The 57,671-nt window shown below is 42.2% G+C and carries 56 protein-coding genes and 1 tRNA gene (1 of these 57 cut by a window edge); 27 read left to right on the forward strand and 30 right to left on the reverse strand.

The genetic code is table 11. From position 1 onward, the window contains the following. The 8 genes from CRG89_RS08190 to CRG89_RS08230 all read right to left on the reverse strand — a co-directional run. Nucleotides 1-451, reverse strand: partial view of a DUF1802 family protein gene (locus CRG89_RS08190; RefSeq protein WP_103287759.1) — the 5' portion only. The gene continues 146 nt to the left of window position 1, outside the view; 451 of the gene's 597 nt are visible here — the first part of the coding sequence; its start codon is at nucleotides 449-451; its stop codon lies beyond the left edge, outside the window. Continuing rightward, nucleotides 444-1,157, reverse strand: coding sequence for a chlorite dismutase family protein (locus CRG89_RS08195; RefSeq protein WP_103287760.1), 714 nt, complete (start codon nucleotides 1,155-1,157; stop codon nucleotides 444-446). Before CRG89_RS08195 ends, CRG89_RS08190 begins: the two co-directional genes overlap by 8 nt. Before the next feature lie 118 nt (nucleotides 1,158-1,275). Continuing rightward, nucleotides 1,276-1,824, reverse strand: a complete 549-nt coding sequence (locus tag CRG89_RS08200) for a hypothetical protein (protein ID WP_103287761.1) — start codon at nucleotides 1,822-1,824, stop codon at nucleotides 1,276-1,278. A 290-nt stretch (nucleotides 1,825-2,114) separates the two neighbouring features. Next, on the reverse strand, nucleotides 2,115-2,306 hold the full coding sequence (locus tag CRG89_RS08210) for a hypothetical protein (protein ID WP_103287763.1): 192 nt from the start codon (nucleotides 2,304-2,306) through the stop codon (nucleotides 2,115-2,117). Between the two features lie 132 nt (nucleotides 2,307-2,438). Next, a complete protein-coding gene (sufC, locus tag CRG89_RS08215) occupies nucleotides 2,439-3,212 on the reverse strand; it encodes a Fe-S cluster assembly ATPase SufC (protein WP_103287764.1) in 774 nt (257 codons plus the stop codon). A 124-nt stretch (nucleotides 3,213-3,336) separates the two neighbouring features. Then, nucleotides 3,337-4,326 carry a transcription initiation factor IIB gene (locus CRG89_RS08220; RefSeq protein ID WP_103287765.1) on the reverse strand — a complete coding sequence of 330 codons (990 nt, stop codon included), beginning with the start codon at nucleotides 4,324-4,326 and terminating at the stop codon, nucleotides 3,337-3,339. 55 nt (nucleotides 4,327-4,381) lie between these two features. After that, entirely contained in the window at nucleotides 4,382-4,786 is a 405-nt protein-coding gene (locus CRG89_RS08225) for an H/ACA ribonucleoprotein complex subunit GAR1 (RefSeq protein ID WP_103287766.1), read from the reverse strand. A gap of 58 nt (nucleotides 4,787-4,844) precedes the next feature. Beyond that, nucleotides 4,845-5,150: a signal recognition particle subunit SRP19/SEC65 family protein gene (locus tag CRG89_RS08230; RefSeq protein ID WP_103287767.1), complete on the reverse strand. Its 306-nt coding sequence runs from the start codon at nucleotides 5,148-5,150 to the stop codon at nucleotides 4,845-4,847. A gap of 160 nt (nucleotides 5,151-5,310) precedes the next feature. Here CRG89_RS08230 and CRG89_RS08885 point away from each other — a divergent pair, with 160 nt between their 5' ends. Next, complete coding sequence (locus CRG89_RS08885) at nucleotides 5,311-5,463, forward strand: hypothetical protein (RefSeq protein WP_158648796.1); 153 nt, start codon at nucleotides 5,311-5,313, stop codon at nucleotides 5,461-5,463. Nucleotides 5,464-5,512: 49 nt separating this feature from the next. On the opposite strand, the gene CRG89_RS08235 is transcribed toward CRG89_RS08885, so the two are convergent. The 4 genes from CRG89_RS08235 to CRG89_RS08250 all read right to left on the reverse strand — a co-directional run bounded on the left by CRG89_RS08235 (nucleotide 5,513) and on the right by CRG89_RS08250 (nucleotide 7,809). After that, entirely contained in the window at nucleotides 5,513-5,893 is a 381-nt protein-coding gene (locus tag CRG89_RS08235) for a 30S ribosomal protein S8e (RefSeq protein ID WP_103287768.1), read from the reverse strand. 41 nt (nucleotides 5,894-5,934) lie between these two features. Continuing rightward, the gene (gene scpB / locus CRG89_RS08240) at nucleotides 5,935-6,522 is read right to left on the reverse strand and encodes an SMC-Scp complex subunit ScpB (RefSeq protein ID WP_103287769.1); all 588 of its coding nucleotides are present in this window, start codon (nucleotides 6,520-6,522) and stop codon (nucleotides 5,935-5,937) included. 65 nt (nucleotides 6,523-6,587) lie between these two features. After that, nucleotides 6,588-7,355: a hypothetical protein gene (locus CRG89_RS08245; RefSeq protein WP_148695103.1), complete on the reverse strand. Its 768-nt coding sequence runs from the start codon at nucleotides 7,353-7,355 to the stop codon at nucleotides 6,588-6,590. Nucleotides 7,356-7,374: 19 nt separating this feature from the next. Beyond that, complete coding sequence (locus CRG89_RS08250) at nucleotides 7,375-7,809, reverse strand: hypothetical protein (protein WP_148695102.1); 435 nt, start codon at nucleotides 7,807-7,809, stop codon at nucleotides 7,375-7,377. 83 nt (nucleotides 7,810-7,892) lie between these two features. Here CRG89_RS08250 and CRG89_RS08255 point away from each other — a divergent pair, with 83 nt between their 5' ends. Next, nucleotides 7,893-8,945: an alcohol dehydrogenase gene (locus CRG89_RS08255; RefSeq protein WP_103287772.1), complete on the forward strand. Its 1,053-nt coding sequence runs from the start codon at nucleotides 7,893-7,895 to the stop codon at nucleotides 8,943-8,945. A 272-nt stretch (nucleotides 8,946-9,217) separates the two neighbouring features. On the opposite strand, the gene CRG89_RS08260 is transcribed toward CRG89_RS08255, so the two are convergent. Next, nucleotides 9,218-9,460, reverse strand: a complete 243-nt coding sequence (locus tag CRG89_RS08260; protein WP_103287773.1) for an Lrp/AsnC family transcriptional regulator — start codon at nucleotides 9,458-9,460, stop codon at nucleotides 9,218-9,220. Between the two features lie 117 nt (nucleotides 9,461-9,577). Here CRG89_RS08260 and CRG89_RS08265 point away from each other — a divergent pair, with 117 nt between their 5' ends. Further along, on the forward strand, nucleotides 9,578-9,955 hold the full coding sequence (locus CRG89_RS08265; RefSeq protein WP_158648797.1) for a hypothetical protein: 378 nt from the start codon (nucleotides 9,578-9,580) through the stop codon (nucleotides 9,953-9,955). 126 nt (nucleotides 9,956-10,081) lie between these two features. On the opposite strand, the gene CRG89_RS08270 is transcribed toward CRG89_RS08265, so the two are convergent. Further along, nucleotides 10,082-10,669 carry a YqaA family protein gene (locus tag CRG89_RS08270; RefSeq protein ID WP_148695101.1) on the reverse strand — a complete coding sequence of 196 codons (588 nt, stop codon included), beginning with the start codon at nucleotides 10,667-10,669 and terminating at the stop codon, nucleotides 10,082-10,084. Nucleotides 10,670-11,128: 459 nt separating this feature from the next. On the opposite strand from CRG89_RS08270, the gene CRG89_RS08890 reads away from it, so the two are divergent. The 3 genes from CRG89_RS08890 to CRG89_RS08285 all read left to right on the forward strand — a co-directional run bounded on the left by CRG89_RS08890 (nucleotide 11,129) and on the right by CRG89_RS08285 (nucleotide 14,522). After that, entirely contained in the window at nucleotides 11,129-11,350 is a 222-nt protein-coding gene (locus tag CRG89_RS08890) for a hypothetical protein (RefSeq protein ID WP_148695100.1), read from the forward strand. Nucleotides 11,351-11,616: 266 nt separating this feature from the next. Then, entirely contained in the window at nucleotides 11,617-13,077 is a 1,461-nt protein-coding gene (locus CRG89_RS08280) for a TldD/PmbA family protein (protein ID WP_197706656.1), read from the forward strand. Then, entirely contained in the window at nucleotides 13,074-14,522 is a 1,449-nt protein-coding gene (locus tag CRG89_RS08285) for a TldD/PmbA family protein (protein WP_103287777.1), read from the forward strand. Before CRG89_RS08280 ends, CRG89_RS08285 begins: the two co-directional genes overlap by 4 nt. 33 nt (nucleotides 14,523-14,555) lie before the next feature. Here the strand turns inward: CRG89_RS08285 and CRG89_RS08290 are convergent, their stop codons facing one another. Beyond that, the gene (locus tag CRG89_RS08290) at nucleotides 14,556-15,053 is read right to left on the reverse strand and encodes a cupredoxin domain-containing protein (RefSeq protein WP_103287778.1); all 498 of its coding nucleotides are present in this window, start codon (nucleotides 15,051-15,053) and stop codon (nucleotides 14,556-14,558) included. 92 nt (nucleotides 15,054-15,145) lie between these two features. Here CRG89_RS08290 and CRG89_RS08295 point away from each other — a divergent pair, with 92 nt between their 5' ends. Continuing rightward, the gene (locus CRG89_RS08295) at nucleotides 15,146-15,385 is read left to right on the forward strand and encodes an Lrp/AsnC ligand binding domain-containing protein (RefSeq protein ID WP_103287779.1); all 240 of its coding nucleotides are present in this window, start codon (nucleotides 15,146-15,148) and stop codon (nucleotides 15,383-15,385) included. A gap of 33 nt (nucleotides 15,386-15,418) precedes the next feature. Here the strand turns inward: CRG89_RS08295 and CRG89_RS08300 are convergent, their stop codons facing one another. The 7 genes from CRG89_RS08300 to CRG89_RS08330 all read right to left on the reverse strand — a co-directional run bounded on the left by CRG89_RS08300 (nucleotide 15,419) and on the right by CRG89_RS08330 (nucleotide 30,980). Further along, entirely contained in the window at nucleotides 15,419-16,729 is a 1,311-nt protein-coding gene (locus CRG89_RS08300; protein WP_103287780.1) for a hypothetical protein, read from the reverse strand. A 184-nt stretch (nucleotides 16,730-16,913) separates the two neighbouring features. Next, a complete protein-coding gene (locus tag CRG89_RS08305; protein WP_197706655.1) occupies nucleotides 16,914-18,059 on the reverse strand; it encodes an RNA-guided endonuclease InsQ/TnpB family protein in 1,146 nt (381 codons plus the stop codon). 118 nt (nucleotides 18,060-18,177) lie between these two features. Continuing rightward, nucleotides 18,178-19,800: a cytochrome b gene (locus tag CRG89_RS08310; protein ID WP_103287782.1), complete on the reverse strand. Its 1,623-nt coding sequence runs from the start codon at nucleotides 19,798-19,800 to the stop codon at nucleotides 18,178-18,180. Further along, the gene (locus tag CRG89_RS08315) at nucleotides 19,797-20,417 is read right to left on the reverse strand and encodes a QcrA and Rieske domain-containing protein (RefSeq protein ID WP_103287783.1); all 621 of its coding nucleotides are present in this window, start codon (nucleotides 20,415-20,417) and stop codon (nucleotides 19,797-19,799) included. The genes CRG89_RS08310 and CRG89_RS08315 overlap by 4 nt, the downstream gene beginning before the upstream one ends. Before the next feature lie 145 nt (nucleotides 20,418-20,562). Next, nucleotides 20,563-26,034: a S8 family serine peptidase gene (locus CRG89_RS08320; protein ID WP_103287784.1), complete on the reverse strand. Its 5,472-nt coding sequence runs from the start codon at nucleotides 26,032-26,034 to the stop codon at nucleotides 20,563-20,565. 141 nt (nucleotides 26,035-26,175) lie between these two features. Next, entirely contained in the window at nucleotides 26,176-27,177 is a 1,002-nt protein-coding gene (locus CRG89_RS08325; RefSeq protein WP_103287785.1) for a hypothetical protein, read from the reverse strand. Between the two features lie 68 nt (nucleotides 27,178-27,245). Continuing rightward, entirely contained in the window at nucleotides 27,246-30,980 is a 3,735-nt protein-coding gene (locus CRG89_RS08330) for a hypothetical protein (protein WP_103287786.1), read from the reverse strand. A gap of 377 nt (nucleotides 30,981-31,357) precedes the next feature. Here CRG89_RS08330 and CRG89_RS08335 point away from each other — a divergent pair, with 377 nt between their 5' ends. The 15 genes from CRG89_RS08335 to CRG89_RS08400 all read left to right on the forward strand — a co-directional run bounded on the left by CRG89_RS08335 (nucleotide 31,358) and on the right by CRG89_RS08400 (nucleotide 44,254). Then, entirely contained in the window at nucleotides 31,358-32,152 is a 795-nt protein-coding gene (locus tag CRG89_RS08335; RefSeq protein WP_103287787.1) for a DUF8196 domain-containing protein, read from the forward strand. Nucleotides 32,153-32,241: 89 nt separating this feature from the next. Continuing rightward, the gene (hisG, locus tag CRG89_RS08340; RefSeq protein ID WP_103287788.1) at nucleotides 32,242-33,216 is read left to right on the forward strand and encodes an ATP phosphoribosyltransferase; all 975 of its coding nucleotides are present in this window, start codon (nucleotides 32,242-32,244) and stop codon (nucleotides 33,214-33,216) included. Further along, complete coding sequence (gene hisD / locus CRG89_RS08345) at nucleotides 33,200-34,603, forward strand: histidinol dehydrogenase (RefSeq protein WP_103287789.1); 1,404 nt, start codon at nucleotides 33,200-33,202, stop codon at nucleotides 34,601-34,603. The genes hisG and hisD overlap by 17 nt, the downstream gene beginning before the upstream one ends. Before the next feature lie 38 nt (nucleotides 34,604-34,641). Next, complete coding sequence (locus tag CRG89_RS08350; protein WP_158648798.1) at nucleotides 34,642-35,727, forward strand: pyridoxal phosphate-dependent aminotransferase; 1,086 nt, start codon at nucleotides 34,642-34,644, stop codon at nucleotides 35,725-35,727. A 31-nt stretch (nucleotides 35,728-35,758) separates the two neighbouring features. Beyond that, nucleotides 35,759-36,799 carry an HAD family hydrolase gene (locus CRG89_RS08355; RefSeq protein WP_148695098.1) on the forward strand — a complete coding sequence of 347 codons (1,041 nt, stop codon included), beginning with the start codon at nucleotides 35,759-35,761 and terminating at the stop codon, nucleotides 36,797-36,799. A gap of 59 nt (nucleotides 36,800-36,858) precedes the next feature. Continuing rightward, nucleotides 36,859-37,446 carry an imidazoleglycerol-phosphate dehydratase HisB gene (gene hisB, locus CRG89_RS08360; RefSeq protein WP_103287792.1) on the forward strand — a complete coding sequence of 196 codons (588 nt, stop codon included), beginning with the start codon at nucleotides 36,859-36,861 and terminating at the stop codon, nucleotides 37,444-37,446. Between the two features lie 143 nt (nucleotides 37,447-37,589). Further along, complete coding sequence (gene hisH / locus CRG89_RS08365; RefSeq protein ID WP_103287793.1) at nucleotides 37,590-38,204, forward strand: imidazole glycerol phosphate synthase subunit HisH; 615 nt, start codon at nucleotides 37,590-37,592, stop codon at nucleotides 38,202-38,204. Between the two features lie 63 nt (nucleotides 38,205-38,267). After that, on the forward strand, nucleotides 38,268-38,990 hold the full coding sequence (locus CRG89_RS08370; protein ID WP_103287794.1) for a 1-(5-phosphoribosyl)-5-[(5-phosphoribosylamino)methylideneamino]imidazole-4-carboxamide isomerase: 723 nt from the start codon (nucleotides 38,268-38,270) through the stop codon (nucleotides 38,988-38,990). Between the two features lie 34 nt (nucleotides 38,991-39,024). Beyond that, complete coding sequence (hisF, locus tag CRG89_RS08375; protein WP_168174153.1) at nucleotides 39,025-39,798, forward strand: imidazole glycerol phosphate synthase subunit HisF; 774 nt, start codon at nucleotides 39,025-39,027, stop codon at nucleotides 39,796-39,798. Nucleotides 39,799-39,984: 186 nt separating this feature from the next. Continuing rightward, complete coding sequence (gene hisI, locus CRG89_RS08380; protein WP_103288008.1) at nucleotides 39,985-40,314, forward strand: phosphoribosyl-AMP cyclohydrolase; 330 nt, start codon at nucleotides 39,985-39,987, stop codon at nucleotides 40,312-40,314. A 171-nt stretch (nucleotides 40,315-40,485) separates the two neighbouring features. Then, nucleotides 40,486-41,727: a threonine synthase gene (gene thrC / locus CRG89_RS08385; protein ID WP_103287795.1), complete on the forward strand. Its 1,242-nt coding sequence runs from the start codon at nucleotides 40,486-40,488 to the stop codon at nucleotides 41,725-41,727. Nucleotides 41,728-41,744: 17 nt separating this feature from the next. Continuing rightward, nucleotides 41,745-42,047, forward strand: a complete 303-nt coding sequence (locus tag CRG89_RS09020) for a MoaD/ThiS family protein (RefSeq protein WP_197706654.1) — start codon at nucleotides 41,745-41,747, stop codon at nucleotides 42,045-42,047. Further along, nucleotides 42,010-43,176: a HesA/MoeB/ThiF family protein gene (locus CRG89_RS08390; protein ID WP_217349408.1), complete on the forward strand. Its 1,167-nt coding sequence runs from the start codon at nucleotides 42,010-42,012 to the stop codon at nucleotides 43,174-43,176. Before CRG89_RS09020 ends, CRG89_RS08390 begins: the two co-directional genes overlap by 38 nt. A 49-nt stretch (nucleotides 43,177-43,225) precedes the next feature. Next, nucleotides 43,226-43,441, forward strand: coding sequence for a hypothetical protein (locus tag CRG89_RS08395; protein WP_148695097.1), 216 nt, complete (start codon nucleotides 43,226-43,228; stop codon nucleotides 43,439-43,441). A gap of 24 nt (nucleotides 43,442-43,465) precedes the next feature. Continuing rightward, nucleotides 43,466-44,254, forward strand: coding sequence for an acylphosphatase (locus CRG89_RS08400; protein ID WP_158648799.1), 789 nt, complete (start codon nucleotides 43,466-43,468; stop codon nucleotides 44,252-44,254). A 271-nt stretch (nucleotides 44,255-44,525) separates the two neighbouring features. On the opposite strand, the gene CRG89_RS08405 is transcribed toward CRG89_RS08400, so the two are convergent. From CRG89_RS08405 to CRG89_RS08415, 3 genes are read right to left on the reverse strand one after another with little or no spacing between them, the layout of a single operon-like run. Continuing rightward, nucleotides 44,526-45,794, reverse strand: coding sequence for a hydroxymethylglutaryl-CoA reductase, degradative (locus CRG89_RS08405; protein WP_103287798.1), 1,269 nt, complete (start codon nucleotides 45,792-45,794; stop codon nucleotides 44,526-44,528). A gap of 2 nt (nucleotides 45,795-45,796) precedes the next feature. Further along, nucleotides 45,797-47,446: an ArnT family glycosyltransferase gene (locus CRG89_RS08410; protein ID WP_158648800.1), complete on the reverse strand. Its 1,650-nt coding sequence runs from the start codon at nucleotides 47,444-47,446 to the stop codon at nucleotides 45,797-45,799. A 39-nt stretch (nucleotides 47,447-47,485) separates the two neighbouring features. Continuing rightward, complete coding sequence (locus tag CRG89_RS08415) at nucleotides 47,486-48,580, reverse strand: PQQ-dependent sugar dehydrogenase (protein WP_103287800.1); 1,095 nt, start codon at nucleotides 48,578-48,580, stop codon at nucleotides 47,486-47,488. 129 nt (nucleotides 48,581-48,709) lie between these two features. Here CRG89_RS08415 and CRG89_RS08420 point away from each other — a divergent pair. Beyond that, nucleotides 48,710-48,808, forward strand: a tRNA-Met gene (locus tag CRG89_RS08420). 23 nt (nucleotides 48,809-48,831) lie between these two features. On the opposite strand, the gene CRG89_RS08425 is transcribed toward CRG89_RS08420, so the two are convergent. From CRG89_RS08425 to CRG89_RS08435, 3 genes are all read right to left on the reverse strand, one after another. Continuing rightward, on the reverse strand, nucleotides 48,832-49,275 hold the full coding sequence (locus CRG89_RS08425) for a hypothetical protein (RefSeq protein ID WP_103287801.1): 444 nt from the start codon (nucleotides 49,273-49,275) through the stop codon (nucleotides 48,832-48,834). Nucleotides 49,276-49,343: 68 nt separating this feature from the next. Next, nucleotides 49,344-50,744 (reverse strand): tRNA(Ile)(2)-agmatinylcytidine synthase, encoded by a 1,401-nt coding sequence (locus CRG89_RS08430; RefSeq protein WP_103287802.1) that lies wholly within the window; start codon nucleotides 50,742-50,744, stop codon nucleotides 49,344-49,346. An 8-nt stretch (nucleotides 50,745-50,752) separates the two neighbouring features. Further along, complete coding sequence (locus CRG89_RS08435; RefSeq protein WP_103287803.1) at nucleotides 50,753-50,986, reverse strand: Lrp/AsnC family transcriptional regulator; 234 nt, start codon at nucleotides 50,984-50,986, stop codon at nucleotides 50,753-50,755. Between the two features lie 191 nt (nucleotides 50,987-51,177). Here CRG89_RS08435 and CRG89_RS08440 point away from each other — a divergent pair, with 191 nt between their 5' ends. The 4 genes from CRG89_RS08440 to pheA all read left to right on the forward strand — a co-directional run bounded on the left by CRG89_RS08440 (nucleotide 51,178) and on the right by pheA (nucleotide 54,807). Next, nucleotides 51,178-51,819, forward strand: coding sequence for a hypothetical protein (locus CRG89_RS08440; RefSeq protein ID WP_148695096.1), 642 nt, complete (start codon nucleotides 51,178-51,180; stop codon nucleotides 51,817-51,819). Nucleotides 51,820-52,189: 370 nt separating this feature from the next. Further along, the gene (gene dph2 / locus CRG89_RS08445) at nucleotides 52,190-53,197 is read left to right on the forward strand and encodes a diphthamide biosynthesis enzyme Dph2 (RefSeq protein ID WP_103287805.1); all 1,008 of its coding nucleotides are present in this window, start codon (nucleotides 52,190-52,192) and stop codon (nucleotides 53,195-53,197) included. A 72-nt stretch (nucleotides 53,198-53,269) separates the two neighbouring features. After that, nucleotides 53,270-53,830: an exosome complex RNA-binding protein Csl4 gene (locus CRG89_RS08450; RefSeq protein WP_103287806.1), complete on the forward strand. Its 561-nt coding sequence runs from the start codon at nucleotides 53,270-53,272 to the stop codon at nucleotides 53,828-53,830. An 83-nt stretch (nucleotides 53,831-53,913) separates the two neighbouring features. After that, nucleotides 53,914-54,807, forward strand: a complete 894-nt coding sequence (gene pheA / locus CRG89_RS08455) for a prephenate dehydratase (protein ID WP_103287807.1) — start codon at nucleotides 53,914-53,916, stop codon at nucleotides 54,805-54,807. 52 nt (nucleotides 54,808-54,859) lie between these two features. Here pheA and CRG89_RS08460 read toward each other — a convergent pair whose 3' ends face one another. Next, entirely contained in the window at nucleotides 54,860-56,437 is a 1,578-nt protein-coding gene (locus CRG89_RS08460) for a thioredoxin-like domain-containing protein (protein ID WP_197706652.1), read from the reverse strand. Nucleotides 56,438-56,475: 38 nt separating this feature from the next. Continuing rightward, on the reverse strand, nucleotides 56,476-57,522 hold the full coding sequence (locus tag CRG89_RS08465; protein ID WP_103287808.1) for a hypothetical protein: 1,047 nt from the start codon (nucleotides 57,520-57,522) through the stop codon (nucleotides 56,476-56,478). Nucleotides 57,523-57,671 lie beyond the last annotated feature (149 nt).

Raw genomic sequence — 57,671 nt, forward strand, 5'->3', positions numbered from 1 at the left:
CAACCACTATTGGCTCCTCAAGCCTATATGCTCTAACAAGCATAACGCTAACAGGCTTATCCCTGTTCCACTGCATCCTATAGTCTAGGAAGAGATCGTTGTATATATGGTATCTATTAAGTTTAAGCAATCTAGACTTGTCACTACTCTCATAGTATGATGCTACCCTTGCTGCTGATCTTATAACAACCTTATCGACTGGTGCATGAACCTCCAGCATATCATAATCAAGCCTGTACTCATCCTTTATATACTGCCTGCTCTGATGCTCAAACGTTGGGAATAGCAGGAACTCATTACTTGCTACTGAGAACCCATCCTCCAATATCCCTCCCTTCCTGAATAGGATGAAGTGCTTACCTTGTTCAACTGCTCTAACAACTATAGCCCACTCCTTGAGTGCATGCCAACCCAGTATCTTGCTATCTGTAGTGTGAGCAGTATTAGCCAAGGTCTCTTATCACCTCCTCTATTGGTTTATATATACTTACCAGCATAGGGGTATCCTTAACAACGTACCTGCTTACCTGTGTCTCCCTCAACTGCATCACGAGTTCATGGAATGCATATATATCATCTGTCTCAAACGCAAGCATAAAGTCCTGATCATCAAGCCCAAAGGAGTAGGATGTGTTCAGCCTTACCATGGGGAACTTTCTACCAACCATTGCATGCTCCTCCATCATCCTCCTCCTCTCCTCAAATGGTAATAGATACCACTCTCTACTCTTTATGAATGGGTATACTATAACGTACTTGAATGGCTTCTCACCCTTTAGGAATGAGGACTCTGCCTTGCCAGTGTAGGTTGATGGCTTGAGTACTGAGATGTAAACGTATGTTGGGGTTATGTACTTGCCTAGAACTGTTCTATACAGCCTTGCTACTACGCTCTGAACCTTCTCTAGTGCATCTGATGCAAACCATAGCATAAAATCAGCATCCTCCCTTAAACCAACTAGGGAGTATGATCTATACTTCAGATCTGAAGATGCTGACTCTAGTATGGAGATGAACTCCTTTGCTGACTCTTGCTTTGTAACATCGTTAAGCCATCTCCACTTCTGATCAACCTTGAAGAATGAGAAGTTGAAGAATGTATGGCTAGACTCTAAACCTTGAGCATCGCTTTGGATACTGCTATGTACATTACTCATTATATGCTACTAGAGGATATAGGCATATTTACTTTACTGTAGTACGTATAGATAGTTAGTTGGCTTATATCGTTTGCTCAATATAAAGTTAGCATCATCAATATAATAAGATGGGTAGTTAAGCTGACCTTGCCCTCTTTATCATCTCTATCAACTCATCCAACTTGTAACTTCCATACTTTGGATTGTATGCTATGTTATTCTCATCTATAGAGAACTTCTGCTGTGTACAGCATACAAGATAACCTTCTTCTCCCTTCCATTGCTGATCAGTTGTTATATAGTTGAGGAAGAGTAGTACTCTCTCACCCTTCTTTAGGCTTACATTCATGTTTATAACCTTCTCACCATCACCAACTGTCTTTAAGACTATAACCTTATCATTGTAGTTGCCTGTCAACTCCTGCTCTATATCAAGGGTCAATTCACCAACGACCTTGTATATCTTCCCATCATCATGACTCTGAACTCCTACTCTATCACCAACCCTGCCTATAACTATTATATCAGCCCATCTGGATATCTCCTCTATACTCATATCTATCTCTGCATGATAAACGCCCATTTTCTTCTCGAATATACCTGTGCTTGTGAAGAAACTCAGTATAAGATATGCTGCTACACTTATAGCCACTCCTGCTACTATTATATTTGTTCTTGTGCCCATATTCTGCTCTCACCCATATATACTACTTTACTATTATATGACTTGCTATCCCATCTCTGACAATTATAACTCCCATACATTACGCTATTAGGATTCCCTGATATATCATTAAACATAACCCAATGCCCAAATTCATGTTCCATAACATTCAGACGTGTAAGGTGATACAGTACATCTACCACTGCTAGAGCAATATAGTAACTATCTATCTCTGTATCAACATCTACAAGTAACCTCCTTGTATAGAAATGTTCTTGCCAAGAATACAGCATTAAAACTCGCTACACCTATCAATTATTACAACCTGTACTCCTCCTTATCTCAAATATGGATGGTAGATCATTCCAACTATTCCTTGTTTGATCTATCTCACTTGCAAAAGGAGTACCTTCCAACACTCCATCTATCCTTGCAAAGGCTGTAAGAGTCATAACATGCATAAGTGTATGGTAGAACCATCTATAACCACTGCTAGCATGCATAAACGATACTTATACTGGTTATTACTACAAATACAGCTGCTATAGATATATCCTAATTAGAACATCTATAAGAAAGCATTATGAACTCTTTTTATTAATATTATTAGTAGATCTTACCAACTACATCACCTGTTAATCATCCTTTACCTCCTTCTCTATCCAGCCATAGCCCTTCTCTTCAAGCATCTCAGCAAGTTCCTTCCCTCCAGATCTAACAACTCTACCATTAGCCATAACATGAACGTAATCCAACTTCTTAAGATACCTCAGTATCCTAGCATAATGCGTTATAACCATAACGGAGGTATCCTTGCTTATGAAGTTGTTTATAGCATTTGCAACTGCTTTAACAGCATCTATATCTAGACCAGAATCAGGCTCATCAAGTATAGCAAATCTAGGCTTAAGTACTAACATCTGGAGTACTTCAGACCTCTTCTTTTCACCCCCAGAGAAGCCCTCGTTAAGATACCTTGCAAGGAATGAACCATCAAGCCCAACAACATCTATCTGCCTCTTCATGTAATCATGGAACTCCCTAACTGTTAAGAACACCTCCCTGCTCTTGTCCTGATACGACTTGTTCATTATGTTGTATGCATTCCTTAGGAAGTTGCTGAAACTAACGCCAGAGATCTCAACTGGGTACTGGAAGCCTAAGAAGAGACCCTTCCTTGCCCTCTCATCTGTTGATAGGTCAAGGATACTCTCACCATCAAGCCTTATATCTCCTCTGCTTACTGTATACCTAGGATGTCCAAGCAGTGTGTATGCTAGAGTGCTCTTGCCAGAGCCATTTGGACCCATTATTGCATGCACCTCTCCACTCTCAACAGCAAGGTTCAAACCCCTGATTATCTCCCTTGAGTCTATGCTAACGTGAAGATCAACTATCTCCAACCTCATAACACCGTTATTAGAGCGATCTTATATAAATATTGAGACTCTAACCATTCTTATCCCTCGATCCTGCTTATCAATTAATTGTATGCTAGAATTGATTAAATAAAATAATTGTATAAATGATATGCTATTGTGCTGATTTAAGCAGTAACCTTATCCTGTAGTTGTTGAGTATCTCCCTGCATCTATTCCTTATCGTAACCTCAGTCACCTTTGATACAGTTGAGATGTCATGCTGGAGAATCTTTATGCCTAGAAGCATCGCTGCTATGTATATGTATGCTGCAGCAAGCCCGTTTGGAGCCTTGCCATCTATCATAGCATTATGATCCTCATCCTCAACCTTCCTTGCTATATCTATTGCAAGCTTCTCAACCCTTGTATCTACCCTTGATAGGTTTGAGAGCTTTGATATGTACCTGTCTAGTGTCAACTGTACATGCTGCTCATGCTTCTTATCTGCTTGTGTCTGAGCATCAATGCCAATGCTATCACTACCCTGCTCTATTGCGAGCATTCTGTAGTATCTGTACACCAACTTCTTGCTCTGCACGCAGTTTGCTGCCTCAACAATCTCATCCATAGATCTCACTATAGAGCATCTCTTGCATGCTAGATATACACTAGCAGCAGCCATGCATGCTACAGATCTACCCTTTGCCCCACTCTTGTTCTCAAAGTTCCTATACAGGAGTGATGATGTCTCACATACTATACTTGGTAATGATAGTATTGAGCATATCTCGTTTATCTTGATAAGAACGTTACGTAGCCTTCTATCCCTGCTAGAGCATGCTCTTAACCTATTATGCCATCTCCTTATACTTGCTATCTGCTCTACCATGCCAGAGCATATACTCTTACCTGTGAAGTCCTTATTCGCATATGATATCTCTGTAGATATGCCTAGATCATGATATGCATAACTTGTATGCCCACCACTCCTTGAGCTCTTAAGCCTCTCCTCTGGCTCCCTTGCTATACTCTCTGGCAGCAGAGTTGGTATATGCTCCATAGCAACATAACCACAAGATGAGCAGAAGTACTCCCCACTACTCTGATCCTCTATAATTGAGGAACCACACTCTGGGCATGACCTTTGGCTTACTACTACCATAACACATCACCAACTAATCTTATGTTGTGATATGTAGTAATGCTTAGCATGCATATCATTCTTCTTCCTTCCCCCTCCCCTCACCCTCCTCCTCATCTTTTTCTTCCTCCCTTTTCTCTCCCATCATTTCTCTTCTTCCACTTTTTCTCTCTACCCTCTTGCTCTTACTTTTGCTCTTACCATCATCATTCTCTTGCCTTCTTACCTTCTTGCCTGTCCTCTCTACATACAAAGTTGCACCAACATACTTCTTAACCCTATCAGTCAATGGCATAGCAGATATGTATGGAGATTGCACAGGTCCTATAAGTTCAATGAGTTTTGCAACGCTCCTGCCCTTTGCATCCACAAGTATGGTACCCCTACTCAACACTGCCACATCACTAATACTGCTCTTTATTATCATCCTTCCACTCCTTGCTACATGCAAGACCTCGCCCACCTCTATCTTCTCCCTCATACCATACCACCACAATTATCACTATTACGGTCAATCTTTCTTTATACCATTATCATAACTACTTACCTCTTCTACTCCTTATCTGTAGCAATGCCTCTGCTATCCTGTTGAGTACAGTTGATTTGTTTATACCCTCCTTCTTCTCAACCATAATGTAGCCTGATCTTGTGTATGACCTTCTAGGATAACGTGCGTTATCATTCACATCCTTTGGCTCATAGCCAGCAAGCCTTGCTGCCTCCACAAGCTCATCCATGCTTGGATCGAATACTGCCTTGCTCTTATTGATCCTCCTTCCCTTGCCCTTGCTTAGGTTCTTGTTGAAGTAATCTAACCAGATTATGTGATGCTCATAGTCCTTCATACAGTTTTACCTGCAAAGAGTACAGCAGCAATATATTTTAAGATTTAACTTGCTAACCCTTACTATACATTTAGTACGTTAGACACTATTAATTAGTTATTAATATTTGTAGTAACATATTTATGGTTAAGCATTAAACCCTCACCCTTAGGGGGAAATAATGTACAAATGTCCACTATGTAACGGTAAAGGTCTCTACATATGTAGAAGTTGTGATGGATCTGGATGGTATTACCATGAGCACTGTAATGAATGTGCTGGTACTGGTGAGGTAGCATGCCCCCTATGCAAGGGCAAAGGGAGGATAAGTTAACAACTCGATTAAGTATATGATCTCTTGATAAAGAGATCAACTAACCACACTATATCTTGACTGCATTTACAACTCCATCCTGCCCTGGTCTAGATACTACCCTTGCTGTTCCAGCCTCTGTCTCTATCACTGCCCCCTTGGTTATAACACCCCTCCTATCATAATCCTTATCTGCTATGTTCCTAACAACCCTTAGTATCTTTGCCTTTACAACCTTCCCCTCCTTACTATCAACTACATTTGCATACTCTACACTCTTACATGCAACCTTTATGTTACCACCTCTAACCCTCTTCACTATCCTCTCCTCCTTGCCTAGCACAGTCTCTATAGGGTATCTATCTATCTCATACTTCCTCCTACCCCTGTAGGCCTTCCTCTTACCTCCAGTAGGCTTCCTCTTCAATAGGTTCTCAACACTCTTCTTCATAACACCATACCTCTTCTGCTAGCATAATTAAGTCTTTCCTGTTAACCTGTTTGGGCAGCCATGGTGGTTATTGCACCATCAACTTGAAGAGGATCTGATGTTACATGCATAGCCTTGTTGATCAAGAACGCTCTTAACTCTTTACCATCATAGCTTCCATTGCTAGCAATACCAAAGTACTCAGCAAACTTGTCAGTTGTATAGTACATCTTACTCCTCCCTTCAACCCTGTACGATATGAAGCCTAGAGATCTCAGCTCCCTAAGATGCTCATAGACTTGTGAGCCCCTAACCTCAGCAAGCCTCTTAACATTCACAGGCTGCATGTATGCTATATATGCTAGGGTCCTTAGAGCAGCCTTGGATAGTAGAGGCTTGCTGGAGAACCTTCTAACCATGCTGTAGTATGATGGCTTTACTTGGAGCACAAATGAGCCAGATGGGGACTCTACAACCTCTAATGCATGGAAGGTTGAGTTGACCTTCTCTGCAAGCATCCTCGCTATCTTGAGTGCCTTGCTCCTGCTATCAGTTCCTATAGCACTCTGTATCTCCTCTATGCTAAGAGGCCTTCCAGATGCATACAATGCAACCTCCAGCCTAGCAAGCATCTCATCCTCTCTCTGCATGCAGGTTCACCTCGTAGATGAGGTATTTAATCAGGCTATTCATATACTCTTGATAACATGCTCAACTATACTTGAGTTGTACATGATGAAGATGTTGACCTTATGCTTATGAGTATATCATCATCTGCAGCCTCTAAAACATCAACCTTACCATCAATGCATAGATGGAGTAGTGCTATGAAGTACCTTGCAACCTCTATGGGTTCTAGACCAAGGGTTAGACCATTGAAGGATATGCTCCCTTGCTCCATTACAAGTGCATACAATCTTGACTTGTAATCATCTATGAACCTCTCAAGCGTTATGAGATAATCATCTATACCAGTTGGGGAAGAGCCTACAGGCTCTATGCTCAGGTCTGTACCTGTAGCATCAACTGCTCCCTGCTTACTGCTCAAGTATATCCTCTCAACTATGCTTGAGAGCATCTCTAGCAGATCCTCCAGCGTTAGATCATATGCTACTTCATGTCTATATGGCATCTCTAGGCTTATGCTGCTTAGATCAACCATGCTATTACTGCTACTGCTATTACCTTCCTTAGCAACCTGCCTATGCTGGTTTGCTATCCTCTCAAGCATGAAGATGCTCTCAACCTTCAGCCTGAATATTATTGCTGAGGATAACGCTGCTACCCCACATAACCTCAGATCCTTACTCCTCATCTGCTCTAGTATGCTAAGGAAGCGCTCAAGCAGATAGGATATGCTTATGCTCCATATACCCTTCCTGCTTGCTAGGCTAGGATTGAAGAGCAGGTTCACTGGAGGCTTTGATATAGATGCATGCAACTCCTCCTTAACTTCAGCCTCTTCCTTGCCCTCCCCACTCATTACCCTACACCTTATATGCTCATCTAGCATTTAAATCAGCAAGCCTTACCCTGCTATACTCATAGATACTGCTTATGATGAGGAGCACTTGTAGCACATAGCCTCCAACTATAAGTATCAATGCATTGTAGAGTGGTGTGAGGCTCATCATTATGCTAAGGTGTGTTGTTGATAACGTATTTGCTACAATCACCATAGATGCTATTGCTATAGATGGTACTGTAACTATCATACTACTACTCCTACTCCTCTTACTCTTACTCTTACTACTACTCCTACTCTCCTTCACCATAGTACCAACCCTACTCCATACATCAACACCATTACCTATCCTTAATGCTAGTACTGCAAGTGCTATATACGCACACTCCAACGTTATAGCAGTATATATGAACCTAGGATCACCCAAGGGTATGCCTAATACTCCTACTACTGCTATAGCAACCAGTACCATGAATGTATACCTCATACTATACTATTACACTAACTAAATTAGATGTCCCAAAGTATAATAACTTGCCTATCCATACAATTGACATGAAGGCTGCACGAATAGTTAAGCCAAAGGAGCCATTGCAGATAGAGGATCTTCCAGTACCAAGGCCAAGGGGTAAGCAGGTGCTTGTAAGGGTACTTGCAAGCGGGGTATGCCATAGCGATCTTCACCTCTGGGAAGGGGGATATGCTGGACCTAGGGACATGTTCATGAGGGTTGAGGATAGAGGTGTTAGGTTCCCTCTAACCCCTGGGCATGAGGTAGCAGGTATTGTGGAGGAGGTTGGGGATGAGGTTGTTAATACAGGCAAGGGAGAGAAGGTATTGGTGTATCCATGGATAGGGGATGGTGCATGTCCAGCATGTACAGTTGGTGAGGAGAACTTGTGCGATAGACCAAGGTCTCTAGGCATATTCCAAGATGGAGGGTATGCTGAGTACATTCTAGTGCCAAGTGAGAGGTATCTTATCAAGATAGATGGGCAGGAGCCTGAGCAGGTTGCCTCTCTTGCATGCTCTGGCCTTACAGCATACACAGCGCTCAAGAACTCATCCATAAGGGCTCAGGAGTTCCTTGTTATAGTTGGTGCTGGAGGGCTTGGGCTAATAGGGGTGCAGATAGCAAGAGCAATAGCAGGTTCAACCATAGCAGTTATAGACCTTGATGATAAGAGGCTTGAGGAGGCAAGGAGGCTTGGTGCTGATCATATCATAAACTCAAGCAGGAGCGATCCTGTAAAGGAGGTTAAGGATCTAACCAATGGGCTTGGTGCAGATGCAGTTATAGACTTTGTGAACTCATCAAAGACTGTAGCAAAGGATCTTGATATGCTAAGGAAGAGGGGTAGGTTAGTGCTGGTAGGGTTATTTGGTGGCTCTACAGAACTCAACCTTGCACTCATGCCCCTTAGGGCATACAGGATAATAGGCTCATACACTGGCAAGTATGCTGATCTAGTTGAGTTGGTAGCATTAGCAAGAAGGGGTATGATAAGGAGCGTTATAGGCAAGAGGTTTAGGCTTGAGGAGGTAAATGATGCTCTAACCCAACTCAAAGAGGGTAAGATAATGGGTAGGGCTGTGCTTAACCCTTAGCAAAAGTAAGTAAATAAACAGTATGTATTTAATTTTTATATTATATTGTATTGTATTGCACTAGCACCATCTTCCTCTCTTCTAGCCTTGCCTACTTGCCTACTGATCTGTTTGGTTGGTTTCGATTAGTTGGTTCTATATTCTCTCCATCAGGTTATAGCATTAGCGATGATCTTCTCTAACATTGATGTACTTTCTTTGCTACTATTGCTACTATACCTTCGTTCAGCAACTACTTCTAGTCATCCGTTGCTTATCTATCCTACTATTAACTACTCTCCCTGACCCTCTATTACTATCAGCGTTACTGTTGAGCGCACCTTTGGTAGCCTCCTTATCTTCCATGTTATTGTATCCTTAAGCTCTTCCATGCTGTTCCCATCAACCTTCACAACTATATCATATACACCATAGGTGCCCTTTACCTCTTTAACTCCTCTTATTGCCCTTATCTCCCTTATTATCTCCTCCTCTGAGCCTAGATCGCAGTTTATTAGCACGTATGCTGATGGCATAAATCCTATTCAACCCCTGCTATATTTAGTGGTTTACCTATATACTATGAGATGGTATCTGTTTGTTAGCATACCATCATACAATAAGTTTATCAACCTTGCATATATATATCCAGTATGATGGCTAACAATAGCAACTACAAGGAGATATGCAATAAGATACTCATGCTTAGCCCCAAGATAAGGTATGCTGGTATAATAAACAGGTTTGGCAAGACCATAGCAGGGAGTATGAGGAGTGATGTTAGACCATTATTCAAGCCTGAAGAGGCAAGGGATGAGTTCTTCCTTACTGCAGTAAAGGAGTCTATGCGGGAGAGGTTCTACAACTCTCTAGGCAAGTGCTCATTCACACTTACAGTACATGAGAAGGTTGATCTTATCTCCTTCCTGCACGATAAATACATAGTATACATAAGCGTAGACAAGGGTTTGGCATACGATGATGTAGGGAGGATAGTTAAGGAGGCTAATATGCTACTTGCAAGTGATTAAAGGATATTAATTAATGAATTAATGATAATGATCTGATGCTGTATATGCTGGCTGGTTGGTTAACTGGCTAGCGATGTTGTTGTTTGCTTGTTTATTGCTTCTTTGCTTTTTCTTCTTATGTATAAATTAACCAACCCTCCTCTTCTTCTCCCTTGCAAGTCTCTTGCGTAGCACAAGGTATGATATTATTGCTCCTGCAATTGCTAGAGATATCAACTCAAGGTTCTCATCAACGAATGCCAGTATCTGCTCCCCCCATAGCATTATAAGCAGACCTTCAGCATAGAACCTTGCCCCTCTTCCTATTATAGATGCTATTATGAACCCCTTTAGACTTAACCTGAATATGCCTGATGCTATTGTGAATACCTTGTATGGTATGGGGGAGAATGCTGCTATTAGCACAGCCCATACACCATACTCCTTGAAGTAGTTATCTGCCCTCTCGATCATACGCTCAGAGAATATCCGCTTTGCTACCCTCCTCCCTCCCTTCAAGCCTATGTAGTAACCTGCTACACCTCCAAGCACAGAGCCTATGGTTGCTATGGTAGCATAGTATAATGCTAGAGCAGGGTTTGCTAATGCCAACGCTATAAGCAGTACATCTGGAGGCACAGGGAATACTGATGATTCAAGGAATGCAAGTATGAAGAGCCCAACATCACCTATAGGCATGAACACCTCCCTAGTCCATCTCAGCAACTCATCCACTATACCCAACCTTATCAGTACGCCTATCCAGATGTATTATAAAAAGATGAGGGGTGTATATCCAATATTCATGTTACTCCTCTTCTTATTCTTCTTGTTTGTATTCCTGCTCTTGCTTACCTATAGTCCTTACTTATAGCCACTTGCTACTACTACTAACCTGCCTGCTTGCCTATACCTCTTATATGCTAACACAGCAAACATGCTTGCTTAGATGCTATATCTCCTATCATGAACTCTAGTACCACCATCAATGGATAAAGTCATCACCTGCTAATGCAACTGGATAATCGTTCAAGAAGACTGCTACAAAGTACCACTAGCCAACCTGATTTATATCTGCCATCGCAACGCATAGAGAAGCACTGATCCATCCCTGAGAGCTCTGGAGGATATGGTATAGGTGTTGATGATGAGAGCTTTGCTAATACATGACTCATACTGTGTTGGATCCGAGCCTTGAGGGAGTATGTAGCAGACCATCTTAACCTCATTGTATGGAAGGGGTACAGCAGCCAGTCTATCCCTGCAACACAATCAACATCCTCGTTGAGCATCAAAGGATCTGAATTGGTTACCAAGATGCCACTTGTATGGTATGCCTTAACAACAGCATTATTCTCTAACGGTATTGGAATATCACCATCGTATATTATTGGATTATGTGGTGGTCTTCTCTAGCATATCTCATCTCTTGGTGGCTCATCTTCTGGTGGTGGTGAAGGAGGTGTTGGTTCTTCAGGTGGATCTACTAGGTGTTATCTCTTCTGCTGGACCATCACCAAAAGCATATACATCAACTACGCCTATTAAGAGCAAAGCTATAAGCAGCCATAGCCCCTCTTTCACTCTCATACCATCTCATTTTAATAATTATAAATCATTTATGAGGTTCAATACTATCATGCATAATACTATCATGCGTCATATATAATAGTATTACATGATTGAGTATACTATTAATAAGGAGCATAGTTCTAGCAGTATACGTGCACCTTGCTGATCCAGATATACTTAACCTTGTACTCAACACATCTACTGCGCAGTATACAGAGGTTAGATATCATGCTAGAACACTCAATGAGATTAGGATAGTTGATGGTAGAGTTGAGAGGGCAAGATCCGTAATCAAGTCTGGTGTAGGTATAAGGGTACTCAAGTATGGTAGATGGGGCTTCAGCAGCACAAGCATAATTACAAGGGATGAACTGATCAGAGCACTTGAGCAGGCAATCAGGTCTGCAAGTGCAAAGAGTTATGGTAGTGATACCAATACTGTAAAAGGCTTAGCAGAGGCAAGGCTTGCTAGGGGACTATTCATGCCAGAGATAAACGGTAAGTTGGAGGATCATAGCATAGAGGAGAAGGTTAGGATAGCAAGGGAGGCAGAGAGAGAAGCAAGGAAGGGCAGTAAGAGCAAGGATGTAAGATCTGCATCATGCACATACAAGGAGATGATAGATGCAAAGGTTATAGTAAGTAGTGATGGTGCAAGTGTAGAACTATATGACTCAAAGCCAGAGTTTGTTGTTACTGCTATAGCAGGTAAGGGAAGCATAAAGGTAAGTGCAAGTGAGGGTGTATGTGTTACAGGTGGCTGGAATGATCTCTTCAAGGATAAGGATCACCTTGCAATAGCAAGGGAGGCAGCAGAGAAGGCTACAAGGCTTCTTAATGCTAAACAACCTAGGGGAGAGCGTACAACGATCATCCTTGATCCTGCAATGGTTGGGCTATTGGCGCATGAGGCTATTGGGCATGTTGTTGAGGCTGACTTTGTACTCTCAGGCTCTATAGCAAGGGATCTACTAGGCAAGAAGGTAGCAAGTGAGCTTGTAACCTTGGTTGATAGTGGTGCATCTAACATAGTACCAAATGCTGCTGGTACAGTGTTTGTTGATGATGAAGGTGTCATGACAAGGAGTGTGAGGATAATAGATAAGGGTATTATGAGTTCATACCTTCACAATAGAGAGAGTGCTTACATATTTGGTGTTGAGCCAACTGGAAATGCTAGAGCCTTTGAGTACAACGATGAGCCATTGATAAGGATGAGGAATACGTACATAGAGCCTGGGGATTATATGCTGGATGAGATGATCAAAGAGGTTAAGCATGGTTACATGCTCAAGGGTGCAAGGAATGGGCAAGCAGATGCAAATGGTGAGTTCATGTTTGGGGCAGAGGAGGCATATCTTATAGAGCATGGGGAGGTTAAAGAACTCTTCAGAGGGGTAAGCATATCTGGCATAACTATAGATGTGCTAAAGAGCATTGATGCCATAAGCAGCAGCAAGGACTTCAAGTATGATATAGGCACTGGGTACTGTGGTAAGTATCAACCAATGAAGGTTGATGGAGGAGGCTCATATGTAAGGTGTAATGCAATAGTAGGTGGTGTGCAGTGAGCAAGGGCAAGGATCATGGTAAGGGTAAGAGGAATAGGAGTATAAGGAGAGGTCTTACTGGCAATGATAGAGGGAGCAACAATAATGATGCTTACGCTAAAGGTGCAGACCTTCTAGATTTATGCTCATTAGCAGTTAGTGAGGCATTAAGGCTAGGAGCAAGTGAGGCAGAGGCTTATGCTAGTAGGAGTAGGCATATTACAGCATACATAGAGAGCAATGATCTAAAGCATGTAAAGATAGATGAACCTTTAGGTATAGGGATAAGGGTTATACTGAACAAGGCACAAGGCTTTGCCTCAGTCAACACGTTCAACCCTGATAAGGTTAGGGATGCTATTAGTACTGCAATAAGTATGGCAAGGGCATGCCCAAGAGATAGGTATCAGAGGCTTCCCCTTCCTAGCAAGGGTAGCATACCAAAGCTCAACGGCATATATGATAGCAGTATCGAGGGGCTAGGCGTAGATGATGTTGCTTCATATGCCCATGAGATGCTTAACACTGCTAAAGGTTATGATGCAAGGGTTACAGTAGATAGTGGGCTATTCGAGTCTTCATCCTTAGAGCATGCAGTATCAAACTCAAATGGGATAGAGGCTTGTGAGAGGATAAGTATCATTACATGGAGCATAATGGGCATGGCTAGGGATGGGAGTGGCAATGTATCAAACTTTGATGTACAGATGGGCTCTAGCCATGGTATAAGGGGTGTAGATGTTGTATCTACTGCTAGAGAGTTTGCTAGCAATGTTGTTAGATCTCTTAACAGTAGGAAGGTTGAGAGTTTCAAAGGTACGATGATAGTAACACCTAACGCATTCCTTGAACTTATGAGGGATCCTCTAGTATTTGCTATAAATGCATTCAACGTTCAGAGAAGGGTAAGTAGGTTTGCTAGGATGCTAGGCAAGAGGGTTGCAGCAGATATAACAATTATAGATGATGGGACATATATAGAGGGTATAGGTGCAAGCAGTTTCGATAGGGAGGGTGTTGTACATAGAAGGAATGTAATAGTAGAGCATGGGATACTGAAGGGGTTCATACATAACACCTATACAGCAACCAAGGCTGGTATAGAGAGTACTGGTAATGCATCTGGGGGTATAGCATCCCCTCCATCTATAGATACTACAAACCTGATAGTAGAGGCAGGAGGTATTGGTTATGATGAGATGGTAAGAGAGGTTAAGGATGGGATAATAGTGAATAGGTTCTCTGGCAATGTTAGTAGTGTTGATGGGAACTTCTCTGGCGTAGTGAAGGGGGGTCATATGATAAAGGGTGGAGAGATAGCATACCCTGTTAGGGAGATGATGGTTGCTGGCAACATATATGCTGCCTTGAAGGATATATCCATGGTATCTAAAGAGAGGAAGTTGGTTCTAGACTCCTTGCTACCCTACATAGCGGTAGATAATGTATCATTCACTACTGGCTGATGATAAATAGCGATGAATTATTACACAGTTGGGCTATGCGGTAGGCTTCTTCACAACTATGGTACCTTGCATCCATGGATGGGGGATGCAGTGATAAGGATACTCTCCTGGCTCAACGAATACAAACTCCCACTTGTTACCAGGCATTAGGTAACCGTTTGGTGGCAACTCATCCCAGTGCTCCTCTGCTGTAGAGTCGAATGGCCCACTGTAATGGTCATGGTAGTTTGTATCTGATGTTACAGTATGTGCAGTTATATCCTCATTTACCCATACAACCTTGTTATCTATGCCTATGTTTATAGTAATCCTCTTGGGTACGAAGTTATCTACCTGATTTGGATCGAATGCTCCTTTTACTATCTTTATCTCTGTTATCTTTGGAGGGTTCGTCCACTCTGCAGGGAATGTAGGCTTCCTGTTTATCTCTGGCAGGTAGGAGAAGAGATAGTAGGATATTGCTACACCAATCATCAGCACGAATGCTATTGCCCCTATAACGAATGGACTCTGCTCCCTTGCTATGGCCATACTACATCATGCATCGTTTACTCTCCTTTACCATACTTATAAAGGTTAGTAGACCTAACTGCTTTTATCACTAGCATAGAGATGATAACTGAATGGGGATGCGTGCGTACATAGAGATAGATCTTGAGCCTGGGAGGGATGTTATAGCCTCTGCAAGTATAATAAGGCAGATAGATGGTGTTAAAGAGGCACATGCTGTATCTGAGCATTGCGATATCCTAGCAATAATAGAGGCTAGGGACTTCAAGGGTATCTACAACATAGTTATGAGGAAGATACAGATAATCAAGGGTGTTAGTGATACAAGGATACTCCCCTGCATAGATATATGATGAAATAAAAAGGTTGGTTGGTTACTAGACTAACTAACTGATCTTCTTCTGCTCTTTTCTATACCTTATAGCAAGGAATGCTCCTAACCCTGCTATACCCATTAACGGCATTGCATAGTATATCTCATTATTTGGAGTATGTGTTGAAGGAGTAGTTTCTGTACTCTTCTTACCCATACCAGTCTCTTGCTTATCCATTGGTATTCCTTTACCATGCACGTTGGGGTCTATGGCATACTCAACCTCAACTATCTTAACCATTATGTAATCAAGATCTTGCTTGCTAAGGCTATACTTTGCAGCAAGGAACTCCTTAACTGTATCCTCTAGTGCAACAACCTCACTTGGCTCATCCCTAACCTTTATGTCTAGAGTCTTGCCAATCAATGGTCTCAACTTCTTTACAAGTTCCTCATTTCCTGGCTGTGTTAGGGAAGGTTGTACCTGCTTAACATCTATAGTGAATACTATCTTATCCCAATGTGTTGATCCCTGTATAGGTTTGCACTTTACATCCAACTTGTATGCAAGTGCTGCAACCACCTGTGCAATATCAACAGCCCTTACCTCTAGCGTGTTAAGCCCTGGTTGCAGATATGCTGATACATCATATGTATGCACGTTACCCCATCCTGCTGGTGCTGGTTCACTTGCCACAAAGTTACCGTTTATCTTAAGATCCATCCATTGATCATCCGCATTTATGGTTAGTATACCATTGTACATGTTACCTGAAGGTAGAAGGAAGTGCTTTGTGAATTTGTATGGGTTATTTGTATCCATACCATTGCTAGACCATATGGTCTTTGCTCCTGCAACACCTAGATCATTGCCATTTATCGGTGCTGGCCATGTGAAGTTGATCAGGACTGTATTGCCCCTATCTACAAACGTTGTTGTATCGCTAACAACTGTTAGACATGGATTCATTGGTACCTCTGTTGGTGGTGTTGGTTTGTTATCACACTTTACAAGGAACTTCCCCTCTGCTACAACCCTTTTATTTATATTGTAAAGTGCTAGAGTCCATGTACCAGATGGTTCAGATGCTGATAATGGTATACTAACGCTAGCATTCCCAGATGCATCTGTTACTACAGTGTAAGTTAGTGTTGTGTTATCTGGTTTTGTTACAACTAGTGTATATGTTGTGTTTGGATCTCCTGATATAAAGACTACAACCTTTTCATCCTTACCACATACGTACACCTCCTTATCTGTACCTATCTTTATGGGCCTACCCTCTGCCCGCTGTTGATCCAACTCTGTAGATGCATATGCAGTTATTACCAGTATAGGTAATAAAAGTAGACTTATTACCCATATTATGGAGACTTTCTGCATTATTCCTACGTAGGCATAAACTAATATAAACCTTTCCTTTAACGGTAATATAATATATTCTATACCGTAATATGGTAATTGATAGTGTACAAGTTCTTACTAATAGTTGTTATGAGTATGTGATGGTAGATTTATTAACTATAGATTTGGATGATTCTTATACCGTTGTGGGACTCATAGATATTCATCCCTTCCCCCTCACCTCTATTAGAGACTCATTGAGGGCTTTCGGGGGCAACGGAGACTCCCCACATCTTGGGTTTCTTCTTAATAAGTTGACAGCTGCTATTATATCTCTATCAGCTTTGTATCCACATGCATCGCATCGTAATAGCCTATGTCCATTCGGTGCTAACTTACCACCACATATCGGGCATAGGCTTGAAGTATGCTTTGGGTTCACGTACTCTACTGGTAATCCATTAAATTTAGCCTTGTATTCTATATAGAATTGTAGCATTCTGAAGTTCCATGAATGTAATCTACGGTTTAGTATCCTATTGTAGTGGATGCTCTTCCTTATACCTTTCAGGTTCTCCATAATTATCCCGAAATTATACTTTACTACAAACTCAACTATTCTCTTTGAGACTTTATGGCATAGATCTTTGACTCTATTTCTCTCACGTTTAGAATACTTCTTCAGTAACCTCATTGCAGTTAATGGTCTATGCTTAGAAAGCCTTTGTATCCTTCTCCTCTTCTCAAAGTATACGCTTTTGATCTCCCTCATGTTGGTATCAATCCTTAGAAGATGAGGATTTGTACTTACTCCAGTAACGTTAGATTCGTTTACATCTATCGCTATCCAATCGCTTGGATTAGATAGATCAACATACTTCTTGAATGGTACTACTATCTTACTTTCATTGATAGTTATCTCTCCAGTCTTGAGTTCTCCTCTCATCCAAGCCTCTATGAACCTTCTCTGATACTCACCAAACTTTAAGTCTATGAATAGGAATTGCCTAGGCTTAACTGATATCCTTATCCTATCTCCATAGAACTTGTAGAGTTGCGGATCAAGCTGCATGAAGAGCTTTCTAGCAACTGGCTTCTCGCATCTAACTCCTCCCTTCTTCATTCTTCTCCTCCAGTTTTTGAGTATTGCTAATGCTATCTTGCAAGCAGAATGACAATAGTGCGTAGAATAATCCCATCTATTCTTCCACTTTCCATAGATATCCTTCCTAAGCTTAGCATAGGATGTTATCTGGTTCTTGAAAGCATAATCTATGCAGAAGTTGACCATGTCTCTAAAGTCCTCTAGAAGTCTCCTAACTTCATCACTTATGTTATAGCTGAATGGGACACTTAAGACTACTTCCACAAATAGAGTATACACAGATACTATAAAAAGGTTAATGATAGAGTATGCTTTATGCTCGTTATATTAAGATCAATAAACATCTATGAAGGTCTACATAGTTAGGAACTGTTACAAGACCCTATATTATATCACTTCCATCCCCACTAGCCTTTACATTAGAACCAAGACTAGGATTGGGATTAGAAGCCATGCCAGAGGTGGATGGTTGTGTAGATGAAGGGAGAGAGGAGGCTATACTTGTAGGCTTACTCATGGTATTTACTGTACTAGCCTGTACTCTTGCCTCTACTACAGGCTTTACCTCCTTCTTCTCTTCCTTATGCTCTATAACTGGCCTTGGCGTAGGCTCCTTTGGAGTAGGCTTTGCTATTGGCTTAGCCTTCTTCGCCTGCTCATTAAGGTATCTGTAGAGGTGGAATACCCCAGCGAATGTTACAAGCACCAACCCGATTATGAACAACTGAACGTTCTTGAAACCATTTATACCAGCGTAGTATGCTGCTATATTCAGATACACTTGGAATGCTAGGAGCACTACAAGGAGCCACCAACCCCACTTTATCGATATATTAAGACCAGCACCACCTTTAGCCTTCCTTGCTGCTGCCTCTTTCTTGTTCAACTCCTCAAAGTGCTTTGCTAACTTGATCATCATGTAGGTAAAGCCAAATGACAAGGGTACTAACAGTAGCATCACAGTATAGAAGAGTATAGGGTCTATCACTATCCTATCCAGCAATGGTTTGTTGAAATCAGGATCGATGTAGAAGCCCCAGTATGTAGTAACTATTATCTGTGCTAGACTCGTTATACCTATTGCAGTTATCAATGGTCTATCCTTCCATGAGAGCTTCTTGTACCTATCTATGAATGGTATCATCGCTAATGCTGCTATGAATAGTCCTGGCCAGAGCACACCAGTAACGAACTTATCATACTGTGTCCTAAGGAATGCGTATATTCCTGTCAGATACCATTCTGGAACTGTTATATCTGGAGGTACTGTAGGATCGAACTTATTACCTAACTCTACAGGGAATACACCTGCAACTATGAATATCATCCCTGCTACAGCCATGACCATTGGCACATCGAATACAAGGAAGCGAGGGAAGTGAACAGCCATGAGTCCTAGCATAACTATTGGGAGGATGAAGACATGAAGGGCATAGAACCTGAGCACAAAATCAGCAAAGCCAGCACCAAATACAATCTCCCTCAACTCTGGTCCTATAACTGGTATGGAGTTGGTTAGAGAAGAGGCTATGCTTATTGCTAGTTCTGCCCTCTCATTGTATATTATATCGTAGCCAGTGAACGCCTCAAGGATTGTTACAGTACCAAGTATCACACCTGTAACCCATAACACCTCATTCCTTATCTTGTACCTTCCAGAGAAGTACTGGTAGTACATATGTGCTAAAGCAAGGAATACCATAGCATTTGATGCATGGTAGTGTATATTCCTTATATGGAAACCATAGGGGATTGTGTTGTTTATTGTCTTTACACTATCCCATGCCCTATCAAGTATAGGCTCATAGTAGAACATGAGAAGTGCTCCAGTTATGCCTAGTATGATGAATACTATGAATGTTAACATGCCTAGGAAGCCCAACGGGCTCACAAACCTTGATGGATAGGTGAACTTTATACCAACAAAGATTGTACGCTCAAGCCCTTGCCAGAGCCATTTGAAGAACCTTACAAGCCCATTCTCCCCCTTCTGTATGCTCATCATGCATTCACCCCCTTCTCGAACCTACCAAAGCCTATTATACCATTCTTCTCCAGAGAGAATGTTGGAGGAAGTATCCATAGGTAACCTTGAGAGTCAACCTCAAGATCCAATCTAGGTAGAAGGTTTGCTGGAGGAGACTGGAAGAATGCTGGTCCTGCTATAGCCTTGCCAGTGCGCATATCATATATGCTACCATGACATGGACACTCTCCCCTCTTCTTCTTCTCATCTGGGAAGTAGTTCCAGAGACACCATAGATGGAGGCATACATCACTATAGCATCTGAATGCAGATGCATCATTACTTGCCCCTCCCATCTCCTCAGGAAGCCTTACAATCTTCCATACCCTGAATGGCTCTTGATCTAGCACTCTATCACCAGTCTTCGGGTATATTACAGTCTCAGCATGATTTGTAGGAAATGTCTTAACATTAGCCTGTGTACCATCTGGTAGTTCAACAGCAACCTTCTCTATCCTACCAGATGCAGCACGGGGCATAAACTTACCCCAATCTATGAATGGTGTGAATGATAGTACTGTACCAGCAGCAGCCATCAACTTAAGGAACTCTCTACGGGATATCCTCTCCTCCCCTTGAGCCTCCCTCTCTCCCATCACTGGATATTTCAATTCGCCTTATTTTAAATTTATTGATGCTGAGAGGCTAATGGCTAATCACTAGATGTGCAGATTAATTCATTCATCAATCAATCCATTAATATACCATACATACATACATGCTTGATACTATTTACTACTACTATTCTTGTCTAGCCTGGCTTGCTACTCTATGCCTCATAACTGCTATAGATGCTACTGCTGCTACCCCTGCTCCTATAGCAAGTCCTATTGCTAATCCTGTATTCTGTGCAGTTATTCTAGCATCCTCTACCCTAGCCTTTATAATTGGTTCATAGTTGACTGCTATAAACTCAATACCTGCACTACTCTTATGCCCTGCATGGTCCTCTGCAATAACCTCTACCCTATGCTTACCATCTATTAGGTCCATGGTGTTGATTGTGAATGAACCTGTATTCTCAACCTGCCTTGCATTACCATCTATAGCAATGAGTAGTTGCTTTAGGTTATCCTCTACAACAGAGTACCTTAACTCAAATATACCTGATACAGTCCTTCCATCCTCCTCTAGTATGGATATTAATGGAGGTGTGTTATCCACCATGAACCTCCTTACCTCTTCAGATATGTTACCACTCATATCCTCTGCAACTATACTAACCTCATGCATACCATCGCTTAGCAGTGTAGTATCTATGCTTATCTCATGCTCATCAACTATTCTTCCATCTGGGAGGATTATGCTTAATGACTTTAGGTTAGCATCTCTAGCATCTACACTGAAGGCAAGTGTACCTTTAACTGGTTTAACTGCTGTACCATCTCTATCACTGCTACTTCCAAGACCATCTATGAGTATAGTTGGAGGAGTATTATCCACCATGAACTTAACATTGGTGAGCGACCTATGCCCTACCTTATCCCTTACCGCTATGGTTATGGTATGCGGTCCATCGGCAAGCCTACTTGTATCTATGCTTATTGTGCTTGATCCCATCTTCTCCTCTGCTTTGCTATCAACATTATTTAGTATCCCATAATAGTTATGAGCATCACTTCTTCTTCCACCATCTACCACCATTCCTCCATCTCCTGTACTAACCTTATTACTCACCAATGGTAATGGGGGCAAATCATCTATTCTGTATACTACTTCCTCTATGTTATCATCTACAACCTCTATCCTTACATCTATTATACCTCTAGCATACTCTGGTAGATCAACCTTAACCCTTGGTGGCTCTGTATCTGGCATTAGTGCTGCTGGTTTTATCTCTATCTGCAATGGCTCATAAACATCATGCTCAGCAGAGAATAATGTTGTATGTAGTATTATTGAATATATGCCAGTTGAGTTTATAGGTATGTAGAGGACTGTTGAGTTCTCACCATTATTCTGTGATGGGTAGAAGCCCCCTCCATCACTTGCCCTTGTCCTCCCAAGCCAATCATTGCTTGGCCAGTTTATGAATGTCTTGAATACACCTCCAGGCACATTAGTTGCTATTATCCTACCCTCTGGATCAACAACAAACACATCCACACTACTCCACTTGCTCTTCCATGTAAGGTTCATACTCAATACATTTATGCTTGGATCTGTTATGTTGAGATGGTAGTACTTCCACTCACCAGAGTTGTACCTACCAAGCATATCAAATGCCCCTGCAATAACAGAGTTATCATAGAGCAGTGTTATACCCTTGCTTCTATACCTCTCTGTCACATCAAGTATGGTATTGGCACCTTGCTCACTGGTATTCATGCTAATACTGTAGTTATTATTACTACTACCATCACTACTACTAGCATAACCATTACCATTACTATCACTACTGCTAATACCATCATTGCTACCTCCTCCATCTCTACCAACCCCCTCCATCTCTCCATCTACCCTACTCCCCATAACAACTGGGATATCCTTATCCTTGCTACCTATCTCAATTGGAACTACAAATGATACTGGTATGTTTGTAATCTGCATATTGCTGCTTACTGTTATGAAGCCTTGATACACTCCTTCCCTTGCATCCTCTGGCACATTTATCGATGCCTGGAACGTTGCCTTGCTCTTTGGTCCAATTAATAGAACGTTCTTATCCCTACCATCCTTATCATCCTTCATCACTATACCCCCATCTATATCAACCATATTCCATGCATCCTTCTTGTAGAATGCTATGATCAACTTGTAATCTAATGGCTCAGCATCCTTCTGTGTGTTACCAAACCAGTAAGAGATTGTGTTTGGAACTGGATACACACCAAGCAAGAGGTTGCCATTTATACGCTTGAATGGCTCCCTAACAACTAGATGCTGTGTAGTGCCCCATGCCCCAGCCCTGTTGATCATGACTGTCTCTTTGTATGTTAAGCTTGAGTTGTTATCCTCATCCCTCCAATCATATGCATAGAGCGATGCTATCCTTAGTTCGTTTGCATAAAGGGGATCATCAAGATTCATGAACCTATTGAATGGGTAGTAGATCTTTGCTATCATGAGATCTGCATCCTTAACCTTCTCTAAATCAATATCTAATGAGCCTATCTTTATTTTATCAGCATCACTCTTAGCCCCATCACCACTATTACTACTACCTTCACCATTACTGCTATTACTATAACTGCTGGAGCCATTGCTCCCTCCAACTATAGCAATACTTCCATTCTTACCAACCCTGATGTAGTTTGGTATATAGCCATAATCCTCGCTGTTGAATGATGGGTCCTTCTCCCTTGGAGAGGTTCTTCCATCCATACTACTTATGGATATGAGCCTAAGCATAGTTGGCTCTATAGTTACCTTCAACCTCTCCTCACTATTGTTAACTATGGTGAACTCTGCATGCTTGCTGCTGCCCTTTGCAACATAACCTGCATACCACTTGCCTGCTACAATATCAACACCATCAGGCATGGTTAATCTGAAACCGTACTTCTCCCCACCATCATCACCTTTATCCTTGCTCCTCTCTTCAAGCATTAGGTTCTGCCTCTTAATTGCATTGCTCAATACATCAAGGTAGTTCCTGTAAGTATCATCTGTATATGCTATGAACGAACCTTGCTTTCCTTCAACATACTCTATAGCCTTCAGGGGATCAACCCTTCCTGAGCCTTGGGTGAATGGATCATGCTTTAGGTCAGTAGCAGTAGAGATTAGTATGGCCTTGACCAATGATGGATCGTACCCTATACCCTTCTCCTTGAGCACTTGTATGAGCAGTGCTGCAGAGCCAGATACTATTGGTGCTGCCATGCTTGTTCCTCCAAAGACACCAAATGCATCTGCTGAGTTGTTGTTATTATTTGCCATTGCATGCTTTGAGTTTACAGGTAACGGTGTGAACCCATACGCCCCTGTAGCAACCAACTCTGGCTTCACATCACCAATTATGCTTGGTCCCTTGCTTGAAAAGTCTGCCATATCATCATAGTACTCTATACTGTTCCCAAACCTTGGCTGTTTCTTTGTGAACTCTAACCCAACTATGACGTTGTTTGTAGTTGCACCAACTGCAAGTGCTAGAGGTGATGTTGCTGGAGCTGATACTGTACCATATGCATGGCCAGAGTTACCAGCACTGTTGACCATAAGCACACCAGGGTACTCAGGGTCTAGGGAGCCAGGGATGCTGAGCACTGTAGCAAGCATGCTTATCGTATCATAACCAGCACCATGATCTAGAATAGGCATCGATGGTATGCCCCAACTGTTGTTTATCACATCTGCCCTATGCTTACCAGTGTATATCCATCTCCAATTTACAATACTGCTAGCATTATCCTTGCTAGAACTGCTAGAATCAGTACTACTGTAGCCTGTATTATTATTGGTAGGGGTAGTAGCATTATCTACATCATCAGCACTACCACTAGCCTCTCTCTTCACCTCTTCCCTAACCTGGTCAAAGCCAGATGCCCAGAGCCATGCATATGCTATATCCCCAAACCATAGTGCCTTCACTGGTACTATCTTTGCATCTGGTGCAATACCCTTGATCCTCTTCTGCTGCGACTCATACACAGGATAATCTACCATGCCCTTTGCTACTATAGTACCTGCTGATTGTGTACCATGCCCAAAGAAATCGAACATGACAGTAATATATCTCCCATCCTTATCTATAGGCTCCAATAGCCTACCATTAACTGCACCAAGGTAATCATCTATGTATGAGCCCTTGCTTCTCCCTTCATTACCATTACTACTACCAACATCCTTGCTCTCTTCCCCATCCCCACCACTACCATCCTTACTTTTGCTCTTCTCATCATCCCTAATCACACCCCATACATCAAGAACATATGCACCAAGCATCCCTGCTGATAGATCTGCACTACCATCATTATCAGCATCGTAAATAAGCATCTCATTCCCTTCCCCTATCCTTATAGCTCTCTCATCTGTAAAGTCAAAGTCAAACTTTACCTCCTCAGGCTTCTTCCTCAACTCAAATAGGGCAAAGTCAGCCCAAGCAGTTGACATATCAGCATATACAGTATCGTATACACCTGCCTCCTTGCTATCTACAAGGAGTATGGGCACTATTATGAGGGATGCTCTTCCTAGATGGAAGTTCAATTGAAGGAAGAAGCCCATCCTGTACACCCCGCTCTTGGACTGGATGAAGTCTGTAGCATTCTTGCCTATCTTCCAGTCCATGCTTGATGTTGCTGTGAACTTGAGGGGGGAGATGTAAGGATATATCGTGTTATAGATCTCGAACTTCATCCCCTTCTCCCTGTTCTTTATGTTAAGATATACCCCTGTATCATCAACGTAAACGTTGGATACAGACTGATCATCCTTGAACTCATCTGGCAATGGTGCATTTACTATCATCCCATCAACAATCTTTGCTATGAACCTTGCACTTGTTAGCACTATGCCTTGTGCATCTGCATCAAGCATGATAGGCATGTTATGTTCATCCCTTGCTAGTGCATCGCTCATATCCTTGCTGCTAAAGTCTACACCAGAATCAACTATCGCTACCCTAACACCCTTGCCAGATACACCTTTGGCATGTATCTCATCTAAACCATAGATGATGGAGAATCTTGAAGCATCTACATCATTACCACCATCACCACCATCCTTCTTACCCTTATCATTATAAACACCAGCAGCAACATCAACTTGCTGTTGCTCTAGTTGCCCTACTTCTGTTAGCGATGATGTGTATGCATATGGTGCACCATCAAGTGTTACCATGAAGTCCTTCATAACCCTCAACCCCTTAGCCTGAAGGAATGGTATTGCATCATCGCTTATCGTTGCAGATGCAATGTAAGAGCCATCTTCCACCTTTATGTAGTTGAATACCCTACCTGCAATGGATGGGTCGAGATCTCCCTTGCCCATGATTATAACCCTTGATACACCTGCTGGCTCAAACCTTAGCCCATCTAGAGATATGAGCATGGATTGGTTCCTTAAACCTGATAGCATAGGTTGAATGCTAGAGTAAGGATAAAGATCAGGATACCTGCTGTATATGCTCCTCTCTGCATCCATGAGCATTGGTAGATCAAGGTACTGCTGAGACTGATGCTGATATGCATATGAATCCCTAGGGATCATGGAGATGATGAGCAGTAAGGATAAGGATGATGCTACAAGTAGCCTCTTCTTACCCAACATTATACTCCTAATCTTAGATAAGGGTAAGAAGCCTATAAATGTATATGCAATGTGGATAAGAAGGATGCAATTAAGATAGAGATGCGGGAATCAGCCTATAAATTTATAATTGTAGGTGATGATAATGATACCCAAGCAATCCTATGCAGTACTCAAATACTGTTTATCCTTTCTTGCAAGTATAGTTGCTTGAAGTGCAACGACTATTGCTATCATACCAACTATAGGGAGCAGGAGAGCAAGCATCTGCCCATTAGCATCCCTAAGCCTTGCTATAGAATCCTCAAGCCTCTCATCCTTGCTTGCATCATCCTTGATGAAGGAGTCAAGCCTTGCATTCAGGTTCTCTATACCTGAACTTAGCCTGGAGAGTTCATTGCTGAGCGTTAATACTGGGCTCTCCTGCACAACTATGCTTAAAGCATCATAGGCTAAAAGTTCATTGTATGCAAACCTTGCAACTATAACATGCTCCCCAGGAATATTGCTAGTAAATTCAGCAGTGAATATACCATCATCAACAGCACTGAACTGAAGTTCCCTAACCTTCCCATCTGGCATTATAAGCCTTGCTTGAAGCATAGACTGCTCACCCTTGAGGAGTATACCATCAAGGGTTACCTTTGCCAATACCCTAGCATGCTCATTGATGCCAACAGTTGTTGGTGCAGATAACCCAAGTTCTAACCTCCTTATACTGCTACCGCTTACTGCCCCACTAGGAGCTGTGCTTATGCCAGCACTAGTGCCAAGACCATCCTGCACAGGCTGCTGCGTTATTGGTTGCTGCTCCTGCACCTGTGCTTGGAATACAAATAACCTGCTCTGCACAACATCCTGCCTTACTGCAGACCTTGCTGCTATAGTGTATGTTCCCTGCATAAAGTTAACATCATCAGGCTTTGGGAATGTAAGGATTATCCTGCTGTATGTACCATCAACATCAACATCAACCTGTGCTCTATGCACCAACCTTCCAGCAGGGTTTATTATCTCAACGATAAGGGAGTCTTGGGGTATCCCCTTACCATATACTAGGAGCATATCCCCTGGAAGAAAGATTGACTTGTTCAGGTTAAGTATTAACAGTGAGGATTCTTGAGCATAAACTATGCTATTTGTTACTATTATTATGATGAGCATTGAGACTATAAAAAACAACTAACAAAAGAAAGGAAGGGAAGTTTGTATTGGGCTTGCATCTCTATCCCTTATGTTACAGTTACTGTTATCTTCTGCAGTGGTGAGAGTGGTGATGGCTTACCTAGTTCAGACCATACAAATGTCTCTATAGTGTATGTCCCTGGTGCAGTTGGCAACCAGGATGCTGATACATTTGCTGTTTTCCCACCATCTAGCGTTGATGATACTGTTGATATGCTAACAACTATGCCATTTGCATCCTTGACCTGCACTATGTAGACATAGTCCATTGCCTTATTGGTGTTGTTCTTTATCTGTGTTGCAATGCTCACAAGTACATTGACTGATGGGGTTGTTGGGTTCCCTGCCTGATCAACTGTTCTAGGCTGCTGTACAGCAAAGCGCTCAGTTGGAGCAAGTATTACACCAATGGGTACTGTAGCCTGGAACCTCCTTGCTGCTGCATCGAGTGTACCAAATGCATCAAACCTCTGTCTGAAGTCTGATGGGAAGTCATCTCTAACCTCTATTGTTACTTCATCACCTTCTCTAACCATCAGTGCACCAGTTGCAACACCTGTAGATGTGGGTATCGTTGCTTGGAAGATACCACTGCTCCTCTCTGTTTCTATAGCCTGTACATTGGTTAGTCCCACAGGATCTGTAGTAGAAATTGCCTTTATAGTTAGTATGTCATTACCATCTGGATCTCTGTTGGCGTCTGGATCAATTATGGTTACTCTTATGCTATCACCTGGCTTATATGCATCCTTATCAAACTTGATCTCTGGGTCCCAACTTGTAACTTGTAAGGTCTTTGTTATGAATGTTCTTCTACCATCAGCTCCACTCTCATCCTCATATCTTACAGCCAAGACATCACCAGGAAGTACGTTAATTGTAACCTCACTGGTATTATCACCAGATGCATCAGCAACCCTATCTGGATTAAGTTTAATCTTACCTTCGAAGATACCTGTATCTGGACCTGTTTCATTCACCGTAAGGGTAGCTCTACTTGCAGCACCTCTATCAGATGAAACTGTTACTCTGCCCTGTATAGACTGAGTCTGTGCTGGATTAGTATTCATATCACTATCTAGTATGGTTACCTTCACCCTACTTGCAGGACCTACCTTCTCTGCTGGATCAAGTACAAGTGAACCAGTTATTGCAGTTGTTCTGAATGTAAGTTCAAACTGAGTCTGGCTACTGCTTGCTGCTGGCCAATTGTTAGCCCCTGGCAAATTAGGTGTTAGATCGTAGTAGCGTATCCTAAAGTCAGTATCTGCCTTTACCCTCACAGTCTGCCCACCTGTTACTGTCTTACCTACATCAAGCTTCTTACTGAATACTCCTGTGTTCTTACCTGTTTCGTCGAGTGTGAATGGTGCATCAACGGTAGTACCGTTCTCATTTACCCATCTAAGCCCAACTACTACCTGTTCTACTGCATCTGAGTCTCTATTAGCATCATCATCGATAACTGTGATAGTTACACTCTGCCCATTGGCAATTATTGTTGAATCTGTCTGGAGTATAGCATTCCTTGCTGTAAACGTTACACTAACAGCATCTGCATCATCACGAGTACCAAAAGTCCCATCAGGACCAGCGTATTCGATCTTTACCCTAGAGCCTATCCAGTTTGCTGGCGTATCACCTGGATTAAACATCACTTCTATTATACCCTCAAAGATTCCAGTATCTACACCAGTCTCCCTGATTGCTGTAGAAACGCGTATTTGAGTATTATCTAGATCACTATTATCAGACTTTGTGAAGGTCAGTTTTAATCTACCCATATCAGCATTATCACTACTATCAATTACATTATCAGGATTATTCTGAGTTCCAGCACTTACTGTGATTTGTGGTACCAATGTCTCTTGACTTCTCGGATCCTCATTTAATGCACTATCTTCTATCCTTATATAGAGGATTGCGTTGCCAAGATTAGATATATTATTAGTAGTACCACCACTACTACCATCTGCTATATTTATACCATCATCTGCAACACTGTTACGTGGTACACCAACCGTTGTTCTATCTACAGTCAATATTGGTCTTGGCAGACCAATTGTTACTGTTGCACTTGCTTCTGGCCTAACAGAAAGAGTCTGATCAAGCCTGTCTTGTATTGTGAAGTCTATGCTATCACCATCTGTAAGGTTTAATTCTCTTGCGGTTGCAAACTGCTGAAGATCAACAGTTGCTATGAACTTACTTGAATTCTCGTTCTCTTCAGTGAATGTTACTGAGAAGTTACTTGCACCAGCAGCATCAGTCTGACCGTTTATTCTAATCCTTAATGCAAACACAGGATTACCAGATATATTAAACTCCTTAAAGTCTGTATCCTGTGCAGCAAGGAAAGTTATAGTATAAGATTCTCTTATAGTTGCATCATCATTCAAATCTGGATCATCTAGTGTTAGTGTTAGAATTGCGCTTCTTGCTACTGTACTCTTATCAACTGTGAGTGTTGGTGGTGTATTAGTTAGTCTGAATGTGCGTTCAGATGTTACTGTACCTTCCTGTGGATCATCGTACTGTACCGTTATATCATTGCCAGGTGTAACCTCAAGTATGCCTCTTGCTGGATCAGTATTCTCTTTGAATGTTAGTCTTATTACATTATTAGAGTATGCAGGCACGAATGTACTGCTGTTAAGACTTTCTTCCCTCAGATTAAAGTTATTTCCGTCTATTATTAACGCATTGGAAATAGTTTGTTGTGATCTTGACGAGGTGTTCTGATCTAGGTCTATAACTCTAACTGGTAGTTCGCTAGCATATGAAAGTGTTGGGAATGGCTGTATTTCACCTCTAGTTACTTTTACTGTATATGATACTGATCTTGAACCTGTTGGACTGGCTTGGTTTGAAGGCGCATTTGGAGCTGTGTTGTTAGCTCTACTATATAAATCAAAATCATTCACAGTTATTGCTCTGCTTGTACTGGTCACTCCTGCAGGGAGAGTTCCAACAGTAAGTACTGCTGCTGCATTGTTTATCTGATCTACCTCAAAGGTAGCTGTATTAGGACCTGTTTCTCTTAGTCTTAACTGCTGACCAACCGCAGGTGCGTCGCCCCCACTCATTATAACACTTGCATCAGTTACTTGTATAAACTCACTTGCTGTAGGATCTAGATTTGCATCCTGATCAATAATTCTTAACAGAAGATCTGAACCTGGACCATATTCTGCTGGCGTTCTGTCCAATTGAACTGCAGCATCAGTGTCACCATATGTCAAGGTCTTTGTTGGAGCGCCAGTAACACTTATGGTTATAGAACCTCCATTAACTATGTTTTGAGGAGTAACATCTAATGTAGCGGGGTTGTTATAGTTCGCATGAGGATTGCCATTACCAATTAGTATTCTAGTATTTGTATTAGAGAATGGATTAGCTGGTGTTGCTGGCTCATCAACATTAGTTCTATCACTATCAACTTTTAGGTATATCACGAATAATCCACTTGTATTACTCGTCTCTGTTATAGGGAAGGTTTGTGATACACCAAAAGCTGTTATATTAACCTGTAATGTTCCTGTACCACTATCATTTCTATGCTGTGCTGAATCTATAACAACCTCTACCCATGCTGGTCCAAAGAATCTATTACCATGATCATCTGCACTTGTCCTTATGGTTACTTGCTGCTGTTGTGCCTGAACAGGAAGAACAACAACTATACTGCTCAACACCATTATCGCTGCAAGCCCAATACTTAACATCCTCTTACTTACATTACTTGCATCGCTCATACCAGCTCTAACCCCTCTATCTAACATTAGTATATAAGGTTTATGAACAAATTGTTCATATAATAGGTGGAAAGTTAAGGTAAAGGCAGTATAGCAAACCCATTACATTACAATACATTACGTTAGAGCAAACCAAACCTCCAACATTAAATAATAACCATGCATTAAACATGATAACATAAACTACTCTCTATAGAGCCTACACCAATAATAGCAACGATAATAGATAGCAAGCATACCCAACATACAATATAATATCTAGAAGAGCAATAGAATAACCTTTGATGTTAACTAACCTCAGCATAATGCTGTAGAGAATATACTCATGGCTATAATCAAAGCCTAACTGCTCATTACCTTTATTATTATATTACCTTATATATTGCTCCTTACCTTCTATTCTTATGCTAAGCAATGAGGAGTTGAAGAAGAAGATATTAGACATGCTTGAACAGGATAAGGAGTTTAGGCATGCAGTAGCAGGGGCAATAGGCTACAAGGAGATACTGGATAGGATAGCAAGGGTAGAGGAAGAGTTAAGGAATCTTAGAGAGGAGACTAATAAGCTTAGAGAGGAGACTAATAGACTAAGGCAAGATATGCAGGAAGGCTTCAGAAGGCACGATGAGGAGTTGAAGAGGCATTGGGAGAGTATAGAGAAGTTAAGGCAGGATATGATTGAAGGCTTCAGAAGGCATGATGAGGAGTTCAAGAGGGTATGGGAGAGTATAGAGAATCTTAGAAGGGATATGCAGGAAGGCTTCAGAAGGCACGATGAGGAGTTCAAGAGGATAGATAAGCGATTAAGATCCATAGAATCATACATGGAAAAGACATCTTTAACACTTGAAGAGGAGGCTAGAGACGTTATCCAGTATATGCTAAGGGAGAAGGGGCTAACATTAAGCATATCTAGATTAGAACTACCAGATATTGAAATAGACATATATGGTGTAGATACAGAGTACTGTATAGTAGGAGAGGTTAAGACTAGGGCAAGTTCAAGTCTGGTTGAGAGTGTTGATAAGGATATAGAACTATTATGCTCAAGATACCCTCAATATATAAGGAAGAAGTTGATAAAGGTGATATATGCTATGCAGATTACTCAAGATGCTCTTAATGAGGGTAATAAAAGGAACATATGGCTTGTAACAGCAAAGGGGGAGCTTACTAGTTTAAAGATAGTTGATAGGTAAGGTAGTTATACCAATAACTCTACGCAAGGTAGTTATACCAATGATTCTACACTCCTACCTATATATAGGGTTGCTATCTGCTCTAGCATATGATAAAGTTTGCAATACCCAAAGGCAGTATAGAAGAGGCTACTTATAGGTTCATAGAGCAGGCATGGTTCTCCCTGCATGGTAAAGGGAGAAGTTACAGGGTTAGAGTTAACGATCCAGAGATACAGATGAAGATACTCAGACCTCAAGAGATACCAACATTTGTAAGCAATGGGCTCTACGATATAGGTATAACTGGCAAGGACTGGGTGACTGAGACCAGTGCAGATGTCAAGGTTATGCTTGATCTTGAGTATGGTTGGGTTAGGCTGGTCTATGCTATACCTAAGAGCAGTAACTACAATACACTTGCAGAGATGCTTAAGGATTATGCAGATAAAGGTAGAACCTTAAGGATATCCACAGAGTACCTCAACATCTCAAGCAAGTACATTATGGGCAATGAGGAGTATAAGAGGCTATATGGTGATAAGGAACCAATGGTCATAACACCATGGTGGAGTAATGGTAGCAATAGCAAGGTTCAGATCATACTATCATTTGGTGCAACTGAGGCAAAGCCTCCAGAGGATACAGATGCAATAATAGATATAACAGAGACAGGTACAACGTTGGAGCAGAATAACCTCAAGCCAGTAGAGAGTATAATGGAGTCAACTGCAGTGCTTATAGCAAACAAAGAATCGTTAAAGGATCCAAAGAAGAGGGTGAAGATATACGATGTGCTAACACTCCTCAAGGGTGTGGTTGATAGCAGGAAGAAGTTGCATATATTTGCAAATGTCAAGGCTGAGAACCTTCAAGAACTGCTCAAGAGTCTTCCAGCACTGAAGAGACCTACAGTAAGCCCATTGAGTGAGGAAGGTTGGTATGCAGTTAACACAGTGATAAGCAAGGATGAGTTTGTAAGGATACTCCCAATGCTAAGGAGGTTAGCACAAGGGCTTGTTGTGCATGAACCTAGGCAGATACTTGCATTGGAGGAGATAATGAAGGATGAGGAGAGTACCTAGCGTAGATGGTAACAGGATGAAGAACAACAGCACTCCAATAAGGGTTGAGAGGTTAGATGTTGACCCAGCATACGCTGCAGATATGCTTAGGCATAAGGTTGTGATGGATGAGGAGAGGGTTAACAGGATCAGGAGCATAATTAACGATGTTAAGGTTAGGGGAGATGCTGCAATAAGGGATTACACACTCAAGTTCGATGGTGTAGACCTTGGCTCCACACCATTAAGGGTAGCAAGGGAGGAGATAGACCATGCATATACTCTAGCAAGCAAGGAGGAGGTTGAGGCATTAAGGGCTATAAGATGTAGGCTTGAGGAGGTTGAGAGGGCATTCCTATCATGCATAAAGGATATGCATATCATGCTAGGATCAAGCAAGGTATCAAGGGTATTCAAGCCATTGAGGAGTGTTGGATGCTACATACCTGGAGGCAAGGCAAGGTATGCAAGCAGCATGCTAATGTGTGTAGTGCCAGCAAGGGTTGCTGGTGTTAAGAGAGTAATAGCATGTACCCCTCCAACCCCCAACACCAATGGCGATGGCAAAGGCAATGGCAATGGCAAAGGCAAAGGTAGTGTAGATCCTCTAACACTCATTGCAGCAGATATAGCAGGTGTGGATGAGGTTTACAGGGTAGGAGGTGCACAGGCAATTGCAGCAATGGCATATGGGAGTGAGAGCATAAAGCCAGTGAGCAAGATAGTTGGACCTGGGGGCTTGGCAGTTACAATAGCCAAGCATATAGTCTCAAGTAGTGTAGCAATAGATATGCTTGCAGGACCAACAGAGCTCCTTGTAGTTGCAGATGGTACAGCAGATCCAAGGTACATAGCATTGGATCTTATAGCACAGGCTGAGCATGCTCCAGATACACTGTGTGGGCTCATAACATGGTCAGATACCCTAGCCTATAAGGTTGTTGATGAACTTACATCACTGCTCCCAAATGTAAGTAGAGGGGAGATTGTGAGGGAGAGCCTCTCAAGTAATGGGTTCATAGCAATCTGCAAGGATGAGAAGTATGCTATAGAGTTTGCCAACGAGTTTGCACCAGAGCATCTCCAAGTTATGGTTGGTGATGAGGTTAAGCATAGGATAATTGAGGGTATAGACTCTGCAGGTATGATGCTCATAGGCAACAACTCACCATCCCCAGCAAGTGATTACTACACTGGCACCAACCATGTACTCCCAACCATGGGCTCTGCTAAGGCAAGGGCATCACTAACATGCCTAGACTTCCTCAAGCCATTAAGCATAGTTGAGTTGAGTAGGGAGGATCTTAAGGATATAGCAGGTGTGGTGAAGCATATTGCAAGGGCTGAGGGGCTTGAGAACCATTACAGGGCTGTTGAGTCTAGATTATCTATCTATCTAACTGATTGATTGATCATGATGCTAACTAACTAGTATGAGGGATGGTTATGAGGATAGGGTGGTTGAGGCATAGGCTGGAGAGGTTGAGTAGGCTAGAGGGCTACACAAAGCCAGAGAGGCCACAACATCAACCAAGGTCAGGCTCACATAGCCCAATCAGGATGGATACCAATGAGAATATTGCACTCCCTCTTGAGTTTGTTAGGGAGGTTATGCAGGAGGCATTGGATGGCGTAGACCCAAGGTTCTATCCAGAGCAGTATGATGAGTTGAGATCATCCATATCATCCTATCTTGGTTTGAGCAAGGATAACATTGTGATAGGCAATGGATCAGATCAACTCATAGACCTTGCACTTGTAGCATTTGGTTATGGGCGTAGGAGCATAACTGTTAACCCAACCTTCACATTCTATAAGGATAGATGCCTACTCCATGGCATAGAGGTTGAGGAGGTTATGCTTGATGATAACTTCTCATTCAGTGCAGATAGCATACTCAAGAGCAGTGCAGATATATTCTACATACCCTCTCCAAACAACCCTACAGGTAACCAGTTTGCTAAAGATTTAATGCTTGATGTTATAGAGAGGTTCAATGGTCTAGTCATGGTTGATGAGGCTTATGCAGAGTTTGCAGGATACTCATTGAAGGATCTAGCAGTGGAGAGAGATAACCTTATAATCTTTAGAACATTCTCTAAGGCATTTGGGCTTGCTGGTGCAAGGGTTGGTTATGCAATAGCATGCAAGGAGATGGCTGATGTATTCAACAGGGTCATCCAATACCCCTATGCTGTTAGCAGCATCTCTCTAAAGGCTGCAATCTCAATCCTGAAGAGGTCTGAGCAGGTTAAAAGGGTTATAGAGTACCTCAAGGCTGAGAGGGGATGGCTCTATGAGCAGATGAGTATACTAGGCATAAGGGCATTCAAGTCTGATGCTAACTTTATACTCTTCGATCTTGATGGATATGAGGATGTGTATAGAAGGTTAAGGGATGAGGAAGGTATACTCATCAGGAAGATAGGTAGAGTTGGAGGCTACAAGGGGTGCTTGAGGGCTACTGTAGGTAGTAGGGATATGAATGAGATGCTGCTCAATGGTCTTGCAAAGATAGTTGGTAGATTATAGCATGAATTAATTAGATTTAAAAGTGGTAGATATGCAGCATAGGCTAGGCATGAAGTATAGGGATATAATGGATGGTATAGCAATAAAGAACAACATAGACCAGTCTTCATTGAATGCTGATTCTATAGTGCTAGATTGTGATGGTACACTTGTAAGGATAAACAGATCTTACAATGCATGTATTGTAGAGACTGCAGGAAGGATACTCTCATCCATGCTTGGTGATGAATGGAAGGATTTCGTTGATGAGCAGATGATACTTGCATTTAGGATGAGCGGTGGATTCAATAACGATGTTGATACTACTTTTGCATGCATACTTGCAGCACTAGCCTATAATGATGATAGCAACCATGCTGATGTTGATAATGCAAGGATCTTTGCACATGAGATTGCAAGGCATGCTGACTCTAGAGGAGTAGAGTCTGTTGAGGAGTATCTAGCAAGTATTGGTAAGGCTCATGTTGTTAAGGCTGCTAGAGAGTACACTGGCTACCCTGGGCTTGTAGGTTCAAGCATGCTAGCTACTCTCTTCGATGAACTCTTCTATGGTAAGGAACTATTCATTGCTATGCATGGTATAGAGCCTAGATTCAACCATGGCAGGGGGTTCATAGAGTATGATGAGGTTGTTGTAAGCAAGGATTGTCTAAGCATGCTCAATGAGAGGTTTGATGGTAAGGTAGCAATAGTATCTGGAAGGAGTAGGATAGCAGCAGAGTATGCATTGAGGGATCTGCTAGGGTACTTCAATCTAAAGGCATCTGTGTTCATAGAGGATGAGGATAAGTATGTGAAGAGGAATGGTTTAAGGATGAATGTTGTTAAGCCTAACCCATATGCACTTCTCAAGTCAATGAAGGTTATGAATGTTAACAATGCAATAGTTGTTGGGGACTCTGCAGAGGATCTTATAATGGCAAGGAGTGCATCCAACGATCATGGCTACAGAACATACTTCGTTGGTGTGTATGGCACAAGCATAGATGCTGAGAAGCAGAAGCAGATGTTCATAAATATGGGAAGTGATGCTATAATAGAGAATGTCAACCTACTGCTTAGGCTACTTTAAACATTGTGATAGTTTATACCTTCCCTTTATATAACACCATAGCATCATCTTATCGTTAGATGCAGGAGAAGGAGAGGAGATCTAGGGTAGAGAGGTATACAAATGAGACAAGTGTAGAGGTTGAGGTTGATCTGGATGGGAATGGCTTATACAGTGTAGAGACTGGGATAAGGTTCCTAGACCATATGATAGCATCTATATCAAAACACTCCCTCATAGATATCAGGTTGAAGGGTGTAAGCAAGGATGGTATAAGGCATCATCTCATAGAGGATGTTGCAATAACACTTGCTAGTGCACTTGACAAGGCATTGGGTAGTAGAGATGGTATAGAGAGGTTTGGTTATGCAATGGTGCCTATGGATGATGCATTGGCATTTGTAGCATTGGATCTTGTGAGAAGGGCATATCATGCTATAGATCTGAAGTTGGCTAATGGTGTTGAGGATATGGTAAAGGAGGATATAGAGCACTTCTTCACATCCTTTGCATTGAACCTTAATGCATGTATACATGTGGTGGTGCAGTATGGGAGCAATGATCACCATAAGGTTGAGGCAGCATGCAAGGCGTTGGGAGTAGCATTGAGGAATGCAGCAGTGATAAACCCAAGGAAGGGTATAGCAAGTACAAAGGGTACCATCTAACAGGAGATCAAGCCCTATACCTATCTTTCTATTAATGGTAGAACATACATATCTGAAGTTATATCCCTTATCCTTCTTCCTAATTAATTCATACTCTAAGGATAGACAATAGATAAATTAGAGTCTTCACCACATCAAATAGAATGAGCAAGATTGCTATATTCGATTATGGTGCTGGCAACATATTCAGCATAAAGGTTGCACTTGAGAGGCTTTGTGTAGATGTGGAAGTGATAAGGAGTATGGATAACCTTGATGTATATAAAGCACTAATCCTTCCAGGTGTAGGTAACTTCGATCCTGCAATGAAGAGTATCATGCCTTACAAGGATAGGTTACTTGAGGCTATAGGCTCTGGTATGCCCATGTTAGGCATATGCCTAGGCATGGAGATGCTCTTCGAGAGGAGTGAAGAAGGTACCCTTCCAGGGTTGAGTATACTTGCTGGAGAGGTTGTGATGCTGCCTAGGAGCGTTAAGATCCCTCATATGGGATGGAATAGGTTAAGGATAAATGCTAACAGTAGTAATAGTGTTCTACTGAATGGTATAGATGATGGCACATGGGTGTACTTTGTACACTCATACCATGCAAGACCAAAGGATGCTAGAGTTGTTAGTGCAAGATCTGAGTATGGTGTTGAGTTCCCAGCAGTAATAGAGTATGGCAACCTCTTTGGTACACAGTTCCATCCAGAGAAGTCTGGCTCTGATGGGATGCATATGCTAAGCAACTTCCTTAACTATCTCAAGAGATGATCCCAATCCCATCTTATCTTATAAGGAGGAGGAATAAGAGTAAGGTTAGGCTAGGTTAGGGGTATGAAGATAATACCTGCTATAGACCTAATGGATGGCAAGGTTGTAAGGTTAACCAAGGGTGATCCATCGAAGCAGACTGTGTATAGTGATGATCCTTTAGAAGTAGCAAAGGCATGGGTAAGAGAGGGTGCAGATGCCCTCCATGTCGTTGATCTTAATGCAACACTCTCACTAGCAACAAACCATAGAGCAATTGTAGAGAGGATAAGCAGGAGTGTAAGCGTACCAGTGCAGGCTGCTGGGGGTATAAGGAGTTTTGATGCTGCTGTATCTATGCTTGAGCATGTACATGCTGTAGTCCTTGCTACACTTGCATTCAAGGATGAGCATGCATTAACTAAATTGCTTGAACTCCACGGCTATGAGAGGATAATAGTTGCATTGGACCATGAGGATGGTATTGTTAAGATCCATGGTTGGAGGGATAGCACTGGTGTAAGCATGGAGGATGCGTTAAAGCACTTCTCCTCATTAGGAGTTAAGAGGTTCCTTGTAACAGATACTGCAAGGGATGGTACGATGCTAGGCTTGAGCAATACATCCATTAAGATAATGAAGGATGCTAATAGAGCAGGGCTTGAGATCATAGCATCTGGAGGGATAGCAACGCTTGATGATGTTAAGATTGCTAGGGATGCTGGTGCATATGCTGTTATACTAGGCAAGGCACTGTATGAAGGTAGGATAAGGGTTGGAGAGGCAAAGAGGCTATCCACATTATAATTAAATTAGTGATGTGATGTAGGAGTTGGTGATATTGCTTGCAAAGAGGATAATCCCATGCCTAGATGTTGATAAGGGTAGAGTTGTGAAGGGTATACACTTCAAGGATATAAGGGATGCTGGCAATCCAGTTGAGTTGGCTAAGCATTATAGCAGTGACTGTGCTGATGAACTTGTATTCTTGGATATAACTGCTAGTGAAGAGCATAGGGCAACCATGGTAGAAGTGGTTAAGAGTGTAGCAAGGGCAATAGATATACCGTTCACAGTTGGAGGGGGTATAAGGAGCATGGATGATGCTAGAGCCATACTACTTGCTGGTGCAGATAAGGTATCAGTAAATACTGCTGCTGTGAAGAACCCCTCCCTTATAACTGAACTGAAGGATGTATTTGGTAAGCAGTGTGTTGTAGTTGCTATAGATGCGAAGAGGAGCATGAGGGATGGGGAGAAGATCTTCTATGAGGTGTACATATATGGAGGGAAGAGACCAACTGGTATGGATGCTGTTGAGTGGGCTAGAAGGGCAGAGAGCCTTGGTGCTGGGGAACTGTTGCTAACAAGCATAGATAAGGATGGTACGAAGGATGGTTATGATCTTGAGTTGACTGCTCAGGTGTGCAAGGCAGTTAATATACCTGTTATAGCATCTGGTGGTGCTGGAGGCCCAGAGCATATGCTTGCATTGTTCAGGGAGACAGGTGCAGATGCTGCCCTTGCTGCATCCATCTTCCATTATGGTGAGTATACGGTAAGGGATGTAAAGCGATATCTCAAGGATAATGGGGTAGAGGTTAGGATCTGCTAGTTTTGCTTTTGTGTTAGTAGCCAATGATAAGGAGTTAAGAGTGTAACATCCAAATTTGTAGTTAGCCCATGACCTCATAAAGGTAACCTCCGTAGTATTGAATAACAGAACCTATGCAAATTATCATAACCCCTTCAAGCACTTAGAAGCGATAATATTTTTAATGGGTTAATGCTATGTAGCCTCATGCAGGTAAGCATAGATGATGTGGACTTTACTAAATCTGAAGGGTTGATCCCTGTGATAGTGCAGGATATAAAGAGCAAGGATGTGCTCATGCTTGCATATGCAAACAAGGAGGCACTACAACTTACCATACAGACTGGCAAGGCATGGTTCTGGAGTAGGTCAAGGAAGAGGCTATGGATGAAGGGTGAAGAGTCTGGTAATGTTCAGTATGTGAAGGATGTGCTAGTTGATTGCGATAGTGATGCTCTAATCTATCTGGTTGAGAGTGGTGGACCAGCATGCCATACAGGGAACAGGACATGCTTCCATAACAGATTAATCAGATGATTTATATATATCCTTCAAATATTTACTTGGTAAGCATATACACTTATAATTTATAACCTATTAAGGTACAATATGTAAAGTAATGCTATATATTATCGTTAGGAAATTTCAGTAATATTAAACTTTAAATTAGTTATCTTTATTTGCTCATCTAGTATAGGTGTCTTGCTCATGGGTATTGTAAATGCGTTGAGGTGTAGAGAGTGCAAGCAGGAGTATGAGCCAACCCTCAAGTACATATGCGATGAATGCCTTGGACCACTGGATGTTACATACGATTATGGTTCGATAAAGGTTAGCAGGGATACCTTTGCAAACAGGGAGAAGAGTTACTGGCGCTACTTTGAGTTGCTCCCAATAGCAGAGAAGGCAAATATAGTGAGTTTAGAGGCAGGGTTCACACCCCTCCATAGGGCAGATAGGCTTGCTGATGCCCTAGGCCTTAGAGCAGGAAATCTCTACCTCAAGAACGATAGTGTTAATCCAACCTTCTCATTCAAGGATAGACCTGCTGGTGTTGCTGTATCCAAGGCAAGGGAGATGGGTCTTAAGGCTGTTGGGTGTGCATCAACAGGCAATCTGGCAAGTGCAACTGCAGCACATGCAGCAAAGGCAGACCTCCCATGCTACATATTTGCACCAAAGGATATAGAGTATGCAAAGATTGCTCAAGCATTAGCGTATGGGGCTGAGTTCATTGCTGTTGATGGTACATATGATGATGCAAACAGGATAGCAGCACAGATCTCAGATGCAAAGCCAATAGGTATAGTAAATGTGAACCTAAGACCGTATTATGTTGAGGGCTCAAAGACTCTAGCATATGAGGTTGTTGAGCAACTCAACTGGAAGGTTCCAGACCATCTCATAGTGCCAGTTGCAAGTGGTGCAATGCTCAATGCAATATGTAGAGGGCTTGAGGAGTTGTACGAACTTAACCTTGTTGATGGTATAGATAATGTGAAGGTTACAGCAGCACAGGCAAAGGGATGCTCCCCAATAGTTGAAGCATTCAAGGGTAACAGGGATGAGATAGTGCCAGTTGAGTACCCAAACACCATAGCGAAGAGTCTAGCGATAGGAGATCCTGGGGATGGGATATATGCCTTAAGGAGGCTTAGGCAGTTCAATGGCTATGCTGAGGATCCTGATGATGATGAGATAAGGGATGCTATACTCCTTCTAGCAAGGTATGAAGGGATATTCACAGAGCCTGCTGGAGGAGTTGCTGTAGCATCACTGAAGAGGTTAGTTGAGGATGGAAGGATAGACAAGGATGAGCATGTTGTATGCTACATAACTGGCAATGGTCTTAAGAGCATAGATGCCATAGAAGGGTTGCTTAGGAAGCCAAGGATAGTTAAACCTAATTATATGGATGTTGTAGAGATGATTAGTATTGCTGGCACGTAGTATGGTGGTGGTATGGGATGGCAAGGGTTGAGGTAACGATACCATCTGTACTCAATAAGAATGCTGGTGAGAGGAAGGTTAGCGTTGAGGCTGATACACTCAAGGATGCTATAGATAGTTTAGTGAAGATGATGGGCAATGACTTTGCTAGAAAGGTACTAGATAGCAATGGTAAGCCAAAGGCACTAATCAACATATACATAAATGGTAGGAATTCAAGATTCTCTGGAGGGCTAGATGCAAGGTTGAATGATGGAGATAGCGTAGTTATACTCCCTGCAGTTGCTGGAGGTAACAGTAAAGGGTATGGCTATGGGTAATGGGGTAAAGGAGATGGAGGAGCAGATGGGAAGAGAGGTTTCAAGGGAGAGGAGGAAGGTTACAGAGCTTAGTGAGGATGAGGTGGAGCGCTACTCAAGGCAGATAATGCTTGATAGCATAGGTTATGAAGGTCAGTTAAGGTTAAGGAATGCTAGAGTATGCATAACTGGTGCTGGAGGCTTAGGCTCCCCAATAGCGATGCAGTTAACTGCCATGGGTGTAGGTTATATAAGGCTTGTTGATAGGGATGTTGTAGAGTTATCGAATCTGCATAGGCAGATGCTCTACACAGATGCTGATATAGGCAAGGTTAAGGTTGAGGCAGCAGCATCTAGGTTGAAGGCTATAAACCCTAGCGTTGATGTAGAGCCTTTAGCAGTATCTATAAACGAAGGGACTGCTGATGATGTAGTAAAGGGATGTGATCTAGTAATAGATGGTTTGGATAGCATAGATGCAAGGTATGCTCTAAACGATGCATGTGTTAGGGCAGGGATACCGTATGTGTATGGTGGTGCACTTGGCATGCTTGGCTCAGCATGTACCGTTCTCCCAGGAAGGAGTGCATGCATAAGGTGTATATTCCCTGAGTTGAGTGATGATGAGATGCCAACATGCAGCATAGAGGGTGTGCATCCATCCATACTGTACATGGTTAGTGCTGTTCAAGTCTCAGAAGCGGTTAGGATAATAACCGGTCAAGAGCCTGTACTTCTAAACAAGTTACTCTACATAGATCTTAACGATCTCTCATTCTCTACAATAGATGTTAGCAGGAATGAGCATTGTATATGTAATGGAATAAACAGGGGTAAGAGAGTAGTTGCCACTACTACTGCTAGTGGTAGCATTGTATTCAAGGTTGAAGAGTTATGTGGGAGGGATATGGGTAAGAGGACATTCTCAATAACACCAAAGGGCATACTTGCCATAGACCTTGATGCTGTAGCAAGGAAGGCATCATCCCTAGGCTTCAAGGAGAAGAGTAGGGGTGAGATGGGCATAACCCTTGTTAGCGATGGGAGGAGCTTCAGCGTGCTCAGATCTGGTGCAGCAGTGGTAGTTGGGGTTGAGAGTGAGGATGCTGCCCTAAACCTATACAATGCTATGGTTGAAGTTAAGCAATGATTGCTTATATGTATGCAGAAGGCAGATCACTGGAGGTGCGTGGAGGATCATGGGCATATTTGATAAAGGCAAAGATAGATGTAGTATATGTGGGTCAAAGATAACATTTCCATACAGGCTTGAGAGATATGGTATACCAGGGTTTGTATGTGGTAAATGCTATGATGAGAGGTTGAGGGAGATATATGGTATAGATCTTTCAAGAAGAGAAGAGAGCAAGGAGAGCAAGCAGCAAGGTCTAGGATTGGGTCTAAGCAAATCTTAAATACCCTTAGCATTAATCTGCATTGTGCTTGCATATAAGCTTATAGTTAGAGGTAAGGTTCAGAGGGTAGGGTTTAGAAGATATGTTCTAGAGCATGCTAGAGCCCTAGGACTCAAGGGTAATGTTAGGAATGAGGATGATGACTCTGTGCATATACATGCTCAAGCTGATGATGAGAATGTATTGAAGAGGTTCATAGAACTGGTCAAGAGTGCACCATCCCCAGCATATGTAGCGTCTGTAGAGATCATACCTGCAGAGGTTGAGGATCTCAAGTCATTCAAGATAGTATATGGTGAGTTGGGTGATGAACTACAGGAAGGATTTGGTGCAATGCAGAGTGTGTTTGATGATTACAGACAGGAGTTTAGATCATACGTTGGTGAGTTTAGATCATACGTTGGTGAGTTTAGAGAGTTTGCTAGTAGAACAGATACAAACTTTGCTGAGCTTAAGCAAGAACTAAGGTCATTTGCTTGCAGAACAGATGCTAACTTTGCTGAGCTTAAGCAGGAGATAAGGGCATTCTCAGATAGGACTGATGCTAACTTTGCTGAACTAAAGCAGGAGGTTAGAGGGGTTAGGGATGATCTGAAGCAGGAGATAAGGGCATTCTCAGATAGGACTGATCTAAACTTTAAGGCTATAGAGGCTAAATATGGGGAGATATCTGAGAAGTTAACACTCATCCTTAATGAGTTGAAGAGGAGTAATGAGGAGACTAGGGTAGATCTTACTAGAGCAATGAATATGCTTGCAGATATACTGAATAGACTGATAAGGTTGGAGGAGCAGAGAGAGCAGAAGCAGTAAGTAATCCCATCATATTATAAGGGGAGCAATTAATTAACAAATAATGCAGATATTAATGTTGGGTTAGCATAGCATAATATCCAACTCTAGCCCTCTTGTAAGCCTCATCTCTGAAAGCAAGTAGGGCTTATATCCTAACCTCTGTCAGCAGGAGATTATCAAGATAATAGCGTATAATTCTAGATGTTAACTTACGATCTGCCCTACCTCTAACTATAAGCTTATATGCAAGCATATGTGGCTATGCATCAATATCTGCTTTAATTTACCATCATCTTACTTTTTTGCCATCGCTAATATCATGAGTTATCTCCTGCATTATCTGCCTTGCATGCTCAACCGTTATATTACCTTCTCTGGCAAGCCTCTCAGCAACCTCATCAAGCATATTACCTTCAGCACCAGCAAGCATTGCTACCTTCCTTGCATGAAGGCGCATATGTCCAGCCTGTATCCCTTCTCTTACTAGAGCATAGAGTGCAGAGAAGTTCTGTGCCAACCCAACAGATGCCATCACACATGCTAACTCCCTAGCACTCTCAACCTTGAGTATCTTCAAGGATAACCTTGCTATTGGGTGTGTAGATGTTAGCCCTCCTACAGTGCCAACAGCTAAGGGAAGTTCTATGCTTCCTACAAGGTCTCCATTGCTATCCCTGCTCCAATGGGTTAAGGATGAGTATCTACCATCCCTACAAGCATAGGCATGTGCACCAGCCTCTATTGCCCTTGTATCCTGTGCAGTTGCAAGCGCAACGGCTATTATACCATTCATAACACCCTTGTTGTGTGTAACACATCTATACACATCTGCTTCTGCAAACGCATATGCATCCAATATCCCCTCCACTGCATCATCACCAACCTCCTCCCTAGCAAACCTTGCAGTTGCCCTAACAAGCCTATGGGTAGCGTAGTTGGAGAGTATCCTTAGGAGTACTCTACCATTTGTTATACTCTCTATCCTAGGTGCTATTGATTCACACATTGTATTGATAACATTTGCACCCATGGCATCCTTCACGTCCACAAGCAACTCAACTATAAGCATCTTACCTCTACTATCAGTATCTATAACCCTGCACCTAAGATCCCTTGCACCAGCATTCCTTCTTGCTAAACTGCTCTTGCTGTTTGCTATGCTCAATAGTTCATCCTTACTCTTCATCACATCCTCCACCGCCCTTCCAAGATCCTTGATACCCTTGACCTGTACCTGTCCTATCATAATTGAAGGGTCTGCATGGGCTGTGAACCCTCCCCTCAACCTAGCAACCTTTGCACCCTTGCTTGCTGCTGCTACAACAGATGGCTCCTCTATGGCCATAGGCACAAGGTACTCCTTGCCATTTATGAGGAAGTGTGTTGCTATGCCCAATGGATAGGAGATGAAGGATACAGCATTCTCAATCATGCTATCTGCCATCTTAAAGTCTATCCCAGAACCTTCTCTTAGAATCTCTACATCCTCATCTGTAAGGGAAGCATGATCCTTGAGTACCGCTAACCTCCCTTCCCTATCAAGCTCATAGAACCTCATATCTACCTAGGATAGGTAGGTGCATTATAAAATAAGCTTTCTTGTCTATTACTACTGCTGCTATTACTGTTGTTACTATAATACTCATTGATTGTAACCAACACTATAAGCCTCATTATCTTATAGTTCTCATTCTCGTAAACTACCTTGTAATGCATCAAGAGTTCTTCCTCCCTCTCCAACCAATGTGTTATAACATTAGTTGCGTCATGCACTGGTCTCTTTGATATTATTAGCCATCTATCGTAAAGCCATGGGCTCTTGAAGGAATCCTTCCAAGTGCTATGATCAGCCATCTCATCAAACCTGTTTAGAGCAATGTTAGAGGTTATCATTATCCTATGCTCTAGTATGGAACCAGCAAGTATCATTATCCTACCCCTATCATAGAGTGATCTCAATGCCTCTCCAGCATCAACAGCAAGTTGTGTATCCTTTGTTGAGTAACCAGCATAAGCATCTATGTATGTAACAACTCCAAGTCTCAAGAAAAGAGGGTTCCATAGCACTAGCAATAGTAGTAGTGGTGTAATGATGTACCATCTGTACACTGATAGTCTATTGAGGAAGAGGAAGGTCGTGATGAACAAGAGAGGGGCTAACAGTATTGTGAACCTTGAGTTATACGCATAATCCATCTCCCCTACACCTATAAGCATGGATACTATTGTGAATGTTGGAGGAAGAAGTAGGAATAGCAAGAGGATGATAATCATCATCACCCCCATCCTATCCTTTGCACTCCTATGATAGATGGAATACCCTCCTGTTATACCAGTTAGGAGTAGAGGACCGTATAGATGAATTGTGTTATACATATAAACACTAAAAACATTCAAGGGATTCATGAAGTACCTCTCATGATATTGATTGTGTATAGCATACCATGCAGCAGAGTAGTACTCTGCATTACTGAACTCAAATGGATCTCCATAGATGTAGTAGTTCCATGCTAACCATATTGCTATGCCAGTGGTTGAGAGTAATGAGGTGATGATGGGTAGTAATTGCAGTTCGTTATCCTTGCTTCTATTCCTTACTGCAGATGTAAAGACAACTGCTATGAGAAGTATAGGAAGGAACCAACTCTCATACCTGCAGAGTGTTGCAAGTGATATGAACAAGGAGCATAGTAGTAGATTCCTTGTAGAGCATCCCTGTAGTAGCCATCTTTGAAAGTAGTATATTGATGCTACTAGAAATAGCATGAATAGTGCTTCAGTCATGGCAACTATGCCTAGGTACATCATGTTGGGGTTGAAGGCGTAGAGCAGTGCAAGCAGATACGCTATGCGATGATCTTTGGTAGAGGGATGGATTATGCTACCCTGATCCCTCATAACCCTGTAGATGAGTAGTGTAGTGAATGCTAGAGATGGCAGGCTTATCACTGTACCTGCAAGACCTGTTGTGAATAGAGGATCTATTAGAGATGGGACAAGGAACAGTATATGTGGCAGGGGTAACCATACAGTGCCTATCTGCTCCAAGCCTGGATTCTCCCAATCTACGATCTTCCTTGAGCCTACTAGATGGGATACAGAATCACCATAGTATAGCAGTGCATATCCATCATGAGAGTAGAGGAGGAGCAATGATGTTACAATACCTACAACAGCTACTGAGAGAGGTATGAACCATTCGTTCCTCACCACTCAACTAATACACTATCATTTAAATATCTTATAGGTTTAATCTGTAATATCTGTTAGTCTCACCCTAACTATCCTATCATCATCCCCTATCGGTATGCCTCTTCCATCTCTATTACTTGTTGCTATGTAAAGGTAGCCATCCTTGTTGGCATACACATCCCTTATCCTACCTAAGCCAGTAAGGAAGTTCTCTATTCTTACAATATTCTCACCCTCATCGAATACTATCCTTTCAACATGCTGGCCTCTTAGTGTTGCGTAGAATAGGCTCATGCTACCTCCATACTCTGCAAATGCTGCACCTGCTGGGGCTATGCTCACAGTATAGCAGAGGATAGGCTTCTCATACCTCTCAGCTTTGGAGCATGTCTCTATAGGCCATCCATAGTTTGCCCCCTTTCTTATCAGGTTTATCTCATCCTCTGCTACTGGACCATGCTCAGTAGCATATAGGTTCTTGCTTGTAGGGTGCCATGCAAGCCCTTGAGGGTTCCTATGCCCATATGAGTATACAGCGTTATTGAATGGGTTATCCTCTGGTATCGAGCCATCCTTCCTTATCCTAAGTATCTTACCTGCTAGGGAGTTTACATCCTGTGCAAGTTCTGCTCTACCTGCATCCCCAGTTGTTATGTAGAGCATCCCATCTGGTCCAAACTTTATCCTACCTCCATTGTGTATCTCTCCTCCAGGTATACCATCTAGCAGTACATGCTCCCTATAGTTACCATCAGCACCAACCTTCTCAAGCCTAACTACCCTGTTGAATAAGCCTGATTCTGTGGAGTATGTGTAGTAAAGGTATATGTAGCCATTGCTCTTGAACTCTGGATCTAATGCTAGACCAAGCAACCCTGCCTCCCCTATGCTTGCTACCTCCCTTGAGTATATGGTCCTTACAGTACCATCCTTATCTATGATGTTAAGTCTACCAACACGCTCAGTGAAGTATAAGATACCATCATCATGATCCATATCCATACTCCATGGCACCTCAAGGTTCTTTGCTATAACCTCCAACCTCTTCTCTGGTTCAGGTAAGGGTACCCCGCCTCTAGGCAATGCTAAGAGAAGAGCCATAACTGTAGCCCCAGCTATCAGACCTGCTATGAGTAGCCTATTCATCATCATCCCTCCTATTGGTAGATAATAAGGTTTAATAAAAGACTCTTCATAAGATGGGTTGGTAGTGGGGAGTAGCGAGGCATACATGCATACTGCTGATTAAGGTCAGCAGTGCTAGATGGTAGATGCCCTACAAGGGTGGGGAAGCCTGGTTATCCCGGCGGGCTCATAACCTATAGTAATGAATGGTGAGAGACCCGCAGAGCGGTGGTTCAAATCCACCCCCCGCTACCATTACTGCTAATGAAAGCTACTAACTACACTATACCAAATCTAGAGTTGAGTAATCTTACAGCGTATTGATCTATCAAGCATGATGCCATAACCTCTCTACCATCACTAAGCCTTATAGGTAACCTTACAACATACCCTCCTGCTACTACTGCATCTATCTCCTCCTCATCATCATAATCACCTTCTAACTTTATGCTCTTCATCTTAACACACCTTCCATCCTCCAGCCTGAATAGATGTATCATCTTGAACCTCCTCGAACCAAATCCTCCTACCCTTCCACCAGCAACACCACTTCCTGTATCCAACTCTAGTATATAGATGGTGTTACTCTTACCTTTAATGCTCAGATCTATATCATCATCCCCTGCTACTATTAGGGCTAGGTTCATCTCTGCCCTCTTGCATAGCGTCTCCAGATATGCTAGAGTATTATTATTATCATCATCAACAACACCTATACCCATCCATCCTCCTCCTTCTCCTCCTCTTACTTAACATTATGTATTTAAACCCAATTGATGAGGATGACATGCTAGCGAGTGAATCTGCTATTGTTGTTGAACCAATCTATATCCAACCTCATACAGCCTGGCTTTATACCGTATCTATGCAAGGGCTTTGTTAGATGTCTGTGTGCCTTTGCATCTGGAAGGTAAAGCCCTAGCCTTAGATCCCTTGCAACCTCTACATCTACCTTCTCAGCATCCCTAACCCTGTAGCCACACTTCTTGCACCCATAACCCTTGCCCTTACCCTCAGACTTTAACCTCTTGCCACATATACATAATGGATTCATGTACCTTACCTTCCTTGCAAGATCAACAACCTTGATGTACTCAACATTAAGCACCTTGGGATGCTTGCTTGTACCCTTTCTAACTCCTCCTCCAACCTCAAGCACATCACCTATGCTCAGAGCCTGTGCTATAGGACTGAGCCCTGTAGGCTCATATACTGCACATAACACATTACCCTTACCATAGCCATCTTCATCACCACTGCCATAACCATTATTGCCATAACACTCCAATGCAAAGAATGTATGCCCTCCCTCTATTGCTAATGGCTCAGATGCTACTCTACCCTGAATGTAGCCAGATGTGTATGCCTTAAGATTGCTAGCGTCAAGCATATTTGCTAGATGTGCATTTGTACCTTGGTTGCTCCTGAATAACATATAACCTTCAAGGGGTTCATGAACCTTTAGCATGGAGAGTGCATCTAGAAGGATGCATGGATCATCACCTCTAATACCAAAGAGTACAGGATCTGGGCCATGTGGTGTTATAAGCACTCTAGCATGCTTGTAGTCATAGTTGTTGAATGTGTATGGATGGGTAGCCTTGTCCATCATCATAACGCTAGCCTCATCCACAAGCCTTGGTAGCCCACACATCTCCTGCCTTCTATATGCTATAACCTCAAATGTATAATCATCAAGCATTGATGATGCTAATCCTATGGATGCCAATGCTCCAACTATCCCTTGCCCGTTGCCCATAGCATAGTACTCTATACTAGAATCATAATTCTTGCACTCCTCAATAACCTTTATTGCACCTCTTATGCTCATAACCCTCCATAGAGCATCGTTAGCAAACCTTACTATAGGCTCGATATTCTTGCATCTGCCAAGGAATACTATACCAGGGTTTGCTCCATAGCCTAGCATGGAGTTGCTCTCAACCATCTCCTTCACTATCTGCATAACATGCTCCCCTTCCCTGCTCTCCATATCCGCCTTAACCTTTATGCATACAGCACCATTGCCCCTAGTCTTCCATGGTATGTTTGGGTTCAACCTTGCAAGGAAGGGGTACTCTTCAACCTCATAACCATTTGAGAACAAAAAATCCACTATCCTATACGCAAGGTGTGTTGTACACCTACCCTGCCTGCTATCTGTATCATCTATGCCTATCAGTAGCACCATCCTAACCCTTAACTCTCAATCACTATCATGGTTAATGTAGATCTTACGTTTGGTAGCCTCCTTATCTTCCATGTTATCGTCTCCTTTACCTTCTCCATGCTATCACTCTCAACCTTCGCTATTATATCATATACACCATATACTGTGTACACCTCTTTAACACCATCTAACTGCTTCAACTCCTTTATCAATGCCTCCTCTGAGCCCATCTCTGCATTTATGAGCACGAATGCTATTGGCATGTAGTTTATTGTTAATGCATGTTATTAAATATTTTTACCAATCTACCCTTTTAATTTATATCTTAAGAGCTCTAAAATGGATTAATATTTATTATGAGCAACTAATCTTTTTAATCAATTCACACTCCCATCTGTAAACACCTCAAGGCTAGAGACGATTTATATACAGATTCTTGCCAATAATGTATAGTATGTATGATGAAGAGTTCAAGAAAGGTATGTTACGGATGCTCAAGGAGGATGAGGAGTTCAGGTATGCAGTGGCAGGGCTTATAGGGTTGGAGGATATAAGGGCATCTGTAGCAAGGTTACAGGATTCTGTAGCAAAACTGGAGGATTCTGTAGCAAGGTTACAGGATTCTGTAGCAAAACTGGAGGATTCTGTAGCAAGGTTACAGGATTCTGTAGCAAGGCTTATCGATACCCAAACAAAGACAGAACTAGCCATTGCATCACTAAGAAAGGATGTAGGCAGACTTGCAAATAACTTTGGATTTACACTTGAAGAGATAGCAGCTACTAAACTGCCTAGACTGTTGATGGATGAGGGGATAACTATAAGGAGGGGTGATATAAGGTTGAGGTATCACATAAGGGTTGATAACAAGGAGAGGGAGGTTGATGTGTACGTGAAGGGTAAAGGCAGAGATGGTAAGGATATCACTATAATAGGAGAGGTAAAGGGGAGGATAGATAGGAGCGATGTTAGGAGGTTCGATGAGGCATTCAAGAACATAGATGCGTTCAAGTTCATCTTTGGGCATACGATAAGGCCAGAGGCAGAGGGGGAGGCTGCAGAGAGAGGCATAAGGCTATATGCTACCTATATTTGACACTCTCCACGAAAGTCGGGAGATTCTTACTTTTAAGGTGTTCATAGGTCTAGTGCTCATTGCCCTTCTAGGCTCCCACTTCATCCCTTCTTAGAACCAAAGCTTGCACTTAGAAGCAAAGGTGTGCCACAACCCTGTTAACCCAGCCTCCATAGAAGCTAGCTATATTGTATTCAACGTACCTACGATATCCCTCCCCTCTCTAGCTTATGCATTTAAAGAGCCATATTTATTAACCTATCAACAATTCACCCCTACAAGAACTAAAGTTCTAGGCTTTCTTCTCGAGTATTATGTAATACTCTCTATCCATCCCTCATCTCTATTTGTTCTGCAAGACATATAATATGCGTTTGATGATGTATACAGGTTGATACATATAGATGAAGAGAGGATCTTCAGTATAATAAGGGAGAGGAAGCCTAGGGTAGTTGCATTCAATGGTCCAGAGGCATTGCTTGGCAAGATCTCTATAATAGCAGATAAGGTAAGCAAGGAGTTCTGTATAGATGCTTATGTTATAGCAGATCCTTGCTATGGTTCATGTGATCTAAACACAGATGCTGCTAAGAGGCTCAACGCAGATATACTCTTCCATGTTGGGCATAGCATATCGATGCGTGAGTTTGGTAACGTTGTGTTCATAGATGCTTACGATGATATCCAATTCGATTCAGTGCTTGCAAAGTGCATAAACATGCTAAAGGAGAAGGGTATTGAGAATGTTGCTGTACTAACAGATAGCCAGCATATACATGAGGTTGATAATGCCATTGCAATACTGAAGCAGCATGGGTTCAACGTTGTTACAACTAGAGGCAAGGGACAGCTTATGGATGCACAAGTGTTTGGTTGTGAGTTCTACCCAGCATTCTATGCAAGGGATGATGCTGATGCCTTTATATTCCTTGGACAGAGTACATTTCATGCTGTTGGTGTAGCATTATCAACTGGGAGGTTAACACTGATGCTTGATCCTTACTACGATGAGGTTAAGGAGGTTAACAGCATAGCAGAGATGCTCAAGAGGAGAGCATTCCTTGCCATATACAAGGCACTTGATGCTCAGAGGATAGGACTCATAGTAGGCATTAAGGAAGGGCAGATGATGCTTAACAGGGTGAAGGATATAAAGAGTAGGCTTGAGGCCCATGGAAGGAGTGTAAGGCTTATAGCATTGACAGAAGTAACAGAGGAGAGGCTTAGGATCTTCAACGATATAGATGCGTTCATACAGGTAGCATGCCCAAGGATATCTATGGATAATGAGTTCTCAAAGCCTGTGCTCTCTGTACCTCAAGCATATACCCTGCTTAAGATGCTGGATAAGCAGAGTGTAGAGTATGATGAGTTCCTTGTACTCCCACACTGGCTTTGAACTTTGCTTATGTATAGATGGATGTTATGTTGATCAAATGGATAAAATAACAGTGCCTCCTAATATGGGAGGATGAGGATAAGATTTGCACTCCCAGGAGATAGGATAGCAACGATAGAGGAGTTTGAGGGACTTGAGGGTATATACCAGCATGAGGATGGTATGCTTAGGGCAAGCAGGATAGGCAAGGTTACATATGATATGAAGCAGAGGTATGTGAGGGTTAATGGTCTTAAGAGCATGCTCATTCCAAAGAAGGACGATCATGTTATAGGGTTCATACACATGCTAACATCCAACTCTGCAAATATAAGGATAGTCTACATAAACGATTTGAAGAGCGATGCAAGGTTCGATGCAATATACATAGGTAGAGGCAAGGTTAAGGTTCATAACATGTTCAGGGTTGGAGATATGGTTAGAGCAAAGGTTGTGAGCATACTTAATGGGTATATACATGTAACCTTCAAGGATGGTAACTTTGGGGTTATATACACAAGGTGCAACCAGTGTGGTGGAGAGGTTGTAAAGCTTAATGCTGAGGAGGTAAAGTGTGTAGAATGTAATACAGTATCCTCAAGGAAGCTTGCAGATGACTATGGCAATCTCAATACGATATGGCGTTGTAACTGATTAATTGGTTGATTTGTTTATTGCAATGAGTTATTCTAATAATTATTATATTATTGGATCTACAATAACTAGAAGAGAAGACTATGGGGGTAAGGGTAGCATTCCAAGGTGAGAGAGGGGCATACAGTGAGGTTGCTGCACTACAATACTTCAACACAACTGAACTCATCCCAAAGCGTACAATTGCAGATGTATTCTACTCTGCTGAGATGCATGAGGTTGATTATGCAATAGTCCCAATAGAGAACTCTATAGAGGGTAGTGTTAATGAGACTTATGATCATCTGCTTACTACACACCTTAAGATACAGGGCGAGGTGTACCTTAGGATAGAGCACTGTCTAATAGGCTATGAGCATAGCAGTATCAATAGCATAAGGTATGTCTACTCCCATCCTCAAGCACTAGGCCAGTGTAGGGGGTTCATACAGAGGCATGGGTTTGAGCCTATACCATACTATGATACAGCAGGGAGCGTAAAGATGCTCAAGGAGAAGAGGCCTGATGCTAGTGCTGCAATTGCTAGCAGGTTAGCAGCAGAGATATATGGGTTGAGTATACTTGCTGAGGGTATAGAGGATAGCAAGAACAACTATACAAGGTTCCTAATTCTTGCATGTCCTGAAAGGGGTATAGAAGGAGGAAGGGAAGAGGAGGGAGAAGAAGAGGAGGAGGGAGAGCATGTAGCAGATACAACTGGGATTATGGGTTCAAGCAGCAAGACATCTATAATCTTCACTCTAGAGCATAGGGCAGGGGCACTGTATGATGTGCTCAGAGAGTTCGCATCAAGAGGTATAAACCTAACTATGATAGTATCAAGGCCAATAAAGGATAGACCATGGGAGTACAACTTTTACCTTGACTTTGAGGGGCATTCACTTGATGATCACATCAGGGAATGCTTGGAGAGGGTTAAGGATAAGGTAGTATTCCTCAAGGTTCTAGGCTCTTATCCAAAGGCAGTAATATCGTAGGGAGCACAATATCGCAATCACATTCCATCAACAATCAACAGCATAAGGATTACTATTCATGCATTCCATCCCATTCTATACTTAGTGTGTAGAGCATCCTCTCATGGGTATCGAATACCCTTAGCAGATGATTGTTTGTATCTGCTATGTAGAGTAGACCATCCTTAACCTTAACATCACTTGGCTCATAGAGCATCAATGTGCATGAACCATCTAGCCTGCATTCCATACTGCTTCCTCCACCTATAATGGTATTTACACTTCTAGCACCAATGTCTATTAGCCTTATGGCATGGTTGTAAGTATCAGCAACGTATATCCTTGTATCCTTATCTGCATCTGCACTGCTACCAACTTCAACAGATAAGCCTAGAGGATGCTGAAGCAGAGCCTCCTCTAGTTTACCATCTCTATACCCAAAGATGAAGAGATCCTTACCTACTATTGTGCTGACCCTCCTCCTCTTGAGATCAACAAGCCTTATGGATGAGCTCTCGCTATCTGCAACGTACAGGATGCTCCCTTGTATGGATAACCCACTAGGCTGAGCAAACTGTGCATGCTCTAGTGTTGAATCAACTATACCTTCATACCCGCTCCCAGCGAATGGTCTTGCAATTCCATCATCGATGCTGTATAGCCAGATCTGATGTAGCCCAGCCATGGCTATGAATAGTGCTCTATTCTCTCTACTGTATGTAACATCCCATGGCGAGTTGAGTGAGATGCTCTTACCATATCCTCCATGGCTGTAGTAGCCTTGCTTACCATTCCCTGCTACAGTGCTTACCCTCCTCTCTTTCAGATCTATTAGCCTTATAGCATGGTTCTCAGTATCTGCAACGTATATACTGTAATCATCAGCCCATACTACACCTTGTGGTCTGAAGAACCTTGCATTGCTGAATGAACCATCAACTAGACCCTTCTCCTTGCCTATGATCTCAACTACCTTTGCTCTTAATCCACCTGCATTACTATGCCCATTGGAGAAGAGTTCAAGTACAAGTATCCTGTTATTGTTTGAATCACTTATTGCTAGCATCTTCCCATCTGGCGAGAATGCTAACTTTCCTGGGAATGATAACTTGTTAGGTGTACTTCTACCAGCCTTCTCTACACCCATATCAATTCCTGTCTTCTCCATCAACAACGGTTCCTTTGCAAGCTTACCAGTACTTGAGTATCTATCCAGCAATACCTCAATGACCTCATCTATCAACTCGCCCTGCCCTTCTCCTGACCTCTTGTAGACTATATAGCCTAGAGGATCTACTATCACTATAGTTGGCCATGCATGAACACCATACATCTCCCATATCCTCATACCCTCATCCACTATCACTGGATGCTCTATCTCGTAGCGCATTATAGCCTGCTCTATATTCTTTGCATCTTGCTCGTTGTAGAACTTTGCTGAATGAACCCCTATGAATACTACAGGCTTATACCTGTACTTATGCTCCAGTCTAGTAAGTTCTGATATCATATGCATGCAGTTTATGCAGCAGTATGTCCAGAAGTCAAGTACAACTATATAACCTCTCAGCCTTGAGAGTGAGAGTTGCTCCTTAACATTGAGCCATCTGAACTCTTTAGGGAACTCTGGAGCCTTATCTAGCATCTCCATCTTGTATATTTATTTTTATTATTTATTTACTTATGCCTTCATACTATAAACATCTCTTCAAACCTCTGCTGAGCATCAACTACGTTCATAACCTTTGGAGGGTTCTTGAATCCATATGCACTTATAACCTCATCAAGTTCTGGACTGTTCTTATCTCTAGCATACTTTACAGCCCTAATAACATCAAGCAGTACATTGCATGCATTTGCACCATCGCTACTCCTCATCATCACATCTATCCTTACTGGTGAACCCATGAACCCTTCAGCATAGAACCAGTAGTAACTTACCCTCTCATCCTTAAGGAACTCTGTGTACTCTGTTGTACCAGCAGTTATCCCAAACTCGTAAGGCAGTTCAGCATTTATGCTAGCCGTCTTTATAGCCCTCTTCCTTGCCCTAACCTCCTCCCTCATAGTATTCCTTGTATCACTGCTCCCTCCAACATCCAACTGGTATGAACTGTTCACCACCATGCCTCTCCTATGGAGTAGTTGAAGTATACCCTTGTGGAATACTGTTCCTCCAAACTGGCTCATGAGATCATCCCCTACCATAAGCAATCCCTTATCCCTGAATGCATCCCTCAACCCATTATTGCTCTGCAGTATTGATGGTGTAGCATTAACAAAGCTCACCCCTGCTTTAAGTGATGCCTCTGCATATGCTAAAGATGAACCATCGAGCGATGAGGAGATTAGGTTGAGAGCAACATCTGCCATGCATCCCTTCAGCACCTCTGTGAACTCATCCCTATCAATCTTTACTATATCCATACTCCAGTGCTCTGGAGGCTCATCAACCATCATACCTGCACTAACCTTCAGATCCCTGTATGCATCCATGCTAATATTATTACCATGCCCAAACTCCTTCAATACATCATGCACAGACCTGCCTACCTTTCTTGCATCTATATCGAATGCTCCAACTATCTCAACATCATCTATAGAGTAGTTGCCTACCCTCTCATGCCAGAGACCTCTCTTACCATTGAGACTTCTATAGTATGCTATGCCCTGTAGTATGGTGCATGCTACATTACCTAGACCTATCACAGCAACCCTTATCCTTGACCCTGCCATGGCTCTGGCATAGCATTGAAGGATTTTAATCTTTATGTTAGGATACTTGCTAGCAGATAACGCTGCTGGATGGGATAGAGCAAACTAGTAGGCTACAAAGAATTAATTAAAAATATCTTATTTGTTGCTTTAGTTGCTATTACCTACTT

Origin of the sequence: Candidatus Nitrosocaldus islandicus (genome assembly GCF_002906215.1) — an archaeon.
GTDB classification, from domain to species: Archaea; Thermoproteota; Nitrososphaeria; order Nitrososphaerales; family Nitrosocaldaceae; genus Nitrosocaldus; species Nitrosocaldus cavascurensis.

What these genes read in the sequence shown, in the direction of transcription:
- CRG89_RS09020 (WP_197706654.1), top strand. Translation starts at nt 41,745, where the DNA reads ATGGCAAGGGTTGAGGTAACGATACCATCTGTACTCAATAAGAATGCT.
- CRG89_RS08245 (WP_148695103.1), bottom strand. Translation starts at nt 7,355, where the DNA reads ATGAGTGGGGAGGGCAAGGAAGAGGCTGAAGTTAAGGAGGAGTTGCAT.
- CRG89_RS08415 (WP_103287800.1), bottom strand. Translation starts at nt 48,580, where the DNA reads ATGATGATGAATAGGCTACTCATAGCAGGTCTGATAGCTGGGGCTACA.
- CRG89_RS08395 (WP_148695097.1), top strand. Translation starts at nt 43,226, where the DNA reads ATGGGCATATTTGATAAAGGCAAAGATAGATGTAGTATATGTGGGTCA.
- CRG89_RS08260 (WP_103287773.1), bottom strand. Translation starts at nt 9,460, where the DNA reads ATGCCATCAGCATACGTGCTAATAAACTGCGATCTAGGCTCAGAGGAG.
- hisI (WP_103288008.1), top strand. Translation starts at nt 39,985, where the DNA reads ATGCAGGTAAGCATAGATGATGTGGACTTTACTAAATCTGAAGGGTTG.
- CRG89_RS08465 (WP_103287808.1), bottom strand. Translation starts at nt 57,522, where the DNA reads ATGGCAGGGTCAAGGATAAGGGTTGCTGTGATAGGTCTAGGTAATGTA.
- CRG89_RS08440 (WP_148695096.1), top strand. Translation starts at nt 51,178, where the DNA reads ATGTATGATGAAGAGTTCAAGAAAGGTATGTTACGGATGCTCAAGGAG.
- CRG89_RS08330 (WP_103287786.1), bottom strand. Translation starts at nt 30,980, where the DNA reads ATGTTAGATAGAGGGGTTAGAGCTGGTATGAGCGATGCAAGTAATGTA.
- hisH (WP_103287793.1), top strand. Translation starts at nt 37,590, where the DNA reads ATGAGCAAGATTGCTATATTCGATTATGGTGCTGGCAACATATTCAGC.
- CRG89_RS08290 (WP_103287778.1), bottom strand. Translation starts at nt 15,053, where the DNA reads ATGGCCATAGCAAGGGAGCAGAGTCCATTCGTTATAGGGGCAATAGCA.
- CRG89_RS08235 (WP_103287768.1), bottom strand. Translation starts at nt 5,893, where the DNA reads ATGAAGAAGAGTGTTGAGAACCTATTGAAGAGGAAGCCTACTGGAGGT.
- CRG89_RS08220 (WP_103287765.1), bottom strand. Translation starts at nt 4,326, where the DNA reads ATGGTAGTAGTAAGCCAAAGGTCATGCCCAGAGTGTGGTTCCTCAATT.
- CRG89_RS08425 (WP_103287801.1), bottom strand. Translation starts at nt 49,275, where the DNA reads ATGGGTATAGGTGTTGTTGATGATGATAATAATAATACTCTAGCATAT.
- CRG89_RS08200 (WP_103287761.1), bottom strand. Translation starts at nt 1,824, where the DNA reads ATGGGCACAAGAACAAATATAATAGTAGCAGGAGTGGCTATAAGTGTA.
- hisD (WP_103287789.1), top strand. Translation starts at nt 33,200, where the DNA reads ATGAGGAGAGTACCTAGCGTAGATGGTAACAGGATGAAGAACAACAGC.
- CRG89_RS08250 (WP_148695102.1), bottom strand. Translation starts at nt 7,809, where the DNA reads ATGGTACTGGTTGCTATAGCAGTAGTAGGAGTATTAGGCATACCCTTG.
- CRG89_RS08885 (WP_158648796.1), top strand. Translation starts at nt 5,311, where the DNA reads ATGTACAAATGTCCACTATGTAACGGTAAAGGTCTCTACATATGTAGA.
- hisG (WP_103287788.1), top strand. Translation starts at nt 32,242, where the DNA reads ATGATAAAGTTTGCAATACCCAAAGGCAGTATAGAAGAGGCTACTTAT.
- CRG89_RS08430 (WP_103287802.1), bottom strand. Translation starts at nt 50,744, where the DNA reads ATGGTGCTACTGATAGGCATAGATGATACAGATAGCAGGCAGGGTAGG.
- CRG89_RS08310 (WP_103287782.1), bottom strand. Translation starts at nt 19,800, where the DNA reads ATGATGAGCATACAGAAGGGGGAGAATGGGCTTGTAAGGTTCTTCAAA.
- CRG89_RS08460 (WP_197706652.1), bottom strand. Translation starts at nt 56,437, where the DNA reads ATGGAGATGCTAGATAAGGCTCCAGAGTTCCCTAAAGAGTTCAGATGG.
- CRG89_RS08255 (WP_103287772.1), top strand. Translation starts at nt 7,893, where the DNA reads ATGAAGGCTGCACGAATAGTTAAGCCAAAGGAGCCATTGCAGATAGAG.
- scpB (WP_103287769.1), bottom strand. Translation starts at nt 6,522, where the DNA reads ATGCAGAGAGAGGATGAGATGCTTGCTAGGCTGGAGGTTGCATTGTAT.
- CRG89_RS08335 (WP_103287787.1), top strand. Translation starts at nt 31,358, where the DNA reads ATGCTAAGCAATGAGGAGTTGAAGAAGAAGATATTAGACATGCTTGAA.
- CRG89_RS08195 (WP_103287760.1), bottom strand. Translation starts at nt 1,157, where the DNA reads ATGAGTAATGTACATAGCAGTATCCAAAGCGATGCTCAAGGTTTAGAG.
- thrC (WP_103287795.1), top strand. Translation starts at nt 40,486, where the DNA reads ATGGGTATTGTAAATGCGTTGAGGTGTAGAGAGTGCAAGCAGGAGTAT.
- CRG89_RS08355 (WP_148695098.1), top strand. Translation starts at nt 35,759, where the DNA reads ATGCAGCATAGGCTAGGCATGAAGTATAGGGATATAATGGATGGTATA.
- CRG89_RS08405 (WP_103287798.1), bottom strand. Translation starts at nt 45,794, where the DNA reads ATGAGGTTCTATGAGCTTGATAGGGAAGGGAGGTTAGCGGTACTCAAG.
- CRG89_RS08350 (WP_158648798.1), top strand. Translation starts at nt 34,642, where the DNA reads ATGAGGATAGGGTGGTTGAGGCATAGGCTGGAGAGGTTGAGTAGGCTA.
- hisB (WP_103287792.1), top strand. Translation starts at nt 36,859, where the DNA reads ATGCAGGAGAAGGAGAGGAGATCTAGGGTAGAGAGGTATACAAATGAG.
- pheA (WP_103287807.1), top strand. Translation starts at nt 53,914, where the DNA reads ATGGGGGTAAGGGTAGCATTCCAAGGTGAGAGAGGGGCATACAGTGAG.
- CRG89_RS08225 (WP_103287766.1), bottom strand. Translation starts at nt 4,786, where the DNA reads ATGAGGGAGAAGATAGAGGTGGGCGAGGTCTTGCATGTAGCAAGGAGT.
- CRG89_RS08300 (WP_103287780.1), bottom strand. Translation starts at nt 16,729, where the DNA reads ATGCAGAAAGTCTCCATAATATGGGTAATAAGTCTACTTTTATTACCT.
- CRG89_RS08450 (WP_103287806.1), top strand. Translation starts at nt 53,270, where the DNA reads ATGAGGATAAGATTTGCACTCCCAGGAGATAGGATAGCAACGATAGAG.
- sufC (WP_103287764.1), bottom strand. Translation starts at nt 3,212, where the DNA reads ATGAGGTTGGAGATAGTTGATCTTCACGTTAGCATAGACTCAAGGGAG.
- CRG89_RS08265 (WP_158648797.1), top strand. Translation starts at nt 9,578, where the DNA reads ATGATGGCTAACAATAGCAACTACAAGGAGATATGCAATAAGATACTC.
- CRG89_RS08325 (WP_103287785.1), bottom strand. Translation starts at nt 27,177, where the DNA reads ATGCTCATCATAATAATAGTAACAAATAGCATAGTTTATGCTCAAGAA.
- CRG89_RS08435 (WP_103287803.1), bottom strand. Translation starts at nt 50,986, where the DNA reads ATGCCAATAGCATTCGTGCTCATAAATGCAGAGATGGGCTCAGAGGAG.
- CRG89_RS08370 (WP_103287794.1), top strand. Translation starts at nt 38,268, where the DNA reads ATGAAGATAATACCTGCTATAGACCTAATGGATGGCAAGGTTGTAAGG.
- CRG89_RS08315 (WP_103287783.1), bottom strand. Translation starts at nt 20,417, where the DNA reads ATGGGAGAGAGGGAGGCTCAAGGGGAGGAGAGGATATCCCGTAGAGAG.
- CRG89_RS08320 (WP_103287784.1), bottom strand. Translation starts at nt 26,034, where the DNA reads ATGTTGGGTAAGAAGAGGCTACTTGTAGCATCATCCTTATCCTTACTG.
- CRG89_RS08210 (WP_103287763.1), bottom strand. Translation starts at nt 2,306, where the DNA reads ATGCATGCTAGCAGTGGTTATAGATGGTTCTACCATACACTTATGCAT.
- CRG89_RS08295 (WP_103287779.1), top strand. Translation starts at nt 15,146, where the DNA reads ATGGGGATGCGTGCGTACATAGAGATAGATCTTGAGCCTGGGAGGGAT.
- CRG89_RS08230 (WP_103287767.1), bottom strand. Translation starts at nt 5,150, where the DNA reads ATGAAGGACTATGAGCATCACATAATCTGGTTAGATTACTTCAACAAG.